At 66.4% G+C, this 57,671-nt stretch carries 50 protein-coding genes and 1 tRNA gene (2 of these 51 cut by a window edge); 26 read left to right on the forward strand and 25 right to left on the reverse strand.

The genetic code is table 11. The features are described from left to right. Nucleotides 1-301: the 5' portion of a DNA cytosine methyltransferase gene (locus PV646_RS36805; protein WP_500346923.1), read on the reverse strand. It extends 815 nt beyond the left edge of the window; the window shows 301 of its 1,116 coding nt (coding positions 1-301); its start codon is at nucleotides 299-301; its stop codon lies beyond the left edge, outside the window. A 305-nt stretch (nucleotides 302-606) separates the two neighbouring features. Between PV646_RS36805 and PV646_RS36810 the strand changes: the two genes are divergently transcribed. From PV646_RS36810 to PV646_RS36830, 5 genes are read left to right on the forward strand one after another with little or no spacing between them, the layout of a single operon-like run. Continuing rightward, nucleotides 607-3,177, forward strand: coding sequence for a Z1 domain-containing protein (locus PV646_RS36810; protein ID WP_500346924.1), 2,571 nt, complete (start codon nucleotides 607-609; stop codon nucleotides 3,175-3,177). Beyond that, nucleotides 3,177-4,175 (forward strand): PD-(D/E)XK motif protein, encoded by a 999-nt coding sequence (locus tag PV646_RS36815; RefSeq protein WP_500346925.1) that lies wholly within the window; start codon nucleotides 3,177-3,179, stop codon nucleotides 4,173-4,175. The genes PV646_RS36810 and PV646_RS36815 overlap by 1 nt, the downstream gene beginning before the upstream one ends. Further along, the gene (locus PV646_RS36820; RefSeq protein WP_500346926.1) at nucleotides 4,175-6,229 is read left to right on the forward strand and encodes a hypothetical protein; all 2,055 of its coding nucleotides are present in this window, start codon (nucleotides 4,175-4,177) and stop codon (nucleotides 6,227-6,229) included. Before PV646_RS36815 ends, PV646_RS36820 begins: the two co-directional genes overlap by 1 nt. Continuing rightward, nucleotides 6,226-7,125, forward strand: coding sequence for a hypothetical protein (locus PV646_RS36825; protein WP_500346927.1), 900 nt, complete (start codon nucleotides 6,226-6,228; stop codon nucleotides 7,123-7,125). Before PV646_RS36820 ends, PV646_RS36825 begins: the two co-directional genes overlap by 4 nt. Next, nucleotides 7,122-7,907 carry a DUF6339 family protein gene (locus tag PV646_RS36830; protein WP_500346928.1) on the forward strand — a complete coding sequence of 262 codons (786 nt, stop codon included), beginning with the start codon at nucleotides 7,122-7,124 and terminating at the stop codon, nucleotides 7,905-7,907. The genes PV646_RS36825 and PV646_RS36830 overlap by 4 nt, the downstream gene beginning before the upstream one ends. 271 nt (nucleotides 7,908-8,178) lie before the next feature. On the opposite strand, the gene PV646_RS36835 is transcribed toward PV646_RS36830, so the two are convergent. Continuing rightward, entirely contained in the window at nucleotides 8,179-8,640 is a 462-nt protein-coding gene (locus PV646_RS36835; RefSeq protein ID WP_500346929.1) for a hypothetical protein, read from the reverse strand. Nucleotides 8,641-8,648: 8 nt separating this feature from the next. Further along, nucleotides 8,649-9,398, reverse strand: coding sequence for a hypothetical protein (locus PV646_RS36840; protein WP_500346930.1), 750 nt, complete (start codon nucleotides 9,396-9,398; stop codon nucleotides 8,649-8,651). Nucleotides 9,399-9,951: 553 nt separating this feature from the next. Here PV646_RS36840 and PV646_RS36845 point away from each other — a divergent pair. The 3 genes from PV646_RS36845 to PV646_RS36855 all read left to right on the forward strand — a co-directional run bounded on the left by PV646_RS36845 (nucleotide 9,952) and on the right by PV646_RS36855 (nucleotide 12,709). Continuing rightward, nucleotides 9,952-10,461, forward strand: coding sequence for a nucleoside-diphosphate kinase (locus PV646_RS36845; RefSeq protein WP_500347074.1), 510 nt, complete (start codon nucleotides 9,952-9,954; stop codon nucleotides 10,459-10,461). Nucleotides 10,462-10,474: 13 nt separating this feature from the next. Then, on the forward strand, nucleotides 10,475-10,792 hold the full coding sequence (locus tag PV646_RS36850) for a hypothetical protein (protein WP_500346931.1): 318 nt from the start codon (nucleotides 10,475-10,477) through the stop codon (nucleotides 10,790-10,792). Nucleotides 10,793-10,876: 84 nt separating this feature from the next. Next, entirely contained in the window at nucleotides 10,877-12,709 is a 1,833-nt protein-coding gene (locus PV646_RS36855; protein WP_500346932.1) for a serine/threonine-protein kinase, read from the forward strand. Nucleotides 12,710-12,778: 69 nt separating this feature from the next. On the opposite strand, the gene PV646_RS36860 is transcribed toward PV646_RS36855, so the two are convergent. The 3 genes from PV646_RS36860 to PV646_RS36870 form a co-directional block, all read right to left on the reverse strand. Further along, nucleotides 12,779-13,216 carry an NUDIX hydrolase gene (locus PV646_RS36860; protein WP_500346933.1) on the reverse strand — a complete coding sequence of 146 codons (438 nt, stop codon included), beginning with the start codon at nucleotides 13,214-13,216 and terminating at the stop codon, nucleotides 12,779-12,781. Beyond that, on the reverse strand, nucleotides 13,188-13,847 hold the full coding sequence (locus PV646_RS36865) for an NUDIX hydrolase (RefSeq protein WP_500346934.1): 660 nt from the start codon (nucleotides 13,845-13,847) through the stop codon (nucleotides 13,188-13,190). The genes PV646_RS36860 and PV646_RS36865 overlap by 29 nt, the downstream gene beginning before the upstream one ends. 144 nt (nucleotides 13,848-13,991) lie before the next feature. Continuing rightward, nucleotides 13,992-14,417 (reverse strand): helix-turn-helix domain-containing protein, encoded by a 426-nt coding sequence (locus tag PV646_RS36870; RefSeq protein WP_500346935.1) that lies wholly within the window; start codon nucleotides 14,415-14,417, stop codon nucleotides 13,992-13,994. A 173-nt stretch (nucleotides 14,418-14,590) separates the two neighbouring features. Here PV646_RS36870 and PV646_RS36875 point away from each other — a divergent pair, with 173 nt between their 5' ends. Genes PV646_RS36875 through PV646_RS36895 form a run of 5 tightly spaced genes read left to right on the forward strand, consistent with a single transcriptional unit; the run spans nucleotide 14,591 to nucleotide 18,503 of the window. Next, complete coding sequence (locus PV646_RS36875) at nucleotides 14,591-14,866, forward strand: helix-turn-helix domain-containing protein (RefSeq protein ID WP_500346936.1); 276 nt, start codon at nucleotides 14,591-14,593, stop codon at nucleotides 14,864-14,866. Beyond that, on the forward strand, nucleotides 14,860-15,201 hold the full coding sequence (locus PV646_RS36880; RefSeq protein ID WP_500346937.1) for a WhiB family transcriptional regulator: 342 nt from the start codon (nucleotides 14,860-14,862) through the stop codon (nucleotides 15,199-15,201). The genes PV646_RS36875 and PV646_RS36880 overlap by 7 nt, the downstream gene beginning before the upstream one ends. Further along, nucleotides 15,198-15,527 (forward strand): hypothetical protein, encoded by a 330-nt coding sequence (locus PV646_RS36885; protein WP_500346938.1) that lies wholly within the window; start codon nucleotides 15,198-15,200, stop codon nucleotides 15,525-15,527. Before PV646_RS36880 ends, PV646_RS36885 begins: the two co-directional genes overlap by 4 nt. After that, nucleotides 15,524-16,351 carry a hypothetical protein gene (locus PV646_RS36890; protein WP_500346939.1) on the forward strand — a complete coding sequence of 276 codons (828 nt, stop codon included), beginning with the start codon at nucleotides 15,524-15,526 and terminating at the stop codon, nucleotides 16,349-16,351. Before PV646_RS36885 ends, PV646_RS36890 begins: the two co-directional genes overlap by 4 nt. After that, nucleotides 16,344-18,503 (forward strand): FtsK/SpoIIIE domain-containing protein, encoded by a 2,160-nt coding sequence (locus tag PV646_RS36895; protein WP_500346940.1) that lies wholly within the window; start codon nucleotides 16,344-16,346, stop codon nucleotides 18,501-18,503. The genes PV646_RS36890 and PV646_RS36895 overlap by 8 nt, the downstream gene beginning before the upstream one ends. A gap of 191 nt (nucleotides 18,504-18,694) precedes the next feature. Here PV646_RS36895 and PV646_RS36900 read toward each other — a convergent pair whose 3' ends face one another. The 3 genes from PV646_RS36900 to PV646_RS36910 form a co-directional block, all read right to left on the reverse strand. Then, a complete protein-coding gene (locus PV646_RS36900) occupies nucleotides 18,695-19,537 on the reverse strand; it encodes a DUF5753 domain-containing protein (RefSeq protein WP_500346941.1) in 843 nt (280 codons plus the stop codon). Nucleotides 19,538-19,573: 36 nt separating this feature from the next. Then, a complete protein-coding gene (locus PV646_RS36905; RefSeq protein WP_500346942.1) occupies nucleotides 19,574-20,521 on the reverse strand; it encodes a Scr1 family TA system antitoxin-like transcriptional regulator in 948 nt (315 codons plus the stop codon). A gap of 71 nt (nucleotides 20,522-20,592) precedes the next feature. Then, complete coding sequence (locus PV646_RS36910) at nucleotides 20,593-20,817, reverse strand: hypothetical protein (protein WP_500346943.1); 225 nt, start codon at nucleotides 20,815-20,817, stop codon at nucleotides 20,593-20,595. Nucleotides 20,818-21,539: 722 nt separating this feature from the next. On the opposite strand from PV646_RS36910, the gene PV646_RS36915 reads away from it, so the two are divergent. Continuing rightward, on the forward strand, nucleotides 21,540-22,229 hold the full coding sequence (locus PV646_RS36915; protein ID WP_500346944.1) for an NUDIX hydrolase: 690 nt from the start codon (nucleotides 21,540-21,542) through the stop codon (nucleotides 22,227-22,229). Between the two features lie 5 nt (nucleotides 22,230-22,234). On the opposite strand, the gene PV646_RS36920 is transcribed toward PV646_RS36915, so the two are convergent. From PV646_RS36920 to PV646_RS36930, 3 genes are all read right to left on the reverse strand, one after another. Next, nucleotides 22,235-23,806, reverse strand: a complete 1,572-nt coding sequence (locus tag PV646_RS36920; protein WP_500346945.1) for a tyrosine-type recombinase/integrase — start codon at nucleotides 23,804-23,806, stop codon at nucleotides 22,235-22,237. Between the two features lie 113 nt (nucleotides 23,807-23,919). Continuing rightward, nucleotides 23,920-23,992 (reverse strand) — tRNA-Arg (locus tag PV646_RS36925). A gap of 129 nt (nucleotides 23,993-24,121) precedes the next feature. Further along, the gene (locus PV646_RS36930; protein WP_500346946.1) at nucleotides 24,122-25,201 is read right to left on the reverse strand and encodes a LacI family DNA-binding transcriptional regulator; all 1,080 of its coding nucleotides are present in this window, start codon (nucleotides 25,199-25,201) and stop codon (nucleotides 24,122-24,124) included. Nucleotides 25,202-25,273: 72 nt separating this feature from the next. Here PV646_RS36930 and PV646_RS36935 point away from each other — a divergent pair, with 72 nt between their 5' ends. Continuing rightward, nucleotides 25,274-26,437 (forward strand): MFS transporter, encoded by a 1,164-nt coding sequence (locus PV646_RS36935; protein WP_500346947.1) that lies wholly within the window; start codon nucleotides 25,274-25,276, stop codon nucleotides 26,435-26,437. Here PV646_RS36935 and PV646_RS36940 read toward each other — a convergent pair. Continuing rightward, nucleotides 26,415-26,939, reverse strand: coding sequence for a hypothetical protein (locus PV646_RS36940; RefSeq protein WP_500346948.1), 525 nt, complete (start codon nucleotides 26,937-26,939; stop codon nucleotides 26,415-26,417). The genes PV646_RS36935 and PV646_RS36940 overlap by 23 nt on opposite strands. Before the next feature lie 35 nt (nucleotides 26,940-26,974). Between PV646_RS36940 and PV646_RS36945 the strand changes: the two genes are divergently transcribed. Further along, nucleotides 26,975-28,906: a bifunctional copper resistance protein CopD/cytochrome c oxidase assembly protein gene (locus PV646_RS36945; protein WP_500346949.1), complete on the forward strand. Its 1,932-nt coding sequence runs from the start codon at nucleotides 26,975-26,977 to the stop codon at nucleotides 28,904-28,906. On the opposite strand, the gene PV646_RS36950 is transcribed toward PV646_RS36945, so the two are convergent. Genes PV646_RS36950 through PV646_RS36960 form a run of 3 tightly spaced genes read right to left on the reverse strand, consistent with a single transcriptional unit; the run spans nucleotide 28,903 to nucleotide 31,235 of the window. Next, nucleotides 28,903-29,700, reverse strand: coding sequence for an ABC transporter permease (locus PV646_RS36950; RefSeq protein ID WP_500346950.1), 798 nt, complete (start codon nucleotides 29,698-29,700; stop codon nucleotides 28,903-28,905). The two genes, PV646_RS36945 and PV646_RS36950, sit on opposite strands and share 4 nt — an antisense overlap. Nucleotides 29,701-29,709: 9 nt before the next feature. After that, nucleotides 29,710-30,633 (reverse strand): ATP-binding cassette domain-containing protein, encoded by a 924-nt coding sequence (locus PV646_RS36955; RefSeq protein ID WP_500346951.1) that lies wholly within the window; start codon nucleotides 30,631-30,633, stop codon nucleotides 29,710-29,712. Then, entirely contained in the window at nucleotides 30,630-31,235 is a 606-nt protein-coding gene (locus tag PV646_RS36960) for a TetR/AcrR family transcriptional regulator (protein ID WP_500346952.1), read from the reverse strand. Before PV646_RS36960 ends, PV646_RS36955 begins: the two co-directional genes overlap by 4 nt. 253 nt (nucleotides 31,236-31,488) lie before the next feature. Between PV646_RS36960 and ssb the strand changes: the two genes are divergently transcribed. From ssb to PV646_RS36980, 4 genes are all read left to right on the forward strand, one after another. Then, complete coding sequence (gene ssb, locus PV646_RS36965; RefSeq protein WP_500346953.1) at nucleotides 31,489-31,884, forward strand: single-stranded DNA-binding protein; 396 nt, start codon at nucleotides 31,489-31,491, stop codon at nucleotides 31,882-31,884. 272 nt (nucleotides 31,885-32,156) lie between these two features. Next, nucleotides 32,157-33,833, forward strand: coding sequence for an energy-dependent translational throttle protein EttA (gene ettA, locus PV646_RS36970; protein ID WP_093605757.1), 1,677 nt, complete (start codon nucleotides 32,157-32,159; stop codon nucleotides 33,831-33,833). A gap of 18 nt (nucleotides 33,834-33,851) precedes the next feature. After that, the gene (locus PV646_RS36975) at nucleotides 33,852-38,153 is read left to right on the forward strand and encodes a histone H1-like repetitive region-containing protein (RefSeq protein ID WP_500346954.1); all 4,302 of its coding nucleotides are present in this window, start codon (nucleotides 33,852-33,854) and stop codon (nucleotides 38,151-38,153) included. A 392-nt stretch (nucleotides 38,154-38,545) separates the two neighbouring features. Further along, complete coding sequence (locus PV646_RS36980; RefSeq protein ID WP_500346955.1) at nucleotides 38,546-43,489, forward strand: NAD-glutamate dehydrogenase; 4,944 nt, start codon at nucleotides 38,546-38,548, stop codon at nucleotides 43,487-43,489. A gap of 53 nt (nucleotides 43,490-43,542) precedes the next feature. Here the strand turns inward: PV646_RS36980 and PV646_RS36985 are convergent, their stop codons facing one another. After that, nucleotides 43,543-44,040: a DUF2975 domain-containing protein gene (locus PV646_RS36985; RefSeq protein WP_500346956.1), complete on the reverse strand. Its 498-nt coding sequence runs from the start codon at nucleotides 44,038-44,040 to the stop codon at nucleotides 43,543-43,545. An 85-nt stretch (nucleotides 44,041-44,125) separates the two neighbouring features. On the opposite strand from PV646_RS36985, the gene PV646_RS36990 reads away from it, so the two are divergent. Continuing rightward, complete coding sequence (locus PV646_RS36990) at nucleotides 44,126-44,557, forward strand: acyl-CoA thioesterase (protein WP_500346957.1); 432 nt, start codon at nucleotides 44,126-44,128, stop codon at nucleotides 44,555-44,557. Continuing rightward, entirely contained in the window at nucleotides 44,550-45,176 is a 627-nt protein-coding gene (locus PV646_RS36995; protein WP_500346958.1) for a DUF8010 domain-containing protein, read from the forward strand. Before PV646_RS36990 ends, PV646_RS36995 begins: the two co-directional genes overlap by 8 nt. A gap of 48 nt (nucleotides 45,177-45,224) precedes the next feature. On the opposite strand, the gene PV646_RS37000 is transcribed toward PV646_RS36995, so the two are convergent. The 4 genes from PV646_RS37000 to PV646_RS37015 form a co-directional block, all read right to left on the reverse strand. After that, the gene (locus PV646_RS37000) at nucleotides 45,225-46,817 is read right to left on the reverse strand and encodes a glycoside hydrolase family 13 protein (RefSeq protein WP_500346959.1); all 1,593 of its coding nucleotides are present in this window, start codon (nucleotides 46,815-46,817) and stop codon (nucleotides 45,225-45,227) included. A 57-nt stretch (nucleotides 46,818-46,874) separates the two neighbouring features. Further along, on the reverse strand, nucleotides 46,875-47,246 hold the full coding sequence (locus PV646_RS37005) for a globin (protein WP_500346960.1): 372 nt from the start codon (nucleotides 47,244-47,246) through the stop codon (nucleotides 46,875-46,877). Between the two features lie 153 nt (nucleotides 47,247-47,399). Beyond that, nucleotides 47,400-48,302, reverse strand: coding sequence for a mechanosensitive ion channel family protein (locus tag PV646_RS37010; RefSeq protein WP_500346961.1), 903 nt, complete (start codon nucleotides 48,300-48,302; stop codon nucleotides 47,400-47,402). Nucleotides 48,303-48,316: 14 nt separating this feature from the next. Then, nucleotides 48,317-50,413 (reverse strand): prolyl oligopeptidase family serine peptidase, encoded by a 2,097-nt coding sequence (locus PV646_RS37015; protein ID WP_500346962.1) that lies wholly within the window; start codon nucleotides 50,411-50,413, stop codon nucleotides 48,317-48,319. Nucleotides 50,414-50,742: 329 nt separating this feature from the next. On the opposite strand from PV646_RS37015, the gene PV646_RS37020 reads away from it, so the two are divergent. Continuing rightward, nucleotides 50,743-51,234, forward strand: coding sequence for an HNH endonuclease (locus PV646_RS37020; RefSeq protein WP_500347075.1), 492 nt, complete (start codon nucleotides 50,743-50,745; stop codon nucleotides 51,232-51,234). Nucleotides 51,235-51,250: 16 nt separating this feature from the next. Here the strand turns inward: PV646_RS37020 and PV646_RS37025 are convergent, their stop codons facing one another. Next, complete coding sequence (locus tag PV646_RS37025) at nucleotides 51,251-51,883, reverse strand: DUF2345 domain-containing protein (protein WP_500346963.1); 633 nt, start codon at nucleotides 51,881-51,883, stop codon at nucleotides 51,251-51,253. A gap of 270 nt (nucleotides 51,884-52,153) precedes the next feature. On the opposite strand from PV646_RS37025, the gene PV646_RS37030 reads away from it, so the two are divergent. From PV646_RS37030 to PV646_RS37040, 3 genes are read left to right on the forward strand one after another with little or no spacing between them, the layout of a single operon-like run. Continuing rightward, nucleotides 52,154-53,356, forward strand: coding sequence for an MFS transporter (locus tag PV646_RS37030; protein WP_500346964.1), 1,203 nt, complete (start codon nucleotides 52,154-52,156; stop codon nucleotides 53,354-53,356). A 20-nt stretch (nucleotides 53,357-53,376) separates the two neighbouring features. Further along, a complete protein-coding gene (gene ctaJ, locus PV646_RS37035; RefSeq protein ID WP_090010263.1) occupies nucleotides 53,377-53,622 on the forward strand; it encodes an aa3-type cytochrome oxidase subunit CtaJ in 246 nt (81 codons plus the stop codon). Then, nucleotides 53,609-54,082, forward strand: coding sequence for a DUF5130 family protein (locus tag PV646_RS37040; RefSeq protein ID WP_500346965.1), 474 nt, complete (start codon nucleotides 53,609-53,611; stop codon nucleotides 54,080-54,082). Before ctaJ ends, PV646_RS37040 begins: the two co-directional genes overlap by 14 nt. Before the next feature lie 44 nt (nucleotides 54,083-54,126). On the opposite strand, the gene PV646_RS37045 is transcribed toward PV646_RS37040, so the two are convergent. The 3 genes from PV646_RS37045 to pepN form a co-directional block, all read right to left on the reverse strand. Next, entirely contained in the window at nucleotides 54,127-54,762 is a 636-nt protein-coding gene (locus tag PV646_RS37045; RefSeq protein ID WP_500346966.1) for a GNAT family N-acetyltransferase, read from the reverse strand. Further along, the gene (locus tag PV646_RS37050; RefSeq protein ID WP_500346967.1) at nucleotides 54,759-56,468 is read right to left on the reverse strand and encodes a GNAT family N-acetyltransferase; all 1,710 of its coding nucleotides are present in this window, start codon (nucleotides 56,466-56,468) and stop codon (nucleotides 54,759-54,761) included. Before PV646_RS37050 ends, PV646_RS37045 begins: the two co-directional genes overlap by 4 nt. Nucleotides 56,469-56,542: 74 nt before the next feature. Next, nucleotides 56,543-57,671 carry the 3' portion of an aminopeptidase N gene (gene pepN / locus PV646_RS37055; protein ID WP_500346968.1) on the reverse strand. It continues 1,433 nt past the right edge of the window, so 1,129 of the gene's 2,562 nt are visible here — the last part of the coding sequence; its start codon lies off the right edge, out of view; it ends in the stop codon at nucleotides 56,543-56,545.

Below are 57,671 nucleotides of genomic sequence, written 5' to 3' on the forward strand. Positions count from 1 at the left end.
GCTCGTCGTCCTCGCGTTTGGCGCCGAGGTTGGAGAAGCCCTGGCACGGTGGACCTCCCACGACGACATCGGCCTCGGGCAGATCACCCTTCACCCAGTCCGCGATGTCGCCTTGGTGGATGTGCTCTTCGCCGAAGTTCGCCGCATAGGTGGCCGCCGCGTAGAGATCCTTTTCGACGGCGGCGACGGGCGCGAAGCGCTCCGACTCGCGGAACCCCACGGACAAACCACCGCACCCGGCGAACAGATCGATCACCTTGAGCGGTGGCGTCTTCGCACTGGCTCTGGACCGATCGGACATCGAGCTCCAACTCTGCGTAGCCGGTGAGGTCGCCGTGACCCGGCTCGACCAGCTGATCGAACCTGTGTTCACATGCTAGCCGGCCGGACGCGACCCTCCTAACACGACCGCCGGCGTGGCGTCAGATAGCGGACGGTGTCCACTTGTACTCCATCTGAGGACAGTTCCGTCGGATGGTGGCGATTCGAGTAACGAATGGGTCGTCTTGTGCGATCGTAGGAGTTACTTGGCAGATGAGAGGCCTGGAGCGAATTCGCTCGAAAAGCGCCTCAGGAACGCGTTCTGCCCGCACTGGTGGAGGATCTGTGTCGTCCAAGCTGGATCAGGTGTACGACGTCTTCTTGGATTTGCTGGAGTCCGGTACGCCGGACCAGGCGATCAAGAAGTTGGAGATCCTCAGTATCGACCAGGAGTTGTTGCAGCAGGTCAGAGATCGTCACGAACAGGAGACGATCAGGATCAAGGAGCGCGAGGAACCGAGGTCGGTGGTCCTCGGCAATCGCTTCACCTGGTACACCGGTCCTCGTCCGAAAGACAAGTGCTGGCCCGCCATCGAGAGCTTGCTGGCGAAAGACGGCTGGTCCGACTCGTCGATCGAGAATCTCGACGCGGCGTCGACCAAGGTCGTCTCGATGCTCAGTCACCCGAAGGAAAAGACGTTCTCCACTCGCGGTTTGGTCGTCGGATACGTTCAATCGGGTAAAACCACCAACTTTACCGCCGTGATGGCCAAAGCGGCCGATCGTGGATACAAGTTGTTCATCGTGCTCGCGGGCATCCACAACGGTCTGCGCAGGCAGACGCAGTTGCGGTTGGAGCAGCAGTTGGTCAGGCCCAACCCTTCGGGGTGGATGCAGCTCACGGACCCGGACAAGGACTTCTACCCACCGGCCAACGCCGCCGCGTATTTCGCCACGGCCAACAAACAGCACGTCCTGTGCGTCATCAAGAAGAACAAGGCCGTACTGGAGAAGTTCGACCAGTGGCTTGCGTCTGCGAAGGACCACCTGCGCGACAGTCCGGCGTTGATCATCGATGACGAGGCCGACCAGGCCACCGTGGCGACGGGGACGATCAACCCGTTGATCTGCCGGATCCTCAATCGCCTGCCGAAGTCCGCATACGTCGGGTACACGGCCACGCCGTTCGCGAACCTCCTGATCGATCCTTCGGTGCCTGAAGACCTCTATCCGAAGGACTTCATCGTCAACCTTCCCCAACCGGAAGGGCATTTCGGCACTGAGGTGCTGTTCGGACGGGACGCGCTGGACGGAGAGGACCCCGAAGACGTCTTCGACGGGCACGACATGATCCGCGAAGTGCCCGACGGCGAGGTTCGCCTCGTTCGGCCTGTCTCGAAGACAGAGGTCGACGGCTTCACGCCCACGATCACGGGAAGTCTGCGCCAGGCAGTTCTCTACTTCTGGCTCACCACGGCCGCTCGACGTGTGCGTGGCACCGGCAAGGCCCACTGCACCATGCTGATCCACACGAGCGTCAACACCTCGGTGCACAACAGTTTCGGCCCACCGCTTCGAGGATTGCGCGAGAAGTGCCTGCACGCGGTCGAAGCAGGTGATCGCGATCTGCTCGACGAGTTTCGGGAGATTTGGGAGAAGGAGACGGGCAAGGTCGACGCAGCCGAGTTCGGCGAGCGCACCCTCGAGTTTAGCGAACTCGAGCCGATGTTGGCGGAGGCCATCCGGTCCTGTCGGGTCGTGATGGACAACTCGAGCAGCAAGGACAGGCTCGACTACGAAAGTGGTCCGGTCACCGCCATCGCCGTCGGCGGGAACACGTTGTCCCGCGGCCTCACCCTTGAAGGGTTGGCGGTGAGCTACTTCGTCCGGGCCGTTTCAGCGTATGACACGTTGTTGCAGATGGGACGGTGGTTCGGCTATCGCAACGGCTACGCGGACCTGCCCCGGATCTGGATGACAGATGAGCTTCGCGACTGGTTCCGCCACCTTGCCACGGTGGAGAACGAGATGCGACGCGACATCGACGTGTACATGGTCGAGGACAAGACACCGATGCAGTTCGCGGTGCGGCTCAGGACCCATCCGAAGCTCAGGGTCACGGCTGCGGCGAAGATGAGAGACGCTGTCAAGGCGGAGTTCGCGTACGGCGGGCAGCGAGTCCAGACCAGGTACTTCAGGACGGATCCCATGTGGCTCCTGAACAACCAGCAGGCGGCCAGAGGGCTCATCGCGGGCTCGATCGCAGACGGGGCGCCCCAGGATCCCGACGTCGCCGATGGACGGTTCCTGTTCCGTGATGTCACCCATGAGCGTGTGCTCGATTTTCTGGAGACCTATGAGTTCCACGAGAGGTCCCAGGAGTGCGACGCGAGCTTGATCGCCGCTTACATCAAGAAGCGAGTGACCGCGGCCTCCGCGCTGCGACGGTGGAACGTCGCGATCGTCGGTAACCCGTTGGGCAGGCCTGACACCAGATCGTTCGCGTTCGCACCCGGCGTCGAGGTCGGCCAGAACACTCGTGCTCGACTGCCGGGAGCCGTCCTCGACGGAACAGTGGACATCAAGACGTTGATGAGCCGCAGGGACGCGGCCATCGACCTGCGGACGCCTGGGAGCAAGAGCAGCCTCACCGAAGAAGCGATCGAGGTCCTGCGTCGTTCCCAGCAGCCGTCCTCCGGACTCCTGGTCCTCTACGCGATCGACAAGAACTCCGAACCTCACAAGACGCATCGTGAGCCGCTTGGGCTGGAAGAGGACGCCATCGGTGTCGGGTTGGTGTTCCCCAAACCGAGCGGTCAGGACAACGCGGTCAAGTGGACGTATGTCAGCGCGGACCTGTCGAAGGTCGACATCGAGGAGGAAGACCTCACCAGCCTGTACGAAGAGGAGAGGTGATGGCCGACCGGCTCCGAGACCTGTTGGACGGGCACTGGAACAAGCTCGAACAAGAGGTGGCCTCCGCGTCGAACAGGCTCTGGACCTCCGAGCTTCCCTCGGTTTCGAGCAGCGGGGTTCTCAACGCCGCGGTGGACCACGAGGGCCTTCGTCACCTGCTCGTGCCGTTGTCCTCGAAGCAGCACGTGCGGACTAGCGGAGACGGTTCGGCGCTGCGCCTGCGGGAGCGACCGCTCGAGGACGAGGAGTTCTACGTGCGGTACGCCGATCTGTGCTGTGCGCGAACCGATCTCAACGATGTGTTCACGAGTCTGTGCGTGGATGTCCTTCAGGCTGTCGAAGCAACACCGGATCGGCCGTTGAAGGCCCTGTACTCGGTGCTCGACCGATGGCGATCGCTGTTCCAGAAGTCGTCCTCGGAGCTCGGCCCGGAGCAGCTCGCAGGGTTGTTCGGAGAACTCCTCGTGCTGCGTCGGTTGCTGGAGTCGTGGCCCACCGCCACTGATTGGTGGCTTGGGCCCGGTGGCGCCCGGCACGACATCCTGGTGGGAGCACACGCCATCGAGGTCAAGTCATCACTGGCGGAGGAAGAGCGCAGGTTCCGCGTTCACGGTGCCGCGCAACTGGAGGCGCCCGATGGAGGTGACCTGGACCTCGTGTGGTTCAGGCTCGCCCGGACGCAGGGTCAGGGCATGAGGCTGTTGGATCTGCTCGACGAGATCCGGTGTCTTGCCGATGACGAGAGCGGATTCTTCGCCAAGCTGGCGATGGTGGGCTATCGCCCGGTGGACGCGGATCTCTACCGCGATGTTCGGTTCACCGTTCACGAGGAACGGTGGTACGAGGTCACCGACTCGTTCCCCCGCGTTCGCTCCGAGTCGATTCCAGAGTCGGTCAGGGACGTCCACTACACAGTCGACCTGGACACCGTCGCGATCCAGCCGCTGGACAAGTCGCAGATAGACGATCGCCTCGCCGAGATCCTTCGGGGGAACTGATGAACAACGCAGCGTGGTACTCCCAGCCTTTCCCGCCCGAGGGGGCGAGTGCCGCCGAGGGGATCCGCAACCAGCTCGGTCGCCCGGAGCTGGACCTCCTGACCGTCCTGGTGCGGGAGTCCGCTCAGAACAGTTGGGACGCAAGGCTTCCTGGGCAGACGGTCGACTACCGGCTCGACTACCAGACGGTGAGTCCCGCGCACGCGCCCGTCTGGCGTGATGAACTCCTGCGAGACGCACCGCAGACCGAACATCTTCCGCTCAGAGCGTTGTTGTCGGCGCCGACGATCGACATCTTGACGATCTCGGACAGAGGCACCAGTGGGTTGGGCGGACCGACGCGAGCCGACAGCGCGGTCACTCAGGACCATGACTTCGTGTCCTTCGTCCGCAACATCGGGGAGCCGCGGGACACCGCCCTCGGCGGCGGCACCTATGGATTCGGCAAGGGCATCTTCTACCTGATCGCGAAGTCCGGCGCTGTACTGGTGCACACCCGCTGTCGCGTCGAGAGCGGGTTCGAGACCCGCCTCATCGGGTGCGCGATGTGGCAGAGCCACATCAAGGGCAAGGGCGCCAATGCGACGCGCTACACCGGACGTCATTGGTGGGGGAACAACGAGGGTGATGTCGTAGAGCCGCTGACCGGCCCAGACGCGGAGATGATGGCTTATCGGCTCGGGCTGCGCGCCTTCGAGTCAGATGAGACCGGAACCAGCGTCGTGGTGATCGCTCCCGAACTCGGTGACCGCGACCCGCGCGAGGCGACGGACTACTTGGCTGACACCATCCTGTGGAACCTGTGGCCGAAGATGCTGCCGGACGCGAACGGACGGCCACCGATGACGTTCTCGGTGCGACACCAGGGTTCTGAGGTCACCGTTCCTGACCCGATGACCACTCGGCCGATCGACCTCTTCGTCGAGGCCTACAAGAACATGTGTTCAGCGGAGAACGGTCATGTCCTCGAATCGTTCAAGCCGAGACGAGTGCTCGGCAGGCTCGGCTTGGAGAAGCGGCCGGCGCTGCCCTTGGAACCCACGCCGGCGGCCGGCGGCATGGGGATCGAAAAGACCGTGCACCACGTCTGCCTGATGCGTACCGCTGAACTCGTCGTGACCTACCACCAAGGTCCGAAGCCGGCCGCGGAGTACCTGTCCTACGCCGGTGTCTTTCGAGTGACGGCGGAGATGGACGCGACGTTCGCCTCTTCCGAACCACCGACTCACGACGCTTGGGCGTGGCAGTCGTTGGAGGGCCACGACAAGACCTTCGTGAAGGTCGCCTTCACGCGTCTGAAGGAGAAGCTCGACGCACTTGTCGCGATCAACGACAAGGTCAAGTCGCCTGGTGCGGAGGTGCCGCTGGGTGCCGCGAGCAGGGAATTCTCCAGCCTGGTCACCGGATCGTGGGGAATCGGTGGTGGCGTTCGCTTCGGGAAGCCGAAGAAGAGCCCGGTGGCGCCGAGCGAGGACGACGACGTCGAGTGGGGACCGGAAGAGCACGACGGGATCGTGGCCGAACCCTTCTCGTCGGACCCGCACCCCGTACCTGACGTGTCTGCCTGGGATGGCGGTGGACAGACCCGTGACCAGAACGTCGCCGGTGATCGAATCGGTCCTCTGCCGGACATGACAGAGCAAGACAGGCGTCCTGGCTGGCAGTCGCTGGCCGGCACGCTCCCGTCCGCACCTCGACCACCACGGCCGGCGGCTCGCCCGAAGGTGCAGTACGTCGCTGAGCCTTACTACGAGACCCGTGACGGACACGTCGTTCTGGTGCAGGAGTTCCGGCTACCCGTGCCCGGCACGCAGCAGGTCTCGCCTCAACTGTCGATTCTGTTGCCGGGTAACGGCGTGCGGGAGACGGATCCGCCCATCGGCGCGGCTCGACCGGAGTTCTTCGGCTGGGAGAGTGAGCGAGGACTGCTCGACCGAACGAGCGACCTCGTCGTCTCCGGAGGTCCTGACATTTGGCGACTGCTCGTCGTTCCCGCTCCTGACACGGTCACGGAGATCGGTGTCGCGGTGAAGCGTGCGGAGGTGGCGAGGTGAGTCGCAGAGCGCTTCCGTACCGCACTCCGGGCGATGAGGCCGTCAAAGCGCAGCAGTGGATGCTCGTCGTCGACGGTGAGGGCCTCGACCTGCCGGAGGCGTTGCCGGACTGGGACTACCAGATGAGCCTCCGTCTCAGGAACGAGGTCCACATCGACCTGGACGCCGTGTACGCGTCGACAGGACTGCCGTCGGACGTCCGGTTGTCGCTGGTGGTCGTGTGGACGGCGACAGGATCGGGTTTGCGGGGCACTGCCCAGCGGATCTCCCTGTCAGGCGGCGGGGCCCACAACGTCGAACTCGACATCGAGCTGTCCGGCACGCAGTTGGGAGGGTTGCTCACTCTCGACACGCAATTGGTTCTCGCCGAGGCGAGTGACACCGGTGCGGTCGCGGCTCCACGTCGCGGCGGTTCGGTTTTGTGGACGAGCAAACGCACTCTGCACCTACAAGGCGATGCACCGCAGTTCCCCATCGCCGTGGTCGACTTCGAACCCACCCCCCTCCCCGCAGATGCCGCGTGGCATGTGCAGCTCAGCGACGAGCTGAACACCGCCACGATGGGAGCCCTTCTTCTGCTCGTCAACGAACAGAAGAAGGCGGTGGTGACCGCATTCCAGAACGCCGCGTCACCCCGGCCGATCGACAAGGTGTACCTGTCCGCGGCGTACGCCGACATCGCCAGAACCATGATCGAGCACGCGTTGGCGGATCCGGACTTCGGTGATGAGAGCGACTACGCGGAGGACAGCTTGGGCGCGACGCTCCAGAACCTGCTGTCCAACCTCTTCCCGCACGAGTCGGTTCAGCATCTTCGCCGACGGCGTGACCAGTTCCCGAGCCTGTTCGCGACCGAGGTCCAAGCTGCCGTGAGCATCTTCGAGGAGGCGCGATGAGCCGCCTGTATCCCCGTCTTCTGCCGTGGCACGCCAAAGCCCTCTACAGCGAGTATCAAGATCTGGACCTGCTCGAACTCATGAGGCGTCACGAGACGACCTATCTTTCGGCCGTGTTCGTGGCAACAGGCGGCGATCGCGTAGCCCCCGCGGATCTCACCGCACTGCGCGCCAAAGTGGTCGCGTTGGCCGCAGAAGCGGGCTATCCAGGTGGATCCGACCAGTCGTCCCGAGCCAAGTTCGATCTGGCCCTGGCCGAGATGCTGCACAGCGAGATGGGACTGGTTCCCGCTGAGGCGGCGTCCGGAGATGTCTGGGCATTCCTCGCGTTGGTGCTCCTCCCGGACGTCGCCTACTGGCGTTATCCCGTACCGAAACCGGACCGCGTGCAGGCGTCCGACATCACACGCCACGTCTTCGGCCGGCTGTGGTGGCGAGCGAACCTCGTCCACGATCCGGCCGCGCAAGACCCCTACTCGGCGCTAGCGATCCTGGGAGAGGCCGCGTTCGACCAGATCTACGCCCGTCGGAAAGCCCTGGGCGGGAGCCCGTACCTGGTGAAGGCGATTCTTCGGGTGTGGGGCGGGCTGGAGCGTGACGGAGCGAACGAGCGCGAGGTTCTTCGCGACTTCCTGAAGCGCCTGCTCCGGCTGGCGCCGTTCGTGTGCTTCGAGGCGATGGAAGACAGTCATCTGGACGCGGAGCTGATGCGTGCCGCGCACGAGAGTGTTCAGGCCGTACGTGAGAAGAAGCTGCGGGAGCGTGAGGCCGCCAACGCATAGACGCGTAGAGGGCCTGCCGTCACGACGGCAGGCCCTCTACGCGTACTGCTGTCCAGCGCCCCTGGCAGGATTCGAACCTGCGACCTCGGGATTAGAAGTGATGCAATCGTGACCACCCAGCCGCTCTACCTGCGTTTTTAGAGTGGAGCCACGTTCGATAAGTCCACCTGGAGTCATCGTTCCGCCGGGTTGGCTCCACGAGAGGCTCCACGTCGGGTCGCGTCAGCTGGTGGCCCTCGGTAGATCATCTGCTGACGGCTCCGAGTCGGCCTTAGACGCGAAAGACCCTGCCGCAGATCAGGCAATGAAGAGTTTCACTCCACTCGTCCGACACTTTTAGCGGCTCGAAGGGATGACATGGTGGTTCGACCATGATCATGTCATCGGGGTCATGCGGAGGAGATTGAGCGGATGGAGCTTCAAAGCCTGAGACCTTCAGTTTGAAGCCTCGGCTGCGCGATGACCCAAGTGTATCGCGCAGCTCTTCACCGATTTGCTCCATAGCAACGCCCATAGCTACACTTTGCGCGTACTCGATTTGAGCTGACGTAGCCCAGTTATCAGTTCCCGATGGAACGCCGCAATATGGGCAAAAATAAGTTTCCGGGTCGGCAAAATCGTCCGGCTTATCCGCTGTGCCTCCAGGAAACCATTTGAACTGGCGTTCGCATGTAGGGCATTCACGTCGCATAAATCCTGATGGATCTAGCGGAATCTCCACGGACACTTCCATGCGATCTCCTAGATGCTGATCTTCGACTTGAACTCCAGCAAATTTCCATCAGGTGAGTGACCCCGGAGGGTTACGTCAAATATGCTCTTTCCTCCACCCATTACGGCGAACGCGTGCAGAGTGATGCGATCTCCAGGGCGCATCTCGTCAATGGGGAGTTCTTCGCTATAAACCGAGAAGCTGGAGGCCTCCTCTGGCACAGCTACGTCTACGCCGGTAAGAGTCACTGTTCCGTCGTTGGCAAGAACAAAGTCGTAGCTACCCCTGTTCCGCTTATGCAGCGCAGCGGTAAGTCGTGCAACTTCCTTGCGTGAGGGTGGAGACTGCAGCCTTTTCCCTCGTGGAATCCGTCCTTCTGCAAGTGAGGACTTGATGGCTTGGCGTAGCCGCCATTGCAAAGTATCGCTACTGTTCTCCGAGGTCTTGCCGCCATAGATAACTGTCCGCAGATGTCGGATGTTAAACGGAAGATTCTCGGCGTTGTCCGCGATAAGAATCGGCGTGTGATCGCGCCATGCATACCCTAGCTCGAAATATACATTCGCGTTCATCCCGGTGCAGACGACAAATACAACATCTGCCGCATCGATGTCGGCAAGGATTTGCTCAAGAACGGCTCCGGACGTGAATACGTCGTCGCCACGCTTCGCCTTAACGCCCTCGCTAACGCTTGCAGCAACGATCGCATGGCGAAGCCAATCAAGTTCCTCGCGGAACGGCATAATGATGAAGCCGAACTTCTCAAGATCCTCTGACACTCACGCCCCCTCTTGATCTTAAAGTTTCGACTGAACCCTACACCGGGTTAGTGCAAACGCTCGCAGGTGACGCCGCCATCCCTGCTTAAGTAAGCCTAACTTGGTGCGCTGGGATGGAATTACTTAGTTTCCGTAACAAAATTGTTGAATGGTCTGAACCAAATTTGGTATGCAACCTTGGTCTTTGGCAAGGTAGCTCTGGATCTGTCCTGCGGTTTCGGTCGAAAACTACCCGCCGAACGTCACGCTAGACACGTCAGTCAGGTGTTGTCACCGGAGGCTTAGCCGCGCGCTTGATGTTTACAGCGCCGAGTGAAAGCCGACCGTGTCATGGAGTAATCATCGCCGAAGTGCCACGGGAGGTGTGCCAGGCTGTCGGTTGAATCGTGACCTTGGCAGTCGGGACCGCGGCACTAGGAGAGTTGCGACGTCTGATGCGCAGCTGGAACCTTCTTTGGTCGGAGGCTCGGCATTGCACGGGTTGAGGTCGGCTGCCTTTAGCTGCCGTAGCCGGTATGGTCTGGGTCACACGTCCAACGAGGGAAGGGCAATGATGTCTGACTCGCAAGATCTCGGCGTTGAGCGGACCCTCGTCCTGCTGAAGCCGGATGCGGTTGCCCGAGGCCTAGCCGGCCGGATTATCGCGCGCTTTGAGGACGCTGCTCTAAAGATCGTAGGTGTCAAGATGAAGCTGCTGGACGCCGAGTTTACTCGCAAGCACTACTTCGACCTTGAAGAACGTGCGGGATCAGATATCTATAATGCCACAGCTCAGTTTATGCAAAGCGGTCCCGTCATGGCTTTCGTGCTTGAAGGTGTCGACGCGGTCGCGAAGGTGCGGAAGATCATCGGTAGTACCTTTCCGGATCAGGCGCCTCCTGGAACGGTGCGCGGTGACTTCGCCCATCAGACGAAATCCTCGTCCGAGGTGAGTGGCAAGGCTGTAATGAACCTCGTACATGCTTCCGGAAACTCGGAAGAAGCGAAGTATGAGGTCGAGCTTTGGTTTGGCGCTGCTGAGCAGTTCGAGTACGAAACGCTTGCAGAGAAGTTTGCTTTCTGACTGGAGGAACTCAATGAGTGGCACGGACCGCCACGTGTCGCTACAGGAATTGGTGTTGGCTTTCGGTCGCGAAGCTGGCGAGGATCAGCGTGTGGCTGCTGAAACCGCTTATGCGATCGCGTTCATTTATCGCAGTCGGGATATTGACGGGCGTCGAAGGTTTGATTTAGCAAAGGTCTGGGCGCTGCGATGCATCGAGCTCCTGGATTCTCAACCGTCGATTGCGATTAACGACGTTGCGAGTACGCGCATGCAGGTCGGCGAGATTCCGATACCGGGCCTATTTCATTCTGGGATTGTGCGTCACCGTTTGGCGGACGTTCTGGTATGAACTTGCCGGATTTTCGCGTGGCGACGACGGTGGAACTTCTGTGATCAAGAGACCCTGAGTCCCGAGAAAGTTGAATCGAGTTCCGTGACAGAATTTCGTGGGCTGAGTGGAGACCTTTACGAAATTGGCGCGCCTATTTATCAAGGTCGCTTCGTGACGGTCTATAAGGCCACAAAGAACGGGACCGATCCGGTTGCCGTTAAGGAATTGCGAAACAGCAAGGCGGGTGATGCTTCGGCAGAGTACTATTACGAGGGTCGCTTGCTGGAGCGTGAGTGGGAGGTCAGCCAGTCGCTTCGCTCTTTGCCGCACGAGCATCTTTTGCTTGTTGACGATCGGTTCTCTATTTCCGATGCCGAGTACTATGTGATGCCGCTGGCGGAAAAGGATCTGGCAGCATTGATGGGGCGAGTCTCCGATGAGCAGGTCCTTGAGATCGTGCGCCAGATAGCGGCAGGCTTGCAGGAGCTTAGTGTAGCGAGTGTGTTGCATCGAGATATTAAACCATCGAATGTTCTTTACTTTGGTGGCGCGTGGCGCCTTGCTGACTTTGGTGTTTCGAAGATTGAAGGCAACTCTGGGACCGCCACGTGGACGGGGACCGGAACGCTGGACTACTGGGCCCCTGAGCTCTTTTCTGGAAATAGCGAGAATGTACTTACTGATATGTACTCGCTCGGTTGCCTTGTCTACGCGCTGAGAATGGGTCAGCCGCCATTCTTGGGTTCGAGCAATCTTCGGCGCGACCACGAGACTGTCGTCCCAGTGATTGATGCTGCAGTTGGGCCGGTACTGGGAAGGTTGATTAATCGCCTTCTGGCGAAGGATCCTCAGGCTCGACCGTCAAGCCCTGAGGATGTGCTTCGCCTGTGCGGCAGGGTCGAGTCTGCCCTGCAGGAAAGGTTTCTACAAGTTGAGCTTGCGTACTCAAAAATGGACGCGTTGGAAGACGCTAATCGGGCGAGGCAGCAAAGGACGGAGAAGCTCTATCAGGATGCCGCTGCGCGCCTTGAGTACGTAGTAGAGACCGCGTATGCCCAGTTGCAAGAAATGTCCATCGACGTCATTTTCTCCAAAGAGCAGAGAACCTCGACCTGGTTCCTCAGGCTAAAGCGCCATCAGCTAAATGTTGTTCTCTCTGCTAATCAAGAGTGGGATCACGAGTATGATCTAGTGTGCTTTGCGAGCATAGTTCTGCTTCAAGAAGGGGCTTCTAGCTCGGGTCGAGTTAAGGCAAACCTGGTATGCGAAGAAACAGAAAATGGTCTGCGTTGGTCCATTATCCGCTTTAGGCAAGAATCTTCGCAAGAAATGTTTGGAATCGCGACGGATAGCGACTTTCTTCGAGCTTACCCGTTTGGCTGGCCTTCAAACAGCATCGTGCTTGCGTTGCGCGCCGCGCTTACCTCCGAGTCGCTGCTTGAGCTGTTCTCTGCTGTAGTGCTCCAGGAGTTGGATGTAGAGGATCCTCCTGTGCGCCCGCCTGCTCGCCGTGATGCGGCGGAGATGTTCGCGATGTTTGACCCGGAACTTTCGCTAAGTACGGGCGCATTAGACTACGAAACTAAAATTGGTGTGGTTATCTCAGGTTTTGGTATGGGCGATCTCGACCGCAACGAGCCGTCCGGGGCCTTGGATTACGTTGTTAGGGCGCAGAATGGTGGGTTGGCCGCCGTTGAGGTGAAGCATAAGAAGCGGGGTCAGCTGGTTCGAAAGGACCTAGTCAAAGCGGTCGCCGCTGCCGATCGAATGAATCTTCATAAGGTGGTCGTAGTTACAAATGCGCCGCTTTCGGAAGAGGTGCGGGAAATAAACGGTGTCGGTTTCCTTGATGGTGTTGAAGTTGAGGCTGTCACTTGGGAGAACGACGACGATACCGGGCTTCTTCAGCGCGTGATTGCGCGATCCTTTCGATAGTGGTAGTCCTCTGTGTTGTGAAGAGGGTTTCGGTGTCTTTGTGGCGTCGAAACCCTCTCCATCTTTAAGTCAACTCTTTAGTTCTGCGTCAAGATGATCCTGTACCGGCCCAAAAAATGGATACGGGACATAGGTGGTCAGCTTGTTGTGCGTGACCCACGCGAATGAGTCAAGCTCCTCTTCGTCGACTACTCCAGCCTCGCCTTCCGGTGAAGAAAAGGCGATGTAGATCATTGTGCGGCCAGTGTTGGGATGTACGCGTTCTCCAAGGATATTGCCGTTGGAGACCGTGATCCCCGTTTCCTCGTTGGCCTCGCGGGCGGCGGCGTTTTCGGGTGACTCGCCGGCTTCAACTTCGCCTGCAGGGAATTGCCAGGAAAGGCTACCTTCCTTGACTCGACGCCTAACGAGCAGCACGGCTCCATCCTGAATTACCACAGCGGCAGCAATAGGGGGTCGCGTGCCGTCAGGTGCCTGTTCATTCACTGTTTCGTACCTCCAGGGCATCCAATATCGGAGGAAAGACGGTCTCTGCGGGGATGAACCGGGTGAGTCGGTCGCTTGGAGTCCAAATCACGCTGACGTTCTCTACGACATCCACGTTCTGCGCCTCTCCGTGTAGGTACTCGCAGAGAAGATACTCACAGTACACCTGAGTGATTGGATGCAACCGGCTACCGAGGTGCCGTGTCACGCGGCAATGAACGCCTGTTTCGGAGAGCGTTTCGCGGATCGCTGTGGTTTCGGCTGAAGCGCGTGGCTTGATCATTCCGGCAGGGAACTGCCACGACGTCGATCCGTGGTCTTCTCTGCGCTGGACCATCAGCACATTTCCGTCATCTACGACGATCGCGATCGCGACTCTTAGGACATGGCCGCTGCTCGACTTCGTGGGCGGGTGCGCGGTTGGCTGCTGAGGCTCAAGCTCTACCGCGAACCGCGCTCGCTCGGAGGCTGACGCGCGTTCAAGCACGCGGTCTAGGAGCTGCTGGGTCTCGTGGCGCGGCCGGCTGTCGGGCTCTGCGTGCCACTTCGCGACTGCGCGTGGGGAGAGACCGAGTGTGGCGGCGAAGGTCTCGTTGGACTCGCGTAGTGCGCGCTGGAGCGCGGTCGCTGTGCGGCCGGTCCAGTCGTGCACGCGATCCACGGTCTACACCGCCGCTCGCTGGCGAAGTGCAGTGGAGTTGCATGGAACTTGCAGTGGTTTTGCACTGGACGTGCATGGTTTGTGCGCGGATTTCATCGTTGACTCATTGGCATGAGAAACAGCCATTCGAATCCATCACCGCCCGAGTTGTTTGCGGTCGATACCGAGGTTCCCGGCGAGGTTCTTGACGTTCTTGTCTATCTCGCGGACTTGGTCGGCAAGAGCGTCGATTCCGCCGAGAGCCGCCGTGATTTCGCGCAACTGATGCTCGATCACGGCCAGTCGGCCGAGGACGTCATCGTCACGTGCGACCGGCTCGCCTACCTGCGGCGGGATGCGGCCACCGAGTACTGCGCCCAGGTGGTTGGGGTGCCAGTCGAGCGCCACGGAGAGGGCTTCGAGCGTTCGGTCGCTGCGCCGACGCTGAACGGTGTTGTTCTGGAGTTCTCCAACGATTGCCTTCGACACTTGCGAGCGCTCCGTGAGTTCTCGCTGATTCATGCCGAGTTCGGTCATGCGCTGGTTGATCGCTCTTGCGACCGCGCCCCAATCGTCCGCCACGTATTCCTCCGCGCTCCGCCTCGCTGCTGAGCGTAGCGCGGAGGCAATTCCGCGGCCTTCGTAACGAGGGGTGTGGCCGCGGTTTTGGCTCCCTTTGCACCTGGATGGGATGAAATCATCCCGATCTTTTGGTCGAAACTATCCAGCTTTGCGTTCGAAAGGGAACCAATCCAATGAACGAGAAGACCGAGAACGCTCGTCCGGCGTTCTACACAGTCCGAGAGGCCGCCCGGATTCTGCGGGTTGCGCCTTCCACCCTCTATCGAGTGATCAGGGAGGGCGACTTCCCGGCCGTGCAGTTGCGTACTCGCTACGTCGTGCCCGCCGTCGCACTTGAGCGGCTGCTGGACGAGGCGACGGCAACGGGTGGCCTGGTTGACCCCGCGCGGATTGCCGCTGAGCGGCGTGCGGCTCGTGAGTTCGAGAAGAAGTCCGGGGGTGCGTGGTGAACCCGGAGAACTACTACGAGGTGGTGGCGGCGGAGCTCGACCGCTACGCGAAGGTGCCGGACGAGGTCCTGTTGGAGATCGTGACGCGGGACGGTGCGTGCATGTGGTTGTGGGCCAACGAGGACGGCCCGGAGTGGGAGATGGAGAAGATCAGCGACCGCGAGGCCGCCGCGCGGTTGTGCGCGGACTGTCCGGTCCGGGGCGTGTGCTTGGAACTGGAGTTGCGCACGGCCGGTGAGGCCACCGTGGGTGTGTGGGGTGGTCTGTCGCAGGACGACCGCCGTGAGGTGTTCCGCATGTGGCGTGCTCGCCGTGAAGGTGGTGAGTCGTCATGACGATCAACCTGACTCCGACGCAGATCCTCACTGTGGTGGGTGTGGTCGTGGTGCTGCTGTGGGTCTGGCGGGCGAGTGCCCGGCGGGCGAAGGCGGCGGCAGGCGCGGCGCGTGCCGGTGCTCGGTTGCTCTCGCTGACCGGACGGGTGCTGCTGATGGCCGGGGCGATCGTGGGTGTGCAGTGGGTGGTGATCACGCACCCCGGCGACACGACGCTGTTGCTCGTGGTACTGGGCCTGCCCGCGTTGTTCGCGGCGTACACGCTGACGAAGGCGCTGACGATCACCGCGCAGGAAGGTCCGCGTGGCCGGGGTGAGCGGCGATGAGGACGCTGGAGAGGGTTCGGGAAGGGGTGGCCGCCTTCGGGCGGCCACCCGCCGCACCGGCAGCCGAGAGGCTCGCCGCCGACGCGGCGGAGGCTGCGGAGCTGCGGGCGTATGCGACGCATCCGGACGTGATCGCGCTTCGGGTCGAGCGGGTGCGCGCTCAGGTCGATCGGTTGTGCTGGTCGGGGATCGTGCTCGGTCTCGGGTTCACCATGACCAATGTGCAGTCGTTCGCGGCGGCGGGAACGCCGGCGTGGTCGCTGCCGTGGCTGGCGGCATGGCTGCTCGACCCGACCGTGTCGCTGGTGCTGCTGGCGATCCTGCGGGCCGAACAGGTGACCGCGCGATACCGGGTGCGCACGGGTTCGTGGACGCGGCGGGCGAAGTGGTTCACGCTCGCCGCCACCTACGTCATGAACACCTGGCACTCGTGGGCAGCCGGTTCGGTGTCCGGGGTGGTGCTGCACTCGGTACCGCCGCTCGTGGTGTTCGTCGCGGCGGAGGCGGTCACGGATCTACGGGACAAGCTCACCGAGGCCGTCGCGGCGGCGTTCACGGAGGCGTCTACGCGGAACACCACGGTCACTGCGGACTCACCGGGCACGGCAGTTCATGAGTCTATGAAGCCCAAGCCACGCAACAAGAAGCGGACTTCGGCCCGAGTCTCGTTCGCGGACTATCTTTCTGTCGCGCGTGACTCTTGGTCCCCTGGTGTCGACGTGAGTCCAGCTTGGGTCCGTGGTGTCACTGGTTGCTCACGTGGGCTGTCGTCTCGGCTGTCGGCCGCGTTGAAGGCCGAAGTGGACGGTGGTTCCGATGAGTGATCACGGTCAGGAACTCGTCGGGGCCGATCGTGACTTGCCGGTGCGGGCGGTGTTCGCAGGTGAGTTCGTGAACGAGTCGGCCACTGCGCCACGACCCTCGTTGCTTCGGCGGTTCGTGAACGCGTGGTTGCGTTCACCGCGCGTGCCGCTGTGGGCGAAGGATCGCGTTCACGCGGTGCAGGCCGCAAAGGATCTGACCGTGGCCTTGCTGCGTTCACCGTTCCGGTTCACCGGCGCGGTGGTGCGCGGCCTGGTGGTCGCGGCGCGGTGGTGGCGCTCGTGGGTGACGGTGCGGGACTACCGGGAGGCTGCTGAGGAGTCGGAGAAGCTTGCCGACAAGTTCACCGACATTCGTGCGCTGACTCTGTTCCGTTGGAAGGTCACCGGGGCTGTCTCGGCCGTGGTGCCGATCGTGGGCATGGTGGGGTGGTTGCTCTACGGGCCGCGTGCGCTGTGGATCGCCGGGGCCGTCGTGGCCGTGGCGCTAGCGGTGCTGGGTCGCCGTCGCGATGGCAGTCCAGGCCGGCGGGCGGTGCTCGCAGGACCGCGCACGCTGACGTGGACGATGGACCCGCAGGTTCTCGTGGACGCCTTTCGCGACGCGAAGCTGATCGGCAAGGACGAGACGCTGCGCTTGGTTCACCGGGCAACGCGGCAGGGTGAAGGGTGGGCGGTCACGGTCGACCTGCCCGCCACGCGCAAGGCCGTGGACGTGGTGAAGAACCGGGACGCGCTGGCGTCCGCGCTCGCCGTGGACGAGATTCAGCTCAACGTGGAGCGCGTTCGTGGCAACGGCGGTCATGCCGGTCGGGTGGCGCTGTGGGTGGCCGACGAGGACCCGTACGCCGGTCCACCGGTTCGTACGCCGCTGCTGGCGGTCGAGCGATGGGACGCGTGGCGGCCGGTGCCGTTCGGAACGGACGCACGGGGTCGCCGGATCGACCTGCCGTTGGTGTGGACATCGGTTCTCATCGGTGCGATTCCTAGGCAGGGAAAGACAATGGCCGAACGACTGGCCGCCGCGGGCTTGATCTTGGACCCCCACGTGCGGCTGTACGTCGCCGACTTCAAGAACGGGAAGGACTGGAAGGCGGCGGAGCAGGTTGCTCACCGGTTCATGGCGGGAGATGACACCGAGTACGTCCTGACGTTCGTGGATTGGCTCGTGGAGTTGGTTGCCGATGTCCAGGCTCGCTATCGCCGGATGCAGGACCTGGACGACGTCACGTGCCCGGAGTCGAAGGTCACCCCGGCCATGTCCCGCGACGTTGCGTTGGGGATGCCGATCACTGCCTTGGTCGTGGACGAGGTCCAGATTCCGTTGGAAGACAGGACACCTGTGGAGGTCCAAGGGAAGAAACTCACAGCGGGGGAGTACTGCGGCGAACTGCTGATGTGGCTTGCCAAGAAGGCTCCTGCTGCTGGCGTCATCCTGGTGTTGGCCACGCAGCGCCCGGACGGCAAGACGATTCCGTCTGGGCTGCGGGCGGTACTCGGGTCGCGGTTCGCACTGCGGGTCATGGACTGGCGGGACAGCAACATCATCCTCGGGGAGCAGATGAACACCCGAGGCTACGACTCCAGCCGACTGCTGCCCTCCCACAAGGGCGTTGGCATCCTGCGGTCGGACGGCGAGACTCAAGCCGGGGCCGACGTGCTGGCGCTGACCGTGCGGACGTTCTACATGCCCAACGAGGACTGGCGCGAGATCTGTACGCAAGGCCGTGTTCTTCGTGAACAGGAGGGAACACTCACCGGCCACGCCGCCGGACATGAGACGCCGCCAGCGCTCGACCACGCGGCCGTCGCGAAGGCCATTGGCAGCGCCCCGGCTAAGGCTGAGCGACTTGACGACGCAGAGCTGCCGGAGCCGTTGGCATCTCTTGTGGAGTACCTAGCTGACGAGCTGGGCGGGAACGGTCGCGGGTTCGTGCCCACTGCTGAACTCGTTGCAGCGCTGGACGTCGAACCCGCTGCGTTCGCGGGAGAGATGGTTGGCCACGGGTGCCGACCCACACGTGATCGAGTGGTCGATGGTGATCGTGTGCGGCAGGTGCGCGGCTACCTCATTGCCGACATCCGAACTGCCATAGAACGCGCACGCGAAGCCGACGCGGTCGAGGGAGAGCTGATCACCGATGACGAGGGCTGACCCGTCACAACCGGACCGCATGGCCGTCACGCCGTCACATGCGTTGTGACAGGGTGAAAACCATGTCCTACCAGCACAGATCGTCCGCTGTGACGGGTCGACGGTGTGACGGCCAGCCCGTCACAAACCCTGGAAACCACTGTGTGCCGCGTCGTTCTGAGAGACGGCGCGGCACACGTGTCACAGCCCGATCAGCGTTCGATGCGCTCGTGCAGGTGAAGGATCAACTCCTTGGACTCAACCTCGTCCAGGCTGTTCTCGTTGAGAGAGCGGATGACCTCTTCATAGCCCGAGACCGTGTCCTTGGCTTCGGCGATGATGCTGGAGTTCTCCGTCTCGACCCACACCAACGGTTCGTGCGCAGTGAAGGTCAGCCGCGTGAACGGTCCTGCCATGCCGGCGTGTGCGCCAAGTGACGCGGGTAGGACCCGAACCACGATTCGCGGCCGGTTCGCCATGAACAGGATGTGAAGCAGTTGCGCGGCATAGACCTCAGGTCCACCGACCCGAAGGTGAAGAGCCAACTCGTGGACGTAGAACGTGCACTTCACGCCGCGCTGTAGCAACTGCTGGGTCACGAGTCGTTCTCGGACCCGTTGAGACAGTTCGACTGCTGGCGCGGTGGAAGACGCTCGTACTGCCTCGCGCATGTAGTCGTTTGTCTGCAAGAGCAGCGGCACCGTGTGCGTCTGCCAGTCGACCAACGTCTCGGCTGAAGCGAGGTTCTCGTTGAAGGTCCGATGGCGGATAGGTGCACACGTGCCGTGCTGTTGCCACCAGTTCCGCATGTGAGTCCCAGGATGCAACGACAGCAGATGCATGGTCTCGTCAGCGGCGATCCGGCAGGCACCGAGCAGCACAGCAGCTTCAAGTTGAGTGATCGCAACCTTGCCGTTGATCACGTTCGAGAGCTTGCCCTCGTCCCAGTCCATGATTTCAGCAGCGGCACGTGAGGTCAGACCGGCTTGGTTGAGCGCTGCTCGCACGCCCGCACCGAACTCGCGGCCACGCGCGGTGGAGACCCTTTTGGGCATATCTGGTTCCTTGGGAGGCTTGTGGCGGTACTGGGTTCAGGTTCGCGGCTTATCGGAAATGAGGCTTAAATGAGATCCAGAACCTTTGCTGGGCAACGGTTCCTGGAGCCTCAACCGTGCTCGGCTGAGCCAACGCGAAGACTCCTCTTTGGAGCGAGCAACGTCGTCAAGCGCGGCAAGGGCGCGCTCGTAAGGCGCACGTTCGATCGAGGGCTCAAGCCAGGTGTCTCCGCCATGCAGCGTGCGGAGAAGCACGACATCATCGAACCGTTCTTCGAGGAACCGCATCACCGTGAACGATGCTCCGGTGCCGAAGCACGGCGGTGTCTCGCTGTCGATGATCGAGAGCTTGAACCCAGGCTGTTGGTTCAACTCCTCCAGATGTCCGAGTTGTTCGGACATCACGCGCGTACCGAGGCTGACGTTGAGCACTGGTTCCGCGACTATCAGGCGGACGCGCAGCCGTTCGAGATCACTTCGCCGCGCGGCTTCCTTCGCGGTCAATGCTGAGCGCCTCAGCGCTCTCTGTCGCACAGTGAGATCGAGATCGTCCACGTCCTCGTAGGCCTCTTGCAAGGCGTGGTCGTAGGCATCGACGCGCACGATGTCGGGCAGGACATCGGCCGCCACGATTACGACCTCGCTCGCTTCTTCCAGGACCTCGTCTGACGTCCACTTCAGCTGTGCGGACGCGTGACCGTTGAGGCGGTCCCATGTCTGAGGGTCGAGAGCCCGTTGAGCCACGCGAGCGCAGAGGTCAATCTCCTCGTCGGACACGCCGCAAGCAGTGCCGATCTTCAAGACCTCGGAAGGAGACGGGTGCATGACCGCTGTGCTGAGTTGCGACAGCTTCGCGCCCGAACAGTTGACCTTGTCTCCCAACTCCGACAGGGACAAGTCGCTGTTCGTTCGCCAGCGCCGCAAGGTCCGGCTCAGCGCCCGGACGTCCAGACTCGCCCTCCCTGCGATCAGCTTCTGTGCCATGTGTCATCAGCCTGTTCTTAAACTCGTGAACCGTGTTGTGGACAGACGTTGCGGTGAGGTCCGCACCAGCTTCAATCGGGCTGGTGGTCCTGGTCCGGCCGCATCGGAAGATCGAGGATTGAGCCGGTGCGTGGGTCCATGCCGAACTGGTGAAACACGGTCATGCGGTAGGCGACGAACCCGTACCTGACGAGCACTGACAGAGCTTCGTCGGGTGAAAGGTTCGCGTACCGCTGGACGCGCGACAGCATGTCGTCGATCGGTGGTGCGAGTCGGAAGTGACGCTCAACGATCACAGGATCTCCTTGACCGGAGCGAGAGGAAGCGGTGTGCGGAACAGACAGCCGACGCACGGCATCCCGTCCGGTGCGCTCAGCAGTTCTGCTGTGCCGGGCTGGATCACGAGGCCGCAGTAAGCCACTAGGGAAGGCGGCACCGTGTCGTCTGGAGGCGTGGGAACGAGGTGGCAAGTTCGCTGCGTCTCGCCGACTACGCCACGACGGAGACGGACGAGAAGGACCGGGAGATTCACCTCGGGCACGACGTCACCTCTGAACGGTAGAGCCGGTGCTTGCCGACGTGCTCTGTTGGTTGGACTCGGGAGAGTTCGCAGGTGGCTTCCGTGCGCGCAGTCGGCACAGTGGGTGGATCGCCCTCGTCCGGCTCTTCGTTGTCTTGGAGGTCTTCCAAGACGGCTTGAATTTCCTCATTTGCCCACGTGGCATCCTGTGCTGCCTCACGAGCTAGTCGCACATACCTACGGCCGAGCACAGCCACGTATGCGAGTGGCAGTGCGAGCCAGAGCACGAAGAGTGCGATTCCGCCGGCGTCCTTGGCCAGTTCGCTCCACACCGTCAACCACCCGCCTCTGTCCGCGTGAACGAGGCACTCGAATGACCCGATTGGATCGGGTCTGTGCCAGACTGAAATCAAGCCTGACGTTGACCCAGGTGGTTGAACATGACACGCGGGTGCCATATGCGCGCCTTTTGGGTGCCACGGTGGCGGGGAGGTTCGGATGACCGGGACGACGTTGACGGAGACACCGGCACGCACGGTGCTCGAAGAACGGATCAAGACCGGTCTGAAGATGACCTACGAGGAATTCGTGGAGCATGCGATGGACTTTGCGCGCACTCACGATGAGCCAGGCACGCTCAGCGTGCGGCACCTACTGAGGTTGGTCGCTGGAGTCCGGAAGGACGGAACGCCGCTGGGATCGATGCGCCCGGCAAACGCTCGGCTACTGGAACGCATCTTCGACCTGCCGATCTCTCAACTGCTCTCGCCGCCCGAACGAACCGCCCGGCAAGCCGACAGCCACCCGTTGCGGGTCGCAATCGCGGTGGTGTTGAGAGGGTCTGAAGTTCTCGTTGTTCGCCGCCGCGGAGACGATCTTGGAACGACCTCGTGGCAGTTTCCGGCCGGAATGGTCAAGCCGGGCGCTGCTCCGGAAACGATCGCCGTGCGCGAGACGCTCAGCGAGACCGATGTTCATTGCGTTGTGCGCGGGGGACTCGGGACGCGGCTGCATCCGGCTACGCGGGTCCTGTGCGACTACGTGCTGTGTGACTACGTCGCCGGCGTCGCGAAGAACGTGGACGACTTCGAGAACGCCGACGTCATGTGGGTGGACAAGTCCAGCTTGGTCGGGCTCATCCCCGCCGAACGCATCTATCGGCCGGTGTTGAAGGCGCTGGACCTGTAACTGCCTTACTTGCCCGCGCGCTTGCTCTTCAGGCTGACCACGTTCGCGAAGCTCGACTCACTCAGCGGGGCCACGACCGCGCGCTTTCCTCGGCTCGCTGTGACGAGCCCTGCGGCCTTCAGTTCGGCAACTGCGCGGTTCGCGGTTCCTGCCGCCACGTTGTAGCGCTGACAGAGTTCGACCACCGTCGGAAGGTTGTCACCTGGCTTCAGCGCGCCGCACACGATCGCGCCACGCAAGTCAGCGGCGATCTGCTGGTAAGGGCCGCGAATTTCGGGCTCCACGGTCGTGGTGGCCGAACCGTCCACGTCGATGGTCACGGGAACGGTCGGCATCCTGCCTCGAAGATTTCCAGCCGCGCGCTGGTCCGCTTCCGAGACCCAGGCTGAGTAGACCTTCAATGTCGTGGCACCGCCGCCACCATGCCCTAGGCGTCCAGCCACGGTTCGTGGGTCCACACCCGCGCCGATGAGTTCGGTGGCCGAGTAGTGCCGCAGTGAGTGGAGATCGGTGTCAATGTCCAGCTTGTCGCAGAGCCGGGAGTACCGCTGCGACACGGTGTCCGGCTTCCAGTAGGTGCTGTGGTCGACCGAGTTCGAGAAGATCCGGCCGTCACGCTCGATCGTCTGGGCGAACTCCTTCGCGCTTTCCTCGCAGCGCTGGCGATACGCGCGGAGCAACGCCACCGTTTCCTGGTCCAGTGCGATTCGGCGTTGCTGGTGCGTCTTGGTGTCCTTCTCCCAGGTCTCCTTACCTTCCTGGCCGATGCTCGTCTTGATCTGAAGCACCGCCCGGTCCAGATCGAGGAGGCTCCATCGAAGCGCGCACATCTCTCCGCGACGTGCACCCGTGACCATCGTGAGCCAGACGAACACGCCCCACGTGAAATCGCGGAACGCCGCGTTGAGGACGGCGGCCGCTTCCTCGGGCTCGGGCGGGTGAGGGTTAGGCGTGGGCGTCGGAGGCGCTTCTGCCTGGTCCAGCGGATTCACCCGGAGCCAGTCCCACTTGACGGCTCGCTTCAACGCGCCACCGAGGATCGAGTGAATCTGCCGAATGGTCGAGACGCTTAGGCCTTCGCAGCTATGCGGCCTGCACTTCTCGTTGCACGCATGGTCCCGTTTGGTTCGGTGCTCGATGAACTTTCCCTTGCCGCCGCAGTGAGCGCTGCAAGCGCGCAACGTCGCATAGAACGAGTCGATCGTGTGAGCGTCCAGCTTCGCGACCTTCACATGCCCGATCAGGGGCTTGATGTGGTTTCGGATCTTCGACTCGTATCCGAGGCGCGTGCTCTTGTCGACGTTGATTTTCTCCAGGTAGTCGTCCATGAGCTTGTCCACGGTCGCGCTCGTTCGCGGACCACGCTGCTCGTCCACCTGATTGAGAAACCTCGTGCGTACCCGCTCCGCTTCCTTAGCGAGCTCGGGGTGGGTGGACGGGATGGTTTCCGTGAGGAAGTGCTTCTTGCCCGTCAGAGCGTCTCTCCCGGCGTAGACGCGCACCTTCAGCGAGCCGCTGGGGAGCGGGAGGATCTCGCCCCGCTGCTGGGGCTTGGAGGGGGTCTTCCGAGGGCTCATGGAGCCAGGGTACGACCCTGAGGCTCCACGTTTGGCTCCACGAAAGAGGGTTAAGATCAAGAACGAAAGTGGCCGCTGACCTGTCTATGCAGGTCAGCGGCCATGTTTTCCAGCGCCCCTGGCAGGATTCGAACCTGCGACCTCGGGATTAGAAGTCCCTCGCTCTCTCCACTGAGCTACAGAGGCTGGAGGGGTGCGAAAGTGACCACGAGACGTGGCCACCGGTGCCCCCACCGGACACATCGTCCGGAGTCGATCGACTGTTTCCGCCCTACGACCAAACGGGTGATAAAATCCGTCTAAACGTGATGCGGATCACGTTCGTGGGGCCGTTGAGGCTCTCTCCACGAGGGAAACGCCGAGTCTCGTGGGCCGAGGCGGTCTCCCGCCGGCCAGTAACTTCAGTGCCAGTTCGCCGGCTCGGCGGCCCTTGTCGGCCAGGGGTTGACGCACGGTAGTCAACGGCGGGTCGCTGTAGGTCGCTTCGGGGACGTCGTCGAAGCCGACGACCGAAATGTCTCCCGGGACGGTCAACGTCAGGTCGCGCGCCGCTTGGAGGGCTCCGAAGGCCAGTTGGTCCGACGTGCACAGCAGAGCGCTCGGGCGGGGCGTGCGGGTGAGTAGCCACCGCGCGCCTAGTCGTCCGAGTTCGCGATCACTGCCGCGGGCCTCCCACACCGGAACATTGTCCGGTTCCACCCCGCCTTTTTCCAAAGTGTCGAGGTAGCCGCCCAGGCGGTCCCGGCTCACGCGGAACGGCACGGCCGAACGGCGCTCGTGCGAGACCGGTCCGGATACTCCGTCCGGGTGCAGTGCGAACGTCAGGATGCCGAACCGCAGGTGTCCCAGTGTCAAGAGGTGTGACGCGGCGGCGGACGCGCCGGTGTAGTCCTGCACCTCCACGCGCGCCGAGTCCGGCAGGACCGGCTGGTCGATCACCACGAGGGGCAGGCCGCGGGCTGCGACGGCGTCCAGGGCCGGGGCCGAGTCGGGCAGTGAGTAGGCGACCATCACGTCTGCCTGTGCGCGCGACACGATCGATGGGCGCGGACCGCCCGTGGAGTCCCCTGGCATCAGCACGAGGCTGTGGTCGTGGCCGTCGACGGTCGAGGCCAGGCCGTCGAGCACGATCGACAGCGCCGGATCCGAGAACGCGCCGGACAGGCCCTGCGGCAGCATGAAACCCACGGCGGCGGACGAGCGGGTCGCGAGCGATCGGGCGACCGGGTCCGGGCCCGCGTAGCCCAGGGAGCGCGCCGTATCGAGGATGCGTTCTCGCAACGACGACGACAGCTGGTCCGGCCGGTTGTACGCGTTCGACACCGTTGCCCTGGAGACCCCAACGGCCGCGGCGACGGTGTCCAGCGTCGGCCTGCGTCGGCGGTCGGAGTCCACGGACGCATCGTATGCGAGAGATCGCGCCTCGCCCGCTAGCGCTGCTGAAGCGCTTCAGTCATGCTGGAGCGCATGTCCCCACGGCTGGCCACGTTCGTCGTCTTCCTCTTGAACGGCGCAGTCTTCGGCACCTGGGCCTCCCGCGTGCCCGCGCTTGCCGAGCAGATCGGCGCGGAGGTGGGCAGCCTCGGCCTGGCGTTGCTCGGTGCCAGTGTCGGGCTGGCGTTCACGGCGCCGTTGGCGGCACGGATCTGTGCGCTCTACGGATCGCGTGGGGTCCTGATAGCGAGTTCTCTCCTCAGTCCGCTGCTTCTGCCCGTGCTTGCGTTATCGCGGTCACCGCTGCAGTTCGGACTGACGCTCGTCGCACTGGGAGCGAGCATCGCGGCGATGGACGTGTCGATGAACATGGCTGCGGTTGTCGTCGTTCGCGCGTTGCAACGGCCGTTGATGCCGCAGTTCCACGCGGGCTTCAGCGTGGGCGGGCTCATCGGGTCGTTGGGTAGCGCCGCCGCCGCTCAGGCGCACTGGATGCCCATGAAGCACTTCCTGCTGGCGGCGTTCGCAGGTCTCTTGGTGACCGCGCTCATCGCGAAGAGCATCCCCGGAGGAGTAGGGGAGCGTCATAGGGAAGAAGTCGCTGAACGCGCGCCCGTGCTCAAGAGTCCTGTCCTCTGGCTGTTGGCGAGCATCGCGCTGTGCAGCGCCATCGCGGAAGGGGCGGCGGCGGACTGGTCGGCGTTGTTCATGGTGCGTGAGCGTGGAATGGGTGACGCGGCGGGTGCTTACGCCTATGCCGTCTTCTCGGTGACGATGGCGCTCGCACGGTGGTTCGGCGAACCGATCCAACGCCGCCTGGGCCCGCACCGCCTGCTCGCCACAGGGGGAGGCCTGGCCGCGACGGGCCTGGCGCTCGCGGTCGCGGTGCCCCACCCGGCGGCGGGCTACCTCGGGTTCGGCCTGGCCGGGCTGGGTCTCGCGTTCTCGTTCCCCGTGGTCATGGACCTCGCGAGCGAGACGGGCAAACGCGCGGACGGCAGTGGTGGCGAACGTCAACTCGGACTGGTGACGACCATCGCCTACACCGGATTTCTCGCGGGGCCGCCGATCGTGGGCGGGCTCGCGCACGTCAGCTCTCTCGTGGTCTCGCTCGGGTTCGTGGCGCTCGTCACGGCGCTGATCATCCCGACGACCCTGCTGGCCAGGCGGGCCGCTAGGCAGGCGGCATCCGTTTGAGCGCCTCCAGGGTGAGCGGCTCCAGCGCCTTTCTCGCCGTGCTCTCGGTGGCGGCACCGGGAATGCCGAGGGCGACCAGCAACGACTCCCCGCGCGTCACGGCGATGGTGGCCGAGCACACCAGGTCCTGGTCCGCGGCCGGCCTGGTGCAGCTGAGCCACGTGGCGTGCTTCGAGGTCTCGACCTCACGGCCCTCCTGCTGCGACTTCTTCGACTCGTCGAACGACCGGTAGGGGACCGCCACCAGCACGTACGGACCCTCCTTGAGCGTGAAGAGGCACGAGTTCGCCAGTTCGGTGCGCGGCACGGGCTTGAACTTGAGCGTGCCGAGGGGCTTGAGGTCCTTCTCCGTCACCAGGGCGCACGGGTCGACTCCCGCGGTCTTGCGCGCCGTCGCGATCGCGAGCGGGGGCAGCGGTGCCGCGATGGGTTCGCCCTGGATGGAGTACGTGCAGCCGGTCAGCGAGAGCAGCACGAGCAGGAGAAGGGGAGAACGTCTCACACGGCGCAACACTAGAGGGTCGTAGGCTCCGGGGCGTGCCAATCGAACGCTCCACCAGAACGGGTTTGGTGCCCCTCGTCGTCATCGGCTTCGCGGTGGCCTCGCTCGCCGCCGTCGCGCTGAGCTCGATCGAGAGCAACCCTCCGGCAGGGCTGCTGATCGTGCGCGTGCTGACCGAGACGGGAGCGGTGGTGACCATCGGCTCGTTGTTGTTGGCGGCGTTCCTCGTGCCACCGCAGAAGTCCGGCACTCTCGCAGCGGACGGCTACGCAGCGATGCGCACCGCTGGGTGGTTCGCGCTCGTGTGGCTCGTGGGTGCACTGCTGTCGGTGCCGTTCAACACAGCGGCCGCGATCGACCGTCCGGTGAGCTCGTTCACCTTCAGCCAGATGGTCGCGACGGCGATGCTGCTGGAGCAGTCGAAGGCATGGATGCTGACGGCGATCATCGTGGCGTTGCTCGCGCTGGGCTGCCGTCTGGTGCTGTCGTGGGGATGGACGACTGTCCTGCTGTTCGGTGCCATCTTCGCGTTGGTTCCGGTTGCGGTCACGGGACATTCGTCGTCCGGTGGCTCGCACGACATGGCGACGAACAGCCTGTTGTTCCACCTTGTCGCCGCAGTGCTGTGGGTGGGCGGCTTGATCGCGTTGCTCGCGCACGGCAGGCGTGGTGGCGCGCACCTCCCGCTCGCCGCGGCGCGGTTCTCGAAGATCGCGCTGGTCTGCTGGATCGTGATGGCCGTCTCGGGCGTGGTGAACGCCCTGGTGCGCATCACGCCGATCGACCTCGTGACGTCCACTTACGGCTGGCTGACGCTCGGCAAGCTCGCGTGCCTGCTGCTGCTCGGCGTGTTCGGCTACTTCCAGCGCGAACGTGGCGTGAAGGGCGTGGCCGACGGCAAGCCGCACGCGTTGCTGAAGCTCGCCGGCGTCGAGATCCTGCTGATGATGTTCACCATCGGCCTGGCCGTGGCGCTGGCCCGCACGCCCCCTCCCGGTGGCAGCAGCGAACTGCCCAGCCGTACCGAGATCGCGATCGGGTACGACCTCGACGGACCGCCGACGCTCGCGGCCATCCTGTTCGACTGGCGCTTCGACCTGATCTTCGGCACCGCGGCCCTGGCCCTGGCCCTGCTCTACGTTCTGGGCGTGCGCAGGCTCACCCAGCGCGGCGACAAGTGGCCGGTGGGCCGCACCGTCGCGTGGCTGTGCGGGTGTTTCTCGCTGCTGTTCGCGACGTCGTCGGGCATGGGCCGGTACTCGCCGGCGATGTTCAGCGTCCACATGGAAGCGCACATGGTGCTGTCCATGCTGACGCCGATCCTGTTTGTCCTGGGTGGACCGGTCACGCTGGCGTTGCGCGCGTTGCCGGTCAACAAGGAGGTGCCGGGTCCGCGAGAGTGGGTGCTGGCCTTCGTGCACTCACCGGTCGCACGGCTGCTGACGAACCCGTTCGTGGCGCTGGCTCTGTTCGTCGGCTCCTTCTACGCCCTGTACTTCTCGGGGCTCTTCGAGGCCGCGCTGCCGTTCCACTGGGCGCACCTCGCGATGAACGCGCACTTCATCCTCGCGGGCTACGTCTTCTACTGGCCTGTGATCGGCGTGGACCCGTCACCGAACAAGCTGCCGCCGCTCGGTCGGCTGGGACTGTTGTTCGCTTCGATCCCGTTCCACGCGTTCTTCGGCGTCATCCTGATGAGCTCCGCGACGGTCATCGGTGAGCAGTTCTACCGCGGCCTGGCGTTGCCGTGGGTGCAGAACCTGTTGGAGGACCAGCGTCTCGGCGGTGGCATCGCGTGGGCGGCGGGGGAGATCCCGTTGCTCGTGGTCATGGTCGCCCTGCTCACGCAGTGGGCGCGGCAGGACGGCCGGGACGCGAAGCGGTACGACCGCAAGGCCGACGCCGATGGGGACGCCGACCTCGAGGCCTACAACGCGATGCTGCGGAAGATCTCCGAGAAGGGTTAGACCGACAGGGGCCTGCGGAAGCCGCGGACCGCGAAGAACGCGCCGATCGCCGCGATCACACCGCTCGTGACCAGCGCGCCGGCCACTCCCGTGACGGGGTGGGCGAGCGCGAGGCTGCGGGCGGCGTCGACCGCGTAGGTCAGCGGGTTGACCTTCGCGATCGCCTGCAACCAGCCCGGCAGGCCGTTGATCGGCACGAACGCGCTGGACGCGAACATCAGCGGGAACATCGCCAGGAAGCCCACGGTCTGCATGAGTTCGGCCTTGCGCACCCAGGCGGCGATCGCGATGAACACCCAGCTCAGCGCCCATCCGACGACCAGCGCCAGACCCAGCGCGGCGAGGGTGCCGAGCATGCCGCCGTCCGGGCGGAAGCCGAACACCAGGATGCCGAACGCGATCATCAGCACCAGCTGGAACGCGGTGCGGACGGCGTCGGACAGGTTGCGTGCCAACAGAACCGTGCTCGGTCGGATGGGCAGCGAACGGAACCGTGCGAGCACACCGTTCGACATGTCCTGCACGAGACCGATGCCGGACGCGAGAGAGGACTGCATCGCCGTGTTCACGAGGATCGCCGGCAGCAGGTAGTTGATGTAACTCATGCCCGGTGGGAAGTTCGCCGTCGACGTGATGCTGCCGAAGATCTGGCTGAACAGCGTCAGCATGATCAACGGCTGCAGGATGCTGAAGAAGACGAGTGCGGGCGTGCGCAGCAGTGCGCGCAGTGAACGGCCCGTCAGGACCAGGACTTGCGTCGGGTAGCTGCTGCCGTGCCAGGTCAGAGTCGCCATGATTTCCCCCTAGTTCGCGGCGAGCGTGAGGTAGACGTCGTCCAAGGTGGGCTCCTTGAGGCCGATTTCGTGCGCCTCCAAGCCGTTGTCGTCCAACGCGCGCACGACCGTCGCAAGGTCGCGTGACGCGCTGACGGGGGTCGTGAGCGTGAGGCCTTCCGCGACGGGGTGGAGCCCCACGGAGTTGACGGCCTTCAACGCGAGGTCCACTTCGGACACCGAGTCGAGCGTGACGGTGACCGTGCGCTGGCCGACCTGGGCCTTGAGCTCGGCGCTCGTGCCGGACGCGACGACCTTCCCGTGGGACAGCACGGTGATCTGGTCGGCGAGCCGGTCGGCCTCGTCCAGGTACTGGGTCGTGAGCAGCACGGTCGTGCCGTCCGCGACGAGCTTCTCGACGATCTCCCACATCGAGAGGCGGCTGGCCGGGTCGAGGCCGGTGGTCGGCTCGTCCAGGAACAGCACCTCGGGGTTGCCGACCAGCGACGCGGCCAGGTCGAGACGCCGCCGCATGCCGCCGGAGTAGGTCTTGGCGTTGCGCTTGGCGGCGTCGGTGAGGTCGAACTGCTCCAGCAGGTCGTCCGCGCGCCGATGGGCCTGCCCGCGGCTGGCGCCGAGCAGACGGGCGATCAGGACGAGGTTGTCGTGGCCGCTGAGCTGCTCGTCGACGGCGGCGAACTGGCCGGTCAGGCCGATGCGGCTGCGGACCTCGTGGCTCTGCTTCACGACGTCGAACCCCGCGACCCGCGCGGTGCCGCTGGACGGCGGCAGCATCGTGGTGAGGAGGTTGACCAGCGTGGTCTTGCCGGCGCCGTTGTGGCCGAGAAGACCGAGGACGGTGCCCTTCTTCGCGGTGACGCTCACGCCGTCGAGCGCGTTCACGTCGCCGAACTTCTTGCTCACCTCGTGGGCTTCGATCATGAGCTCACTCATTTTGTCTCCCCCTTGAGCGCGCCGTGCAGGAACAGTTCGACGATGGCGCCGGGTTCGGCCTCGGTCTGGCCGAAACCCGAGCCCATGCGGTTCGTGAAGACCGCGCCGAGCAACATCCGCCCGGCGAGGTCGGGGCTGACGCGCAGGTCGGCGTCACCGAAGAGACCGGCGACCGCCTCGGACAGCTGCTGCATGCCGATCGGTGGGCCCTTGTGCTTCTTGTGGTCCTCGTCGCGCGGGTGGTAGCCGGACTCGCGCAGTGCGCCGATGACGCCCCACATGCGGTCGAGGTAGCCGCTGAACGTCGCGACGCCCGCGGTGAGCCGCTCTTCGAGAGGCACGTCCGCCGGGATCGCCGCGAGGCGTGCGACCTCCTCGTCGGAGTGCAGCGCGCGTTGGATGCACGCGTCGAGCAACTCCGCCTTGTCCTTGAAGACGCGGAACACGGTGCCTTCCGCGATCCCGGCCGCGGCGGCGATCTGGCTGGTGGTGACGTTCGCGCCGGCCTTCACGACGAGCGGCAGCGCGGCCTGGACGATCGCTTCACGGCGATCTTCCGGGCTCATCGCGGGGGCGCGGCGGCGGCGAGGTTCCTCTGACACGTCCGCAACTGTATGAGTGAGTCCTCACTCATGTCAATGAGTGGGCGCTCACTCACTCGGATTCGGTTGAGTGCCGCCCTAGCACGTACCCCCGACAATTCCGGGGTTCGTGGCCGTTCAAGATCTCGACCTGTCAACAACCCGCGAGTTGTCCACAGATCCTCCGCCGCCCCGTCCCGGCCACCCGCCTCCGGAGCAACCTGGACCACGACCCCGCGACCTGGAGGCGAGCCCGATGTCCTGGAATTCCACCGTGATCACCGTTGTTGGCACTGTCGTCAGCGACATCACGTACAAGCACGGCGAGGACGGCAGGACGAACGCGTTCTTCCGCGTCACCTCGACCGAGCGCCGGTACAACACGGCGCTGGGCGAATGGGAGGACGGCGAGACCCTGTGGCTCGGCGTCTCGTGCTGGCGCAAGCTGGCCGACAGCGTGAAGACCACGCTGTCCAAGGGCGATCCCGTCATCCTCCAGGGCAAGTTGCGGATCCGCACCTACGAGAAGGACGACCTGAAACGGCAGGCGTTCAACATCGACGCGTCACACGTCGGGCTGGACTTGAGCCGGGTGCAGTCACTGGGCTCCGTCCCCGTCGTTGAACCGCGGTCCGCCGAAGATGCGGCCGAGGAGCCCATTCCGTTCTAGGCGTCTTGAGCCGTTCGGGGCAAACGAGAGCCGTACTTCGGGGAACCCACCCGATCGTGCACCGTGCGCCGGACAAGATGTACCTACTGCGAACCACGAAGAAGGAGGGAAGCTCGTAGATCGGAGCCGCTGAGGACCGATCGCCGAGGGTCGTTCACGTTCGAATGGAACGGGCTGGTCACCGAGTCGCGTGACGCTCGTTCCAGGGGTGGGCGGCCGCTTGTCGGCGACCGAGGTCAGGAGCCTCTGGGCACCGCTCTACGATCGCCGCCATGGCCGAGTTCATCTACACCATGAAAAAGGTGCGCAAGGCGCACGGTGACAAGGTCATCCTCGATGACGTCACGATCATGTTCTACCCCGGCGCGAAGATCGGTGTGGTCGGTCCCAACGGCGCCGGCAAGTCGAGCGTGCTCAAGATCATGGCGGGGTTGGACACGCCCGGCAACGGTGAGGCCTACCTCGCCCCCGGCTACACGGTGGGCATCCTGCAGCAGGAGCCGCCGCTCAACGAGGAGAAGACCGTCCTCGGCAACGTCCAGGAGGGCCTGGGCGAGATCAAGGTGAAGCTGGACCGCTTCAACGAGATCGCCGAGTTGATGGCGACCGACTACTCCGACGAGCTGATGGAGGAGATGGGCAAGCTCCAGGAGGAGCTCGACCACGCGAACGCGTGGGACATCGACTCGCAGCTCGACCAGGCGATGGACGCTCTGCGGTGCCCGCCGCCGGACGCCGACGTCACCAAGCTCTCCGGTGGTGAGCGCCGCCGTGTCGCGCTGTGCAAGCTGCTGCTGAGCAAGCCCGACCTGCTGCTGCTCGACGAGCCCACCAACCACCTGGACGCGGAGAGCGTGCTGTGGCTGGAGCAGCACCTCGCGCAGTACACCGGCGCTGTGCTCGCCGTGACCCACGACAGGTACTTCCTGGACAACCTGGCCGAGTGGATCCTCGAGATCGACCGTGGCAAGACCCACCCCTACGAGGGCAACTACTCCACGTACCTGGAGAAGAAGGCCGAGCGTCTCGCGATCTCGGGCAAGAAGGACCAGAAGCTGCAGAAGCGCCTCAAGGACGAGCTGGAGTGGGTGCGCTCCGGCGCCAAGGCCCGCCAGGCCAAGTCCAAGGCGCGTCTCGACCGCTACGAGGAGATGGCGGCCGAGGCGGAGAAGACCCGCAAGCTCGACTTCGAGGAGATCCAGATCCCGCCGGGCCCGCGTCTGGGCAACGTCGTGGTCGAGGTCGACAAGCTGAAGAAGGGCTTCGGCGACCGGGTCCTGATCGACGGGCTGTCGTTCACGTTGCCGCGCAACGGCATCGTCGGCGTCATCGGCCCGAACGGTGTCGGCAAGACGACGCTGTTCAAGACCATCGTCGGTCTCGAGAAGCCCGACGACGGTGGCGTGAAGGTCGGCGAGACGGTGCTGCTGTCCTACGTCGACCAGAACCGCGGCGGCATCGACCCGAAGAAGAACGTGTGGGAGGTCGTGTCCGGCGGACTCGACTACATCCACGTCGGCAACGTCGAGATGCCGTCCCGCGCGTACGTCAGCGCGTTCGGCTTCAAGGGCCCGGACCAGCAGAAGCCCGCGGGTGTGCTGTCCGGTGGTGAGCGCAACCGCCTCAACCTCGCGCTCACGCTCAAGCTCGGCGGCAACCTGATCCTGCTGGACGAGCCGACGAACGACCTGGACGTCGAGACCCTCGGTTCGCTGGAGAACGCTCTCGAGCAGTTCCCCGGCTGCGCCGTGGTCATCTCCCACGACCGGTGGTTCCTCGACCGCGTCGCCACGCACATCCTCGCGTGGGAGGGCACGGACGAGGACCCGTCCAAGTGGTACTGGTTCGAGGGCAACTTCGAGGGCTACGAGAAGAACAAGCTCGAGCGCCTGGGTGCCGACGCCGCGAGGCCGCACCGAGTCACGTACCGCAAGCTGACACGGGACTGAGAGGGCAACGGCGACGTCGTGGCGGCGAGGGGCGAGACGCAGGCGAACGTCGAGGTGAGCACGCTGGTCGTGCCCGCCTGGATGCTGCGTTGGCGCGCACCTGAGCTCGCTCTGGTGCTGGGTGAGCGCGCGGTCGCCCTCGCCTCCACCCGCCGCGACGAAGCCGACCGCCTGCGGGCGGAGTCGCTGGTGGTCTTCGCGGGCAACCGAGTGGGCCGCGAGGTCCGCTTCGCCGACAGGGCGATCGACGCCCTGAAGGCGGCGGAGGCCGCGGGCGAGTACGAGACCGCGTGGCTGCTGCGAGTGGAACTCGCGGCGTGCGCGCGGTCCGTGGGAGCCCCGCTGACGGGGTTCGCCGCAGTCACGCCGGTGCTCGAAGCACCGGACGTGCCCGCGGAACTGCGGGCCTCCGCGTTGGTGCAGGCGAGCGAGTGCCTGGTCACGGTCGGCCGTGGCGACGAGCCCACGAGGGCTCTCGCCGAGGCGGATCAGCTCTACGTCGCCGACACGACGCTCGACGAGGACACACGTCTGCTGCTGCGCGGCCTGATCCGCGCGGTGCAGGCCGCACAGCACCGGCGGTGGGGCGACATCGCCGCCGCCATCAGTGCCGCGCGGGAAGGTCTCGACCTGCTGAGCAGGTTCTCCGATCCGTGCGCGGACAGCGGCCAGGGCGTCGGCCGGCTCACGCTGGAGCTGGTGCTCTCGCTGATGGACGCGAACCGCCTGCTCGACGCGAGTGATGCCGGCGCACCGCTGCTCGACCGCCCGGTGCGCTCGCCGTCGGCGTCCACGACGGGCTGGCTCCGCCTGGCACTGGCCACGCGCGTGCACCTGCCCGCCGGGCGGGTCGCGCTGGCCCGCGAGATGCTGCGCGAGGCCGCCGCGAGCGCCGAACGCCACCAGCTCGACACGTTGCTGGCCGAGAGCCTGCTCGCGCTGGCCCACGTGCACGAGGTGTCCGGTGAACTGGCCGACGCGCTCACGAACCTGCGCTCCGCCCACGCCGCCGAACGCCGCCGAGCCCGTGCCGTCTACGCGGTGCGCGCCCGGCTCGCCGCCGAGTTCTCCGGTGTCCACCGCCAGCCCGCCGATCTGCACCAGCAACTGGCGAGCGTGCTCCGTCCCGTCGAGGGAATGCAGGTGGTCACCGACGGCGTGCTCTCCGCCGCACTGAAGCAACAACTCCGGCAGTGGCGCCCGGTCCAGGTCCGCAAGGGCGACGGGCTGAAGGTTCAGCGCGTCCGGCGCGCTGCCGAAGACATGACCGTGGAAGGTTTGTCCGCGGCCCGACAACACGCCGCCGATCGGTGGCGCATGGTCCAGCCGTTCGGCGAACCCGATGACAAGACCCCGGAAGCCGTGGAACCGCCACCCGCACCCCTGCCGCCCTCCTCTTCGCCTTCCCCCTCCGACCGCACCGTCCCCGCCTCCGGCCTGATCGCGTCCGCGGGCGCGATGGTGAGCGGCCGCCGCCGCGCCGCCCGGGTGGCCGCCGGCGAGATCGACGACGACCGGCCGACCACCATCGCCGAAATCCCCATCACACCGGCACTTCCGGACCCCGAGCCGCCTGGCCAGCCCCGGTCCGGCCAGTCCCAGGCCGGTCAGTCCCAACCAGGCCAGTCCCAACCCGGCCAGCCCCAGTCAGGTCACTCTGAGCCGGGATCGCCGCAGCTGACTGTGGAGCAGGAACGCAAGCGCAAGGTCGAGCAGCAGCTCATGGAGCTGCAGCGCGAGGCCCGCCGACAGATCGAGGCGGAACGCCAGGCCCGCGCCGAACAGCGCGCCCAGGCCGAACGCGAGGCCCAGGCCGCCGAGGAAGCCGCGCGCCAGGAGACCGCTCGCCAAGAAGCGGCCCGCCAGGAGGCGGCGCGTCAGGAAGCAGCCCGCGAGGAAGCCGCCCGCCTGGAAGCCGCTCGCGAAGAGGCAGCGCGTCAGGAAACCGCCCGCCAGGAAGCTGCCAGGCAGGAGGCCGCACGAGAAGAGGCGGCGCGTCAGGAAGCCGCCCGCCAGGAGTCCGCACGTCAGGAACTGGCCAGGCAGGAGGCGGCCCGCCAGGAAGCCGTGCGCCAGGAAGAGGCTCGCCGCGAGGCAGCGCGTCAGGAGGCGGTCCGCCGCGACGTCGCCCGTCAGGAGGCGGCGCACCAGGAGGTAACCCGCCAGGCCGTGGAACGCGAGGAGGCGGCCAAGGAATCCGCCGCCCGCGAGGAAGCGGCACGCGCGGAGGCTGCCGCGCGCGACGAGGCGTCCGGATCCCAGTCGGAAAGCGTGCTGGACATGCTCAAGGCCCAGGGCCTGCGAGCAGGCGGCCGCCGCCGTGCCCGCGCCGCCGAGCCCGAGGCCGACACCCCGTCGTGGCGGGTCGAACCCCCGTCGAGCCTGCGCCGGGACACGCCCGCCTCGGAGCCGTCGCAGAACTACTTCGCGGACTCGGGCCTGTCGTCCCGCTCCGACCGCTTCGGTGACAAGCAGTCCTCGTCCCGCCCCGACTACCTCGGCGACCAGGAGACCCCGGACGGCTCGTCCCGCTCGGGCCTCTCCGCGGCGTTCTCCCGTCCGCCGGCGGCCCCGGACTTCGGCCCCCACCTGGACGAACCGGCCTACCCGCTGCACACCCCGGCAGCGGGTTTCCCGGCCACCGCCCACGACCCGGACGAGCGCAAGCTCCCCGACCTGGACTTCAGCGTTCTCGACTTCAGCACCCCGAAGCCCGCGGTCTCCGTCCCCACCCCGCCCGAGCCGGCGGAAGACCTGGACCGCGAACGAGAGCAGAACCCGCTCTCGTCCGTCCCAGATCCGATCTCATCGGCGCCGGCCGAGATCCCGCAGGCCCGGGAACCGGACCTGATGTCGACGACGTTCCTGAGCTCGGCGGACGTGGACGACGACCCCTCGGACCTCCCCACGACACCGGTCCGCGTGCAAGCCCAGCCGGACCAGCCGAGCTTCGGCACCCAGGCCTTCGGCTCGCCGCCATCCTTCGACGCCGAGTCCAACCACAGCACCGACGCCGAAGCACCGACCGAGACGGGTTTCCGCGCGGTCGGCGAGCCAGACCAGGCCGAGTACGACTTCTTCGCCTCAGGCCCAGAAGCACCGGCCACCGAGTCAGGCGATGCCCCCGGCAGCAGCTCGAAGAGCGAGTCCACCGAACGGACGGGCCGCCCGAGCAGCCGCCGCAGGCCGAGCGAACTGAGCCTCGCCGACCTGCTGGCCGAGGCCTTGGTCGCCTACGAGACGGGCCGCCGCTCCGACGAGGACCAACTCGACGCCGCGGACCTGAACGCCCCGGGCTGGTCAGCAGCGGAACCCGCACCGGACACCTCCACGACAGACCAACCGGCACGCCCCGCTGAAACGGAGCCCGCCGCCGCGGATCCGGCGCCACGGCCAGGGGAGTCGTTCGGCACGGCCACGGATCTCCAGACCGGGCCGACGCCGGACACCCCCTCCGGCTCCGACGCCCTCTTCAGGCCTGGCCGGTCCTTCGGCAGCGGGCAGGACTCGGCGGCGGAGAGCCCGTCCAGTTCGGAGGCGTTGTTTCGGGCGGGTTCGTCCTTCGGTGCCCAGCAGGACTCGGCGGCGGAGATCGCGCTGGCATCGGACTCGCCGTTCGGTTCGGGTCGTCCCTCTGGAGCGGAGCGGGACTTGGCGGGTGCGTCGGACGGGGTGTCCGGCTCAGGTCAGTTCGGTGCGTCGCAGGAGCCCACGGCGGCATCGGACTCGCTGTTCGGCTCGAGCCGTCCCTCTGGCGCGGAGCAGGACACGTCGGACCCGGTGTTCGGCTCAAGCCGGTCTTTCGGCACGCAGCAGGAGCCCACGCCGTCATCCGACGCGCTGTTCGGCGCGGGCCGGTCCTTCGGCGCGCAGCACAGCTCCGCGACCTCACCGGACCCGCTGTTCGGCTCAAGCCAGTCCTTTGGTACGCAGCAGGACTCCGCGACCTCACCGGACCCGCTGTTCGGCTCAAGCCGGTCCTTTGGCACGCAGCAGGACTCCGCGACCTCGTCGGACACCCCGTTCGGCGTGAGCCAGGCCTTCGGATCCCAGCGGCTCTCGGCGGAGCCCTCCACCGAGAGCTCGCTGAGCCCGGTCCACGGCTTCCCCGCCCAGCCGTCCAGTCAGGAGTCCTACTTCGCCGGGAACCCGGCGACAACATCCACCCCCGCGTCCACCCCCGCGTCCATCCCGGAGTCCGCGCAGGAGAAGACCGGACCGATCGCCCCCGTGCCGGCCGCGTCGGACAGCGAGACCACCGGGCCGATTCGTCCGGTCCGGGCGGACGGACCTCCCGGGTGGACGCTGCCGGGGGTGTGAGGGTGGTCAGCGCCACACCTCAAGCCTTGCCCAACCCCGCCTGCCTCGCACGGACCCGGCGCTGGGCGGCAGGTCGCGCCCGCCGCTGGACGGCGACCTGCGGTGGGCGGGGTGGTGATGTCTGATGGTTCCACGGTGGTCACGACGCCGTGGGGCCCATGATCGGATGAACGTGTGGATCGACGGGGTGTCGGGGCCGGTGGAGATCGCCGGTGCCCTGTCGTGGCCACGGAAGCGGAAAGCCTTGCCGCCACTGATGAAGTGACTCGATTCAGCCCACGATTCAGTGGCCCGACAGTGCACCTCCCCTTGCCGGTGACGGCCGCCACCCCATCTATGGTGGGGCCGGACCCGGCACACAGAGGTGCCGGATAGCGTGGAGTCGCCTGAACATGACCTCGACTGGAGCCCCGACCCGAACCGACGACGTCTCCGCGGCCCCCGCCGCGGGTGATGGCAGTCCAACGGCCAGTCCAGAGCAGGTCCGTGACGAGCTGATCGAACGGGCCGCCGCCAATGCCCCCGAACTCGCTGACCTGATCCGCCTCTTCTACCGCCACGTGCCCGCCGAGGAAGTCAACGACGACGACCCGGTGGACCTGGTCGGTGCGGTGCGGTCGAACTACCAGCTCGCCGAGAGCCGCGTTCCCGGACGCGCCGCGGTGCGCATTCTGAATCCGACGCGTGGTGCCGACGGGTGGCAGTGTCCTGTCACCGTGGTCCAGGTCGTCACGGACGACATGCCCTACCTCGTCGACTCGGTCGCTTCCGAGCTCACGCGGGGTGGTGTGCAGGTGCAGCGCGTCGTGCACCCGATCGTCGTGGTGCGGCGTGACCCGGTCACCGGTGAACGCACCGAGGTGCTGCCGCTCGCCGATCCGGCCGATCCGCCCGCTGACGCGCTGGCCGAGTCGTGGATGAACATCGAGGTCGACCTCATCACCGACCCCGATCGGGCCCGCGAGCTCGAGACGCGGCTGCTGACGGTGCTGACCGACGTCCGCGAGGTCGTCGAGGACACCGATCGGATGGTCGCCACCGCGCTGCAGCTGTCCGAGGAGCTGAAGAAGGAGTCGTCCGACGCCACGGCGGAGGGGGCGAACCTGCTGGAGTGGCTCGCGGACGGGCACTTCACGTTCATGGGCTACCGGCAGTACGAGCTCGTCCAGGAGGACGGCGAACCGGCGCTGCGGGCCGTGCTCGCGAGCGGTCTCGGCGTGCTGCGCCAGGACAGCCTCGCCGCGCGCAGCCTCACCGCCGGGCCGGACAACGGCGTGCAGGCGCTGAGTCCCGACCTGCTGGTGCTGACGCAGGCCAGCGCGCAGAGCAGCGTGCACCGCAGCATCTACCCGTACTACGTCGGCGTGAAGACGTTCGACGCCGAGGGCAACGTCTCCGGCGAGCACAGGTTCCTGGGCATCTTCAGCACCACCGCGCTGCACGAGAACGTGCTCGACATCCCGGTGGTCGAACGCCGCGTGCGCGACGTGATCCACCGCGCGGGCTTCCCGCTGCAGTCGTACTCCGGCCAGCGGATGCTCGAAGTCATCCAGAACTACCCGCGCACCGAGCTGTTCTCGGTCGACGCGGACACGCTCTACCAGACGGTGACGGGTGTCATCGCGCTCGCGGAACGCCGCCGGCTGCGGCTCTTCCTGCGCCGCGACCCGTACGGCCGCTTCTTCTCGTGCCTGGTCTACCTGCCGCGCGACCGCTACACGACGACGAGCCGCCTCGCGATGCAGGAGGTGCTGCTCGCCGAGCTCGGGGGCCTGAACCTCGAGTACAGCGCGCGGATCGGCGAGTCCGCTCTGGCCCGTGTGCACTTCACGGTGCACACGGATCCGGCGCGAACGCTGGACCCGGACGTCCACACGATCCAGGCGCAACTGGCTGAGGCCGTCCGCAGCTGGGACGACCGCATGGTCGAGGCCGTCGTCGGCGACGAGGGCGAACTCGGCGCCGAGTCGGCCACCGAGCAGGGGCAGCGGTTCTCCACGGTCTTCCCGGAGGCCTACAAGGAGGACTTCCCGGCGAGCACGGGTCTGGAGGACTACCGGCGCATCGAGAAGCTCGTCGAGGGCGACCTCGACATGGTCTTCTACGTGCCCGAGGGTGCCGAGGCCGGCGAACGGCGCTTCAAGCTCTTCGTCACCGGCGAGGGCATCACCCTGTCCGACGTGCTGCCGATGCTGCAGCGCATGGGCGTCATCGTGGTCGACGAGCGGCCGTACGAGATCGCCCGCGAAGACGGCGTGCAGTGCTGGATCTACGACTTCGGCCTGCGCATCGACAAGGCCGCGCTGGCCCAGCTGTCCGAGGCCGACCTCGACAACGTGCGGGTGCGGTTCCAGGACGCGTTCGCCGCCGTCTGGCGCGGTGAGGCCGAGGTCGACAGGTTCAACTCGCTGGTGCTGCAGGCCGGGCTCACCTGGCAGCAGGCCGCGATGCTGCGGGCGTACGCGAAGTACCTGCGGCAGGCGGGCACGCCGTACTCGCAGGACTACATCGAGGACGCCGTGCTCAGCCACACGAGCGTGGCGATCGCGCTGGTCGCGTTGTTCGAGTCCCGGTTCGATCCGCGGCTCGACGACACCACGCGGGCCGACCGCACCGAGACCATGGTCGTCGAGACCGGCAAGCTGATCGACGACGTCACGAGCCTCGACGCGGACCGCATTCTGCGCAGCCTGCTCACGCTGATCAACGCCACGCTGCGGACGAACTACTTCTTCCGCGACGCGGACGGCAACGCGCGGCCGTACCTGTCGGTCAAGCTCGACCCGCAGGCCATCCCGGACCTGCCGCAGCCGCGGCCGAAGTTCGAGATCTTCGTGTACTCGCCGCGGGTCGAGGGTGTGCACCTGCGCTTCGGCAGCGTCGCGCGCGGTGGTCTGCGCTGGTCCGACCGCCGCGAGGACTTCCGCACGGAGGTGCTCGGCCTGGTCAAGGCGCAGGCTGTGAAGAACGCCGTGATCGTGCCGGTCGGCGCGAAGGGCGGGTTCGTCGTCAAGAAGCCGATCGCCCCCACCGGCGACCCCGGCATCGACCGCGAGAACTTCATGTCCGAGGGCATCGCCTGCTACAAGATGTTCATCTCGGGCCTGCTCGACCTCACCGACAACCTGATCAACAACGAGGTCGTGCCCGCGTCGCAGGTCGTGCGCTACGACGCCGACGACACGTACCTGGTCGTCGCCGCGGACAAGGGCACCGCGACGTTCTCCGACATCGCGAACGGCGTGAGCCAGAGCTACGGCTTCTGGCTGGGCGACGCGTTCGCGTCCGGTGGCTCGATCGGCTACGACCACAAGGCCATGGGCATCACGGCCAAGGGCGCGTGGGAGAGCGTGAAGCGCTCGTTCCGCGAACTCGACCTGGACACGCAGACGCAGGAGTTCACCGTCGTCGGCATCGGCGACATGTCCGGTGACGTGTTCGGCAACGGCATGATGCTGTCCGAGCACATCCGGCTCGTGGCCGCGTTCGACCACCGGCACATCTTCATCGACCCGAACCCGGTCGCGGCGAGCTCGTTCGCCGAGCGCGTGCGCCTGTTCAACGTGCCCCGCTCGTCGTGGGACGACTACGACCGCACGCTGATCAGCGAGGGCGGCGGCATCTTCCCGCTCGCCTCGAAGTCGATCCCGATCTCCGAGCAGGCCCGCGTCGCGCTGGGCCTCGACGAGGGCGTCGTGAAGCTGTCCCCGCCGGAGCTCAAGAAGGCGATCCTGCTCGCGCAGGTCGACCTGCTCTGGAACGGCGGCATCGGCACGTACGTCAAGGCGTCGACCGAGACGCACGCCGACGTCGGCGACAAGGCGAACGACTCGATCCGCGTCGACGGCAACGAGTTGCGCGTCAAGGTCGTCGGCGAGGGCGGCAACCTGGGGCTGACCCAGCGCGGCCGCATCGAGTTCGCCCGCAAGGGCGGCAAGGTCAACACCGACGCGCTCGACAACTCCGCGGGCGTCGACTGCTCCGACCACGAGGTCAACATCAAGATCCTGCTGGACCACCTGGTCCGGGAGGGTTCGGTGGAGCAGCAGCAGCGCAACGAGGTCCTCGCCGAGATGACCGACGAGGTCGGCGACCTCGTGCTGGCGGACAACTACTCGCAGAACAACGTCCTCGGTGTCAGCCGGGCGCACGCCGCCCCGATGCTGTCGGTGCACGCGCGTCTCACGGCCGATCTCGAAGCCCGCGGAGCGCTCAACCGCAAGCTGGAGGCCATGCCGAGCGTGGCGGAGTTCAAGGCGCTGGAGAAGGCCGGCGACGGTCTCACCTCACCGGAGCTCTGCACGCTGCTCGCGTTCACCAAGCTCACGCTGAAGGAAGAGCTGCTCGCGAGCGACATCCCGACGATCGACACGTTCACCCGCAAGCTCCCGGACTACTTCCCGAGCCTGCTGCGCGAACGCTTCGGCGCCGCGATCCCGAACCACCCGCTGGCACGGCAGATCATCACCACGGTCGTCGTCAACGAGGTCGTCGACGGCGGCGGCATCTCCTTCGCCTTCCGCCTGGCCGAGGAGATGAGCGCGTCGGCGACGGACGCGGTCCGCGCGTACGCCGTGGTCACCCAGGTCTTCGACCTGCCGCAGATCTGGCGCGAGATCCAGGCGCTCGACACCGTGGTGGAGACGGACGTCCAGGACAGCATGGTCCTGGAGACCCGCCGCCTGCTGGACCGCGCGTCCCGCTGGCTGCTCTCCAACCGTCCCCAGCCGCTCGCGGTGGGCTCCACGATCAACCGCTTCCGCGGCGTGGTCGAGCAGCTCAGCCCCTTCGCCTTCGAACTGTTGCAGGGCAAGGAACTGGCCGTCGTCGCGGGCAAGGCGGAGCGGTACGTCGAACAGGGCGTCCCGGCCGAGCTCGCCCGCAAGGTCGCCGCGCTGCTCTACATGTACGGGCTGCTCGACGTCACCGAGATCGCCGAACTGGCCGAGCGCGAGTTCGGCCCGGCCGGTGGAGCGGGTCCGGAGCGCACGCACCGCGAGACGGCCGAGCTGTACTTCGCGCTGTCCGACCACCTCGACATCGACCACATGCTGGACTCGGTGACGAGCCTGGAGCGCGGCAACCGCTGGCACGCCCTGGCCCGGCTGGCACTGCGTGACGACTTCTACTCGTCGCTGCGGGCCATCTCGGTCGACGTGCTGCGGGCGAGCGACGAGGACGACACGGCGAGCGAGAAGATCGCCAAGTGGGAGCAGGCCAACGCCTCCCGCCTGGTTCGCGCCCGCGGTGCGCTGGAGGAGATCAACCGGGTCCACCAGCTGGACCTCGCGACCCTCTCCGTCGCCGCCCGTCAGGTGCGGAGCATGGTCAGGTAAACGACGAACGAAGAACCGGGGCGCCGCGGATTCCGTGGCGCCCCGGTGCGGTCTCAGACGACCTGCTCCAGTTCGGCGCGCTGGTCGATCGCCCGGCCGAGCCACTGCCGTCCGACGTAGACCAGCAGCGCGACGCCGACCGCCGCGACCGTGCCGGCGGCGGATCCCATCCACAGCCCCAGAACCTCCATGCCGTCCGCGGGGGAGGGGATGTCGGTGAACGTGACGTAGACGAACAACCACGCGAGCACCAGGGCACCCGCGGCGATGGCGCCGATCGCGATGTTCGTCCACGTGAGCGCACCGGACTCGAACACCGTGCCCTCGGCCGCCCGGTGCAGCATCCCGCCCAGCGCCACCGCGAGAACCTGAAGGCACGCCACGAAAACGATCGCCGACACCACGAACGGCAGTCTCACCGACTCGTAGGGCGGGAAGTTCTCGACCTCGTTCGCGGCGGTCCCCGGGATGATCGCGACCTGCGCGAACAGGCCGCAGAGGAACGCCACGGCGAGCAGTGCCTGCAGGAAGAACACCAGTGCGCGTGACATAGATCGAGTATCGACAGCTGCCTATCGAGTTTCAATCGGCTGGTGTGGAGGTCCTGTGAAGGTCCGTGAACGGTAGGGTCCCTGCATGGGTGTCTTCGTCACTGGTGTGCGGCCTCGATGGTCGGACATGGATGCGTTCGGCCACGTCAACCACGCGAACACGGTGACGTTGCTGGAAGAAGCCCGGATCGAGCTGCTGTTCACCGAGGCCGCCCGCCACGGGGTCAAGGAACTGGCCGAGGGCATGGTCGTGGCGAAGCTCGTGGTCGAGTACCTGGCGCCGATCGTGTTCAACGGCGAGCAGGTTCTGGTGGAGATGTCGGTGCGGGAACTCAAGGCCGCTTCTCTGACGCTCGACTACGTGGTGCGCGTCGGGCGCGACGCGAACAGCCCGGTGGCGGTCAAGGCGGAGACGCTTCTGGCGCCCTACAACGTGACGACCGCACGACCGCGCAGGCTGACTGAAGCCGAGCGCGACTTTCTCGCCGGGTGGCGGGCAGGGGGAAATGGTGCCTGAACTGGTGTTGGCCGACGCGGCCGAGAGAGACGACCTCGGGGCGTTCGCCGCGCGGGCGGTGCGGCTGGAGGCGCAGAGCGTCGTGCGGCTGCGCAACCGCGACGAGGAGCGGCTCGACGCGTGGGTGGCCACGCCGTTCGACGCGCTCGCGACGCGAACCGTTGCGGGACAAGCGATTCCGGCGGACGTCACGGTGTCCGGCTCGGAGCTGCTGACGGGCCTCGCGGTCATGCGCGACGAACGCATCGACCCGGGCCCCGCGAAGGACCTGATGTGGCGCACGGCCCTGCCGCCCGCCGAGGGCTGGCTGATGGTCGACCGGCTGCCGGTCGAGGTCGTCGCGAAGCTCGCGGACGAGGGCGTCGAGGTGGCGCGGGAGAACACCGGGCCGCAGGGCACGCCGCCGGCCTCGTTGCTGGATCAGACGGTGCTGACCGTCAGCGGGTCCGGCCTGGACGTCAAGATCCCGCTGCGGGTCCTGTTCGCGTTGTCGGGCATGGGTTTCCTCGGCGAGGACGGCGAGGTGCGGGTGACCGCGACCGACTCGTGGCTGCGCATCGACGCCCGCTTCGGCGCGGTGGTCCGCCGGCGCCACTCCATGCTGCCGCTGATCGTCTGACGAACCGCGAAGGGCGGCCACCGGGTGGTGGCCGCCCTCGGAAGCGGATCAGACGAGCCAGACGGCCGTGTCGGGCGGCAACTGGTCGCCGTCCATCGGACCGGACGACAGCAGCACCTGGCCGGGCGGCAACGGCACCGACGCGCCCGAGGTGTTGAGGGCGCAGATCAGCCCGCCGCCCTTGCGCCGGAACGCGAAGCAGCCGGCCGGGGCGCCGTACCACTCCAGTTCCTCGCCGGCGAACGACGCGTTGGACTTCCGGTGCTCCAGCGCCTCGCGGTAGAGCGAGAGCATCGAGCCCGGGTCCTCCAGCTGCGCCTCGGCCGTGAGGTGGTCCCACTCGTTCGGCTGCGGCAGCCAGGTGTTCACGGCCGTCGAGAACCCGAACGGCGGGCTGGTGCCCTCCCAGGGGATCGGCACGCGGCAGCCGTCACGGCCGCGCTCGGTGTGCCCGGAACGCTCCCAGGTCGGGTCCTGCAGTGCCCAGTCCGGCAGCTCCACGTTCGGCAGGCCGAGCTCTTCGCCGTTGTAGAGGTAGATCACGCCCGGCAGCGCCAGCTCGACCAGCGTCATCGCGCGGGCCCGCTTCTCGCCGGCCGCGCCACCGCCGTACCGCGTCACGTGGCGCACCACGTCGTGGTTGGACAGCGTCCAGGTGGCGGGGGTGCCGCTCAGGGCGACGGCGCCGAGCGAGTGCTCGATGGCCGTGCGGACCGCGTCGGCGTCGAAGCCTGCCTCGACCAGCCGGAAGTTGAAGCCCAGGTGCAGCTCGTCGGGGCGGACGTAGGCGGCGAAGCGCTCGTCGTCCTTCACCCAGATCTCGCCGACGGCCATGGTGCCGGGGTAGCCGTCCATGACCTTGCGGATCATGCGGTGGATCTCGTGCACACCGTCGTTGTCGAAACGCGGGTCGTGCGCGTCGTCGCTCAGCACACCGGGCGCCTGCGCCTGGATCTGCATGTCCGGCAGGCCTTCCGGCTTGGCCATGCCGTGCGCCACGTCGATGCGGAAGCCGTCGACACCGCGGTCGAGCCAGAACCGCAGCGTCTGCTCCAGGTCGGCGCGGACCTCCGGGTGCTCCCAGTTGAGGTCGGGCTGCTCCGGCGCGAACAGGTGCAGGTACCACTGGCCGTCCGGCACGCGGGTCCACGCGGGACCGCCGAAGACGGACACCCAGTTGTTCGGCGGCTGCGAACCGTCGAAACCGCGGCCCTCGCGGAAGATGTAGCGGGCGCGCTCCATGCTGCCGGGGCCCGCCTGCAGCGCCTCCTGGAACCACACGTGCAGGTCGCTCGAGTGGTTCGGGACCAGGTCGACCGTCACGCGGATGTTGTGCTCGTGCGCGTCCGCCACCAGCCGGTCGAACGCGGCCAGGTCGCCGAACAGCGGGTCCACGTCACGCGGGTCGGCCACGTCGTAGCCGTGGTCGGCCATCGGCGAGCGGTAGAACGGGGTGAGCCACAGGGCGTCCACCCCGAGCAGCTCCAGGTAGCCGAGGCGGGAGCGGATGCCGTCGAGGTCGCCGACGCCGTCGCCGTTGGAGTCGGCGAAGGAGCGCACGTAAACCTGGTAGAAGACGGCGTCACGCCACCAGGCGGACTCTTCGGCGATCTCGGGGCTGAGGTCGGAGGATCGTCGCACGGGGGGTCATCCTGCCATTCGTCTCGCTGCTAAAGGACCCGATCGGGTGATGGACGGTCAGGACGGGCTGTTCATCAAGCTGTTCGCCGCCATCTCCATGTAGTCCCAGAGCTGCTTGTCGTGAGCCTCGTCCAGACCGGCTTCGTCGAGGGCGATCCTCATGCAGCGCAGCCACGCGTCCCGCTCGACCATGCCGATCGTGAACGGCATGTGGCGCATCCGGAGCCTCGGGTGGCCCCGGTTGTCCGAGTAGGTGTGGGGGCCGCCCCAGTACTGCATCAGGAACAGCCGGAACCGCTCCTCCGCTGGTCCGAGGTCCTCTTCCGGGTAGAGGGGACGGAGGACCTCGTCGGACTTCACCTCTTCGTAGAAGCGCGCGACGATGCGGTGGAACGTCTCCTCGCCACCGACCTGTTCGAAGAAGCTCACGGGGTTTCCCACACACCCATCCTGACTCACGGCGGCCACCGCGTGCAGGGCACCCCGCCTGTTGGGTGTGCCATAGGGGTGTGAACTGGCAGGACGCCGGGTGATCATCGTCTCGAATGGGTGTTCTAACTCACCCGGCGCCTGCGTTTGAAGCTATTTCGCGGTGAAGCCGGCTTCTTCCAGCGCCGGCATCAGCTGGGCGCGGAGGTTGCGCTGGACCGCCCACTGGCGGCCGGGACGCGTCTTCACGGTGACCCGCAGGGTGATGCCCTCCGGCGTGAACTTCTCGACGCCGAGCACCTCGGGCTTGGCCGTGATGTCGGCCTTCAGCGGGTCCTTGTCGGCGACCTCGCGGACCGTGCGGTCCAGCACCTGGGTGGCCTCGGCGAGGTTCGCGCCGTAGCTCAGCGGCAGGTCGACGACCGCGACCGCGAAGCCCTGCGACGAGTTGCCGACGCGCAGGATCTCGCCGTTGCGGACGTACCAGACCGTGCCGCCCGTGTCCCGGATCGTGGTGGTGCGCAGCGCGACGGCCTCGACGGTGCCGGTCGCGGGGCCCAGGTCCACGACGTCGCCGACGCCGTACTGGTCCTCCAGCAGCATGAACATGCCCGCCAGGAAGTCCTTCACCAGGTTCTGGGCGCCGAAACCGATGGCGACGCCCAGGATGCCCGCCGAGGTCAGCACCGGCGTGATGTCGAGCTTCACCACGATCAGGACCTCGAGGATCGCGATCCCGAAGATCATGATGGTGACGATCGACTTCAGCACCGACCCGATCGTGCGGGCACGCTGCTCGCGGCGCTCGGACATGAGGTTCCCGAGCGCCTGCGGAGCGCGTTCCCGCAACGGCTTGAGCAGGCCCGGCTTCTTGCCTTCCCTGCCGGGCGTGGTGATCCGGTCGATGACCTTGCGCAGCATGGCCCTGATCACGAACGCGGCGATCAGGATCAGGACGATCTTGATGCCGCCCGCGATGATGTCGGGGCCGTACTTCTCGAAGAAGCCGACCGCCTGCGCGGTCTTGTTCTCGATGTCATCCACGGGACTGGTCACGCGGTCGTGCCCTCCTACAACTCCATGCCTGTGGCATTCGCCAGAAACGTCAGCTGGTCCACGGCGAGAGCCACCGTCCGGCTGACCGACCGGCCCGCGTGACCGACCTCGGTCTCGCGGCGGATCAGCACGGGGTGCTTGGTCGGATCACTTGACGAAGCGTGCTGCAGTGCCGCGCACATCTTCCTGGCGTGGTTGGGGTCCACACGAGAATCCGACTCGAACACCGTGAACAACACAGAAGGGTACTCAACGTCCGTTACCACTTGGTGATAAGGCGAGTAGGAGAGCAGCCAGCCCAGCTCCTCGGAAACGCTTGCGCTGCCGTACTCGTCGGCCCACAACCGTCCGAGCAGGAACTTCTCGTAGCGCACCATGTCGAGCAGTGGCGCTGAGCACACCACCGCCGCGTAGAGCTCGGGGCGCTGGGTCAGCGCGGCGCCCACCAGCAGGCCACCGTTGGACCCTCCCATGATCGACAGCTGTTGCGGCGTCGTCCAGCCGTCGCGCACCAGACGCTCCGCCGCGGCGTGGAAGTCGTCGAACACGTTCTGCTTGTTGGCGCGCATACCGCCGACGTGCCAGTCCTCGCCTTCCTCGTCGCCGCCGCGCAACGACACGTGCACCCACACACCGCCCGCCTCGACCCACGCGAGCGTGGTCGCGCTGTAGCCGGGACCGCGGCCGATCGCGAAGCCGCCGTAGCCGGTGAGCAGCGCGGGACGGGGCAGGTCGGGCTTCTGCTCGCCACTGACGACGAACATCCGGACCGTCGTGCCGTCCTTGGACTCGTACGCGATCTGCTGCGTCGTCACGGTCGGCAGCTCGACACGGCCCGGTGCGGCCTCGTGCAGCACCGTCTTACCGGTGGCCTTCGAGAACCGGAACACCGACTGCGGCGTCACGAAGTCCGTCCACCCGAACCACAGCGTGTCCTGGTCGTGCGTGGTCAGGGCGTCCACAACGGACATGCCGTGCAGCGAACCGGTGCCGGGGAGCGGGATCTCCCGCTGGTGCGCGCCCGTCGCGGCGTCGTGGAGGTGCAGTTCGGACACCGCGTGCCGGGTGCGCAGGACGACCAGGTCGCCGTTCAGCCAGCGCACGCCGTCGAGGACCGAGTCCGGCTCCTCGGCGATGAGCTCGGTCCACTCGGTGGGGTGCGCGGGGTCGGCGACGCAGAGCCGCTGCCGGGGTGCGCCGTGGTTCGTGTGCAGGTAGAGCCTGCCGTCACGGGCGACGAACGCCGAGCATTGCACGCCGGCCTCGGTGAGGATCACCGGTTCGAGCTCGGCGTCGCCGTGCAGGTCCGCGATCCACACGGAGTCGTGCTTGAGCGTGCTGGGCGCGCCGCTCACGACCAACCAGCGGCCGTCCTGCGAGACGGTGAGCGAGTAGTAGAAGGTGTGCGCCTCGCCGTCGCCGTGCACGTTGAGGTCGGTCTCCGGGTCCGTGCCGACGCGGTGACGCCACACGCGGCGGTGGAACAGCTTCTCGTCCTCGGGCAGCAGGGCCGGGTCGAGCTGGCGCACGTAGTAGAACTCGTCGCCGCCCGGCAGCCAGCCGATGGAGGAGTAGCGGCACCGGTCGATCGGGCCCTCGACGTGCTCGCCCGTCGTGACGTCCAGGACGTGCAGCAGCGAGTGCTCGTTGCCGCCGACGGACACCTGGTAGGCGAGGCGTTCGCCCTCGATGCTGGGGGACCAGCTGTCGAGCGTGGTCGCGCCGGACGGGTCGAGCGTGCTGACGTCGAGCAGCACGCGTTCGGTGCCGTCGCTCTCGCGCACCATGACGACGGGGTGGTCCTGCTCGGGGCCGCGGCGGGTGAAGAACGCCCTGCCCGCGCGCCAGACCGGCGTGGACACCGACCCGGTGCGCATCAGCTCCTTGAGGCGCTCGCCCAGGCGTGCGCGGCCGGGCATCGCGTCCAACCAGGAGCGCGCGAGCACGTCCTGCGCCTGCGACCACTCCGCGGTGCGGGGGTCTGCCGTGTCCTCGAGCCAGCGGTAGGGATCGGCGACTTCGCGCCCGTGGAGCTGCTCGGTGAGGTTTAGCCGCTCGGCGATCGGGTACGAGATCGTCGCAGGCAGTGGAGTGGAGGGTGCCTCTGTCACCTTGTCAAGAGTAGCGGGCTCTTGAAAACCATCTCCGTTAGGGAGCTGGTTCACCCCAGGTTCGATCACGCATCCGTGACACGTCACTTATCACACGTGATTTTTTCCTGGTAAGTGTGGTCTCCTATGGCTGAACCGGTGGAGGTGGTCGCGTGCCAGACCGACAACCGACCCCTATCGGCGGCTCGCTTTCCGGCGAGGCGGCGCCGACGGTCCCCCCATGCCGAAATCAGCCCGAGCTCAGGGTCGTTCCGGATGGGGATCGAGATGGGGGAGGTCCCGGTCCGACGCCGGCGGTTTTCCCCTGGGGAAGACGCAAGGTCCTGCTGCTGAACGCCACGTTCGAGCCGCTCACGGCATTGTCACTGCGCCGCGCGGTCGTCCTCGTGGTGTGCGGGAAAGCCGAAGTCGTGCACGGAGACGCCTCCGGGCTGGTGCTGCACTCGTCGAAGTCCGAGGTGCTCGTGCCGTCCGTGATCCGGCTGAGCTCCTACGTGCGCGTGCCTTATCGCGGCCGCGTGCCGATGACCCGCGCCGGGCTCATGCACCGCGACCGTTATCGCTGCGCCTACTGCGGCGGGCGGGCCGAGACGATCGACCACGTCGTGCCGCGCTCGCGTGGCGGACCTCACACCTGGACCAACTGCGTCGCCTGCTGCGCGAAGTGCAACCACCGCAAGGCGGACAAGATGCTGTCCGAACTGGGCTGGCGGCTGCGCGTGGTTCCGGTGGCGCCGCGTGGCCCGCACTGGCGGCTGCTCGCCGGCGTGGCCGAGGCTGATCCGCAGTGGTTGCCGTACCTGGGTGAACCGGCGGCCTGAGCCGGGTTTTCGGGGTTCAGGCCGCGAGGGAGAACTCGTTCTGGCGCGCCGTGATGCGCACGGAGTCCTGCTGTGCCGTGATGCGGACCGAGTCGTCCATGGTGATGCGGACGCTGTCGTCGTGAGCCGTGATGCGGACGGAATCGTCGTGCGCGGTGATGCGGACGGAATCGTCGTGCGCGGTGATGCGCACGGAGTCGTCGTGGGCCGTGATGCGGACGCTGTCGTCCATCGTGATGCGCACCGAGTCGTCGTGCGCGGTGATCCGGACCGAGTCGTCCATCGTGATGCGGACGCTGTCGTCGTGGGCCGTGATGCGGACGGAATCGTCGTGAGCGGTGATGCGCACCGAGTCGTCGTGGGCCGTGATCCGGACCGAATCGTCCATCGTGATCCGGACGGAGTCCTCACGCGCAGTGATCCTGACGGAATCCTGCTGAGCGGTGATCCGAACGGAGTCCTCACGCGCAGTGATCCGGACAGAATCGGCACACGTGATCCTGACCGAATCGCTCGCCGTGATGCGGACCGAGTCCGTCATGGTGATGCGCACGGAGTCGCGGGCGGTGATGCGCACCGAATCGGCTGCGGTGATCCGAACGGAGTCGTCCATCGTGATCCGGACGGAGTCACTCGCGGTGATACGCACTGAATCGTCCTTGTAGCTCGGAAGAGTGAAGGTCACGGCCTGGGGGCGGGTCATCGTGAACATTTTGTGTCCTCCAGCTCGCTCGGGGCGGGTGCGCAAGACCCGTATAGGTGAAAAGCTAAGAGGTGGGTGTTCCGGGAACAAGACCCCAAACCGGCACCCGTTCGCCGCCGACCGGGTGAGGCCTGACCGGGTGTAACCGCTGCGCCGCACGAGAGCACTCGTTGGCCTTACTGGCCGGTATGGACACGCTCTGTAGCGTTCAATCCGATGGAACGTGATGTGCGTCATACGGCAAAAGGCGTGCGTGGACGGGGTTTCCGAGCGCTCATCGGAGCTTGGGCGGTGTCGCTCGTGGGCGACGGCGTGCGCATCGTCGCGCTGCCCTTGTTCACGGCCGCGAGCACCCGCAGTCCACTCGCGGTGTCCGCCGTCGCTGTCGCGCTCACGTTGCCCTGGTTGCTCGTCGCGCTGCCCGCGGGCGCCCTTGTGGACCGTTGGAGACCGCGAACCGTTGTCGTCGTGGCACATTGGCTGCGCGCCGGGGTGACCGGTTCGCTCGCTCTCGCCGTCCACACCGGACACGCGACGGTCGTCGTCTTGTGCGCCACGGCTTTCGTGCTGACGTCCGCGGAGACGTTCGCGGACTCGGCGTCCCAGGTGCTGCTCGTCGAGCTCGCGGGACCCGGCGAGCTGGAGGCGGCCAACGGGCGGTTCGTGACGGTCGAGACCGTCGGCATGGACCTGGCTGGCCCCCTGGCCGCCGCGGCGCTCTTCTGGTGGGCTCCGGCGGCCTGCTTCGCCCTCGACGCGCTCTCCTTCGTCGTCGCCGCGGCCCTCGTGTCCCGCGTGCCGGACGTCGCTCCCGAACGCTCCGGCAGTGATCTTCGAGGACAGCTCGCCGAGGGCGCCCGGTTCCTCGCGCGGACTCCTGGCCTGCGGTCACTGGTAGTTGCTGTTGCAATCACATCGATCTGCGCGGCCGCGATCAACGCCATGCTGGCGCTCTACTCCATCCAGGTACTCGGCCTCGCCGAACCGGTGGTTCCGCTGCTCGTCGTGTGCATGGCGGCCGGTGCTCTGCTAGGCGCCTGGGTGTCCCCGCGGCTCGCGGCGCGCTGGGGCTCGGGCCGGGTGATGACCGGGTTCCTGGCGTTGCTCGGCGCCGGGTTCGCGTTGTTCGGCCTCACGCCGTGGCTGACCGTGGCGTTGCTCGCCTGCGTGCTGTTCGGCGTCGCGTCCGCCGGCTGGAACGTGCTGTCCGCGACCCGGCGGCAACGGCTCACACCCGGCCCGATGATGGGCCGCGTGACCAGCGCTTATCGGGTGCTCGCCTGGGGTCTCTCGCCACTGGGCGCGGGCCTCGCCGGGCCGCTCGCGGACACCACGTCGCTCGGCACCGTCTACGTCGTGGCGGGCTCGATAGTGGGATTGACCGCGATCTTGCTGGCCCGGCCGCTCGTGCGCGGCTGAGTTCGGCTACCGTACCCGCCGTGACCATCGTGGAGACCGTTCTCGTCTTCGCGCTGATCCCGCTGGCCATTTACGGCGTGATCACGCTGCTGACGGTGAGGCCAAAGGCCACCCGGATTCCCCGGTACCGGCCCGGCCAGGAGTGGGGCTACGCCCCGGTGTGGTGGAGCGCGAACCCGGCTGGGTTGAGCGCCGAGCACCACAGCGCCGCCGAGTCCGGTGCCTCGGACTCGACCGCCAAGGGAGGCGCACGTGGCAACTGGTAAAGCGATCGTGGCCGTCGACCCGTCGACGCTGCCCCTCGGGTCCGTCGTGACGAACAGCGGTCGTGTGTCCGCGGCGAAGATGTACGAGCCGCACGCGCCGGAGCTGCCGTTCACGCCCGCCCAGCTCGCGCAGCTGGACGAGGCGCTGACGCTCTCCAGCCGCACCACGGGCCTCGACTTCAGCGTGTACCTGGGTGAGCTCGGCTCGAACGCGCACGAGCGCGCGCAGGAGCTGCACGGCTCCACCGAGCGTCCGTCGCACCACGTCCTGCTGGCCGTGTCGCCGGGCGAGCGCGTCGTCGAGATCGTGACGGGCGAGGAGTCCCACCGCCGTCTCGCCGACCGCAGCGCCAAGCTCGCCGTGATGAGCATGGTGGCGTCCTTCAAGGAGGGCGACCTCGCGGGCGGCCTCGTGTCGGGCCTGCGCATGCTGACCGACCAGGCGGGCAAGCGTTCCTGACCTTCTTCTTCCGAACGCCCCCGGCACGTCGCCGGGGGCGTTTTTCACGCGCTGACCTCGTTGCGCGCCACCACGAGGTCGGAGATCTTCTCCCAGCCGAGGCTGCGGTAGAGGTGCACGCCGACGGTCGACGAGAAGAGCAACCCGGTCGTCGCCCCGTCCCGCACCGCTTCTCGCGCAAGCGTTCCCATCACGACACGACCGAGCCCGCGCCGCCGATGTGCCTCCGCGGTCTCGATGCGGTGCGCGACGGCGTCCTGCCCGACGACGGCCATCAGCCCGCTCGCCGCCACCTCGCCGTCCGCCAGCACCTCGACCTTGATCACTGCGTCCCTGATGATCCGCACCGAGTAGCCGGCGGGTGGTTCGGAGAACGGGTGGGCGGCGAGCGTGCGACGCATGAACGTCTCGTCCGGCCGTGCGACGACCAGCCCCGCGGCTTCCAGTTCGGTGGCCGCCTTCTCTGGTGAGAGCGTGGGAACGCTCAACCAGTTCGGTTCCGCGCTGGCGGCGACGACCTCGGCGATCGCACGGGTCTGCGCGTCGTCCGTGGCGATCCACTCGAACATCCGGTGCGACCGGTTCACGTGGACGACCAGGTAGCCGTCACGCCACTCCGACGTCAGCCCGTCGGCCGCGATCCAGCCGCGGTGCCAGCGCTCCACCAGTTCGCCGATCATGCTTTCCTCTCGCCGTTGGCCGCGATCACGACGTCGGAGATCGTGTCCCAGCCCAGTTTCCGGTACAGGTGCAGGCCGTCCGGGGTCGCGAACAGCAGCCCCTCGCTCGCGCCCGCCTTGACCGCTTCTCTCGCCAGCACGCCCATCACGACGCTGCCGAGGCCGCGCCGCTGATGCTCCGGCTTCGTCGCGATCCGGTGCGGCACAGCGTCTTCACCCACGACGGCGATCAGCCCGCTCGCGGCCTCCTCGCCCTCGAAGGTCACCACGACCTCGATCACGTCGTCCTCCGGCCTCACGCGCACCGAGTAACCGTCGGGAGGTTTCGGGGCGGGGTGGTCGAAAAGGCCGCGCCGCAGGAACGTCTCCCGTCCACGCGTGACCAGTCCGGCCTGCTCGACCACCCGGGTCACCTCGTCCGGCGAGTCCGTCGCCACCGTCAGCCAGGTCGGCACGGACTGGAGTTCGACGTCCTCGGCGTGCTGCGACACGTTCGCGTCACCCGCGAGGATCCGTTCCTCCTCCCGGCCGGGCAGATCGGCCCAGACGTGCCAGTTGTCCAGCAGGTCGTGCGGTTCGACCTGCACCGCCCTGGCCCAGCCGGCGATCCAGCGGTCGACGAACGCCCCGAGCTCCACGCACCGGTCGAGGCGGTCGGCCAGGTTCGGTGTGGACGATTCCAGCACCACGTCGACTCCGTTGCGCCGCAGGTTCTTCAGCAGTCCGAGGAAGTAGTCGGGCATCGCCTGGAACGCCACGCCGGGCTCGTGCCACACGAGCGTGATGCCCGGCACGAACCACCACTCCTCGTACATCCCCGTGATGGCGTAGACGCTGCCCAGGAACCGGCCGGGCCCGACCAGCGCCTCGCTCAGCGCGAGGTGCAGGCCGAACTCGTCCGTGGCGTGCCGGCCGTCGACGTGGTGCACACCGGCCGTGGGGCGCGTGCGCGGCGCCTTCGCGGCGATCTCGTTCCACCACATGCGGCCCTCGGGGCTCAGCGGCGCCCACAGGTTCCGTTCGGCCGGAACGCCTTCCACCCACACGCGCCACGCCCCGCGAGCAGCCGGAGTGGGACGCTGGCCCACCACCCAGTCGTCGTTGTAGCGGGACTGGTCCAGCACGACGTCGAAGAGTCCTTCGCCGGCAGCGGACGGGCGCACCGACGCGACGTCCAGCGCCACCCCGGCGTGCGTCACGATCCGGCCGTCGCGGTCCAGCGCGCGCAACCCAACGTACGGGCCCCGTTCGGCGTCGGGCTCCGCGGGCCGGATGCGGCCGGGGTCGTCGCAGCCGATGAGCGTGACGGGCGGCCAGACGCTCTCGAACGAGCGTGGAAAGCCTTCCACGACACGGCACGTGCCGGTTTCGCGCAAGTCTTTGTACAGCGTGTAGGTCGGCGCGGTGTGGAAGTCGCCGTCGATCAGCTGGGTCACGCAGGCGCTGGCGACGAGATCACCACCGGGCAGTTCGGCGTGCACGACCAGATCGGCCAGGAGCCACCACTGCGAGCCGGAAACGCCGAGGTGGAAGTCACCGGTGAGCTCGGCCGCCGCGGCCGTGCACCCGCGCAGCACCAGCCGTTCGCGCTCGGGCGGCACGGGATCGGCGAACAGACCGTCGACGTCCACGACCCGTGCCAGGACCTCGTCGACGAACTCGCCGTCTTCGAGCCACCAGCGCACGACCTCGTAGCGAAACCTCACCGGACCTCCCCAGGAGACGCTAACGCGAAGCCCCGCAACGCGCGAACACATTGCGGGGCTTCACGAGCACTACGTCAGGAGCGGTCGAACTCCTGCGCGGCCAGGGCCCGCACGATGCCCGCGCGACCCTCGGACACCAGGCGGTGCAGGGCCGGCGGGTGCTCGTCGGCCAGCCACGCGTCGGCGGCATCCACAGTGGACCTCGTGATCGACCACGCCGGGAACATGCCCACGACCATCGACTGCGCGCGTTCGGAGGTGCGGCGGTCCCACACGCCCTTCACGTCGCGGAAGTAGCGCTCGACGTACGGCGCGAGCAGCTCCTTCTGGCCGGGGTGCGAGATGCCCGCGATGATCGCCTCGCTGACCGCGTTGGGCAGGTCGTCGTCGTTCACCGCCCGGTCCCAGGCCTCGTCCTTGGCCTCGGTCGTGGGGCGCAGCGCACGGGTGGACTGGGCACGGCGGTGACCGGTGGAGGTTGGGTCGCGCTCCTCCTCGGCGTTGATCTCCGGCAGACCGGCCTTGCCGTGCGCGACGAGTGCCTGCAGCAGGCGCCAGCGCAGGTCGGTGTCGACCTGCAGGCCCTCCAGTTCGGCGGAGCCGTCGTACCAGCCGCGCAGGACGTCCACAGTGGAGTCGTCGAGCACCGACGAGGCTAGCGCGTTCACGAACGCCAGCTGGTGGTCGGAGCCCGGCTCGGCCGCCTGCGCCAGTTCCAGCGCCTTCGCCACGAACCGGCGCCAGCCCTCGGCACGCCACGAGCCGTCCGCGTAGGACGACAGCGAGGTCTGCGCCTGCAGCAGAAGTCGTTGCACCACACCGACCTCGGACTCGGAGCCCAGGCCGCCGAGGACCAGGTTCACGAAGTCGCGGGCCTTCAGTTCGGCCTCGCGCGTCATTTCCCAGGCGGCCGACCAGCACAGCGTGCGCGGCAGCGGCTCGGCGATGTCGGAGATGTGGTCGATCAGCCCGGCCAGCGAGTCCGGGTCGAGGCGCATCGTGCAGTACGTCAGGTCGTCGTCGTTGACCAGCACGATCTTGCCGCGGTGCACGCCGACGAGTTCGGGGACCTCGGTGCGGTCGCCCGTCACGTCCAGCTCGTGGCGGTGCGTGCGGACGAGCTTGCCCGAGCCGTCGTCGTCGTAGACACCGATCGCGATGCGGTGCGTGCGCAGTTCGCCGGCACCCGGACGCGCGCCGCCC

The organism is Streptomyces sp. ID05-26A, assembly GCF_033794685.1.
Lineage (GTDB): Bacteria > Actinomycetota > Actinomycetes > Mycobacteriales > Pseudonocardiaceae > Lentzea.

Excerpts from the sequence above, each read along its gene's own strand:
- PV646_RS36815 (WP_500346925.1), top strand. The coding sequence starts at position 3,177 with ATGGCCGACCGGCTCCGAGACCTGTTGGACGGGCACTGGAACAAGCTC.
- PV646_RS36820 (WP_500346926.1), top strand. The coding sequence starts at position 4,175 with ATGAACAACGCAGCGTGGTACTCCCAGCCTTTCCCGCCCGAGGGGGCG.
- PV646_RS36830 (WP_500346928.1), top strand. The coding sequence starts at position 7,122 with ATGAGCCGCCTGTATCCCCGTCTTCTGCCGTGGCACGCCAAAGCCCTC.
- PV646_RS36835 (WP_500346929.1), bottom strand. The coding sequence starts at position 8,640 with ATGGAAGTGTCCGTGGAGATTCCGCTAGATCCATCAGGATTTATGCGA.
- PV646_RS36845 (WP_500347074.1), top strand. The coding sequence starts at position 9,952 with ATGTCTGACTCGCAAGATCTCGGCGTTGAGCGGACCCTCGTCCTGCTG.
- PV646_RS36850 (WP_500346931.1), top strand. The coding sequence starts at position 10,475 with ATGAGTGGCACGGACCGCCACGTGTCGCTACAGGAATTGGTGTTGGCT.
- PV646_RS36860 (WP_500346933.1), bottom strand. The coding sequence starts at position 13,216 with ATGCCCTGGAGGTACGAAACAGTGAATGAACAGGCACCTGACGGCACG.
- PV646_RS36875 (WP_500346936.1), top strand. The coding sequence starts at position 14,591 with ATGAACGAGAAGACCGAGAACGCTCGTCCGGCGTTCTACACAGTCCGA.
- PV646_RS36885 (WP_500346938.1), top strand. The coding sequence starts at position 15,198 with ATGACGATCAACCTGACTCCGACGCAGATCCTCACTGTGGTGGGTGTG.
- PV646_RS36890 (WP_500346939.1), top strand. The coding sequence starts at position 15,524 with ATGAGGACGCTGGAGAGGGTTCGGGAAGGGGTGGCCGCCTTCGGGCGG.
- PV646_RS36895 (WP_500346940.1), top strand. The coding sequence starts at position 16,344 with ATGAGTGATCACGGTCAGGAACTCGTCGGGGCCGATCGTGACTTGCCG.
- PV646_RS36900 (WP_500346941.1), bottom strand. The coding sequence starts at position 19,537 with ATGCCCAAAAGGGTCTCCACCGCGCGTGGCCGCGAGTTCGGTGCGGGC.
- PV646_RS36905 (WP_500346942.1), bottom strand. The coding sequence starts at position 20,521 with ATGGCACAGAAGCTGATCGCAGGGAGGGCGAGTCTGGACGTCCGGGCG.
- PV646_RS36915 (WP_500346944.1), top strand. The coding sequence starts at position 21,540 with ATGACCGGGACGACGTTGACGGAGACACCGGCACGCACGGTGCTCGAA.
- PV646_RS36920 (WP_500346945.1), bottom strand. The coding sequence starts at position 23,806 with ATGAGCCCTCGGAAGACCCCCTCCAAGCCCCAGCAGCGGGGCGAGATC.
- PV646_RS36935 (WP_500346947.1), top strand. The coding sequence starts at position 25,274 with ATGTCCCCACGGCTGGCCACGTTCGTCGTCTTCCTCTTGAACGGCGCA.
- PV646_RS36950 (WP_500346950.1), bottom strand. The coding sequence starts at position 29,700 with ATGGCGACTCTGACCTGGCACGGCAGCAGCTACCCGACGCAAGTCCTG.
- PV646_RS36955 (WP_500346951.1), bottom strand. The coding sequence starts at position 30,633 with ATGAGTGAGCTCATGATCGAAGCCCACGAGGTGAGCAAGAAGTTCGGC.
- ettA (WP_093605757.1), top strand. The coding sequence starts at position 32,157 with ATGGCCGAGTTCATCTACACCATGAAAAAGGTGCGCAAGGCGCACGGT.
- PV646_RS36980 (WP_500346955.1), top strand. The coding sequence starts at position 38,546 with ATGACCTCGACTGGAGCCCCGACCCGAACCGACGACGTCTCCGCGGCC.
- PV646_RS36985 (WP_500346956.1), bottom strand. The coding sequence starts at position 44,040 with ATGTCACGCGCACTGGTGTTCTTCCTGCAGGCACTGCTCGCCGTGGCG.
- PV646_RS36990 (WP_500346957.1), top strand. The coding sequence starts at position 44,126 with ATGGGTGTCTTCGTCACTGGTGTGCGGCCTCGATGGTCGGACATGGAT.
- PV646_RS37030 (WP_500346964.1), top strand. The coding sequence starts at position 52,154 with ATGGAACGTGATGTGCGTCATACGGCAAAAGGCGTGCGTGGACGGGGT.
- PV646_RS37045 (WP_500346966.1), bottom strand. The coding sequence starts at position 54,762 with ATGATCGGCGAACTGGTGGAGCGCTGGCACCGCGGCTGGATCGCGGCC.